Genomic DNA, 57,671 nt, shown 5'->3' with positions numbered 1-57,671 from the left:
GAGCGCCTTGGCGTGATCCTCGACATAGAGCCAGTCGCGAATGTTCTGTCCGTCGCCGTAAACCGGCAATTGCTCGCCGGCGAGCCCCTTGATGATGATGTGGGGAATAAGCTTCTCGGGAAAGTGATACGGCCCGTAATTGTTCGAACAGTTCGTCACCATCGTCGGAAGGTCGTAGGTCTCGCGCCAGGCGCGAACCAGATGATCGGAGGATGCCTTGCTCGCCGAATAGGGCGAGTTGGGCGAATAGGACGTGGTCTCGGTGAAGTAACCGTCCTTGCCGAGCGACCCGAATACCTCGTCGGTGGAAATGTGGAGAAAGCGGAATTGCGAGCGGCGGTCCGGGCTCAGCCCCCTCCAGTATCGCAGCGCCTCCTGCAGCAGCGTGAAGGTGCCGACGATGTTGGTCTGGATGAATTCGCCGGGGCCGTCGATCGAACGGTCGACATGGCTCTCGGCCGCCAGGTTCATCACTGCGACGGGCTGGTACTTCTCGAACAGCTTGCGAAGCGAGGTCGCCTCGCAAATGCATTGCTTCTCGAATGCATAACGCGGATTTGCCTCGGCGTCAGGGATCGACTCGAGGTTCGCCGCATAGGTCAGCTTGTCGATGTTGACGACGCGTGCGTGCGTGTCGCGGAGCAGATGACGGACGACTGCGGATCCAATGAAACCCGCGCCGCCCGTGACGAAAATCGTGGAGCCTTCGAAACGCATATGTGATCTGCCTCAGTCTTGAGCGGCGAAGGAACGGGCTACCGATTGCAGATACTCGCCATAGCTGCTTTTGGCGGTTTTTTCTGCAACCTTCTTGAAGGCTTCGAGCGAAATGTAACCGCGCCGCAAGGCGATTTCCTCGGGGCAGGCGATACGCAAGCCCTGGCGCTGTTCCAGGATCTGAACGAAGTGACTGGCTTCGACCAGCGAGGCGTGCGTGCCGGTGTCGAGCCAGGCAAACCCGCGCCCGAGCACTTCGACGAACAGGTCGCCGCGCGCGAGGTAGGCATTGTTCACGTCGGTGATCTCGATCTCGCCCCGTGCCGAAGGTTTGATCCCGGCAGCGATCTCGACCACGCTGTTGTCGTAGAAATAGAGGCCGGTGACGGCGACGTTCGACTTCGGCTGCTTGGGCTTCTCTTCGATCGAGCGCGCACGTCCGTCGCTATCGAGCTCGACCACGCCGTATTGCTCGGGTGAGTTGACGACATAGCCGAAGATCGTGGCGCCGCTCTTGCGAGTTGCCGCCCTGGCCAGCATCTCCGGAAGTCCGTGGCCGTAAAAGATATTGTCGCCGAGAACCAGCGCGACGGAATCCGATCCCACGAATTCGCGGCCGACGATGAAGGCGTCGGCAAGACCGCGCGGGGTGTCCTGCGTGGCGTAGGAGAAGTTGACGCCGATCTCCGATCCATCGCCGAGCAGGCGCTGGAACAGCGGCTTGTCCTGCGGCGTCGAGATGATGAGAATGTCGCGAATCCCAGCGAGCATCAGTGTCGACAGCGGATAGTAGATCATCGGTTTGTCGAAAACCGGAAGCAGCTGCTTCGACACCACTGTCGTGACGGGAAAAAGGCGCGAGCCTGTTCCGCCAGCGAGTATAATTCCCTTCATAGGTCCCTCTGGTTTACCAATTCGAAATTATCAGATAGTGTGCGCTGCACAAGATTGTTCTATGTGCGGAGCTCAAGTCGCTGGAATGAACGTTATCAAGACAGATCTGCCCGAGGTTTTGATCATCGAGCCGAAGCTATTCGGTGATCTACGCGGCTTTTTCTTGGAGACCTACCAATTCGAGCGGTACGCGCAGAGCGGGGTTGCGCAGCCGTTCGTTCAGGACAATCTGTCACGCTCGCGTCATGGAGTGTTGCGTGGCCTGCACCTACAAAATCCGGGCGCGCAGGGCAAGCTGGTCACGGCGCTCCGCGGCCGGGTTCTGGACGTTGCCGTCGACGTCCGCGTCGGTAGCCCAAATTTTGGGCGTCATGTTGCTGTCGAACTGAATGAGGAGAATCGGTGGCAATTGTGGGTTCCTCGCGGCTTCGCGCATGGCTTTGCAGTTCTCTCCGAGACCGCCGATTTTTTCTACAAGTGCGACTCGCTCTACAGCCCGAAGGATGAGATCTCGGTTCGATGGAACGACCCGGCGATCGGCATCGACTGGGGTCTCGCAGATCCCTCGCTGTCGCCCAAGGATGCCGACGCGTCCTTGCTCGCAGATGTGAAGAATCTCCCGCGTTACGGAGAGATCTGACATGAGGATCCTGCTGACGGGTTCTGCGGGGCAGGTGGGCGGAGCCTTGCTTCCGCTGCTTCGGGAACGAGCTGATATCGTTGCGCCGCTGCGGGAACAGTTCGACCTGTCGCGTCCGGACGAGCTTGCTGGCAGGCTGGATTCGATCAAGCCGGATCTGATCATCAATCCCGCCGCTTATACAGCTGTGGATCGTGCGGAAGACGAGCGAGAGCTCGCGTTTCGGATCAACGCGGAATCTCCCAAGGCAATCGCTCAGTGGGCAGCGCCCCGCGGCGTGCCGCTGGTGCACTTTTCGACGGACTATGTATTTGACGGCTCCAGTGATCGTCACTGGCGCGAGGACAGCACGCCGGGTCCTCTCTCGGTCTACGGCCAAAGCAAGCTGGCCGGCGATCAGGCCATCGCCGAGGCGGGTGCCCTGCATGTGATCGCGCGGACGTCCTGGGTTTACTCAGCAACCGGTGCGAGCTTCCTCAAGACGATCGTGCGGCTCGCCGGAGAGCGCGAGCAGTTGCGGATCGTTGCCGACCAGATCGGTGCTCCGACGGCAGCCAGTGCGATTTCGCAAGCGGTGGTTGCGATGCTGCCGCGGAGCGACGATGACCTTCGCAAGACGTTCGAGCAGCGAGGCGGCGTCGTCAATCTGGTCTGCGCCGGCGAGACCAGCTGGCACGGCTTTGCGACTGCGATCGTTGCCGGGTTGCAATCGAGGGGCGTCCAATTCGCGGTGAAGGAAATCGTTCCAATCCGTTCGGACGAATTTCCGGTCAAGGCGAAGCGGCCGTTCAATTCTCGCCTTGATCTTACGCGGCTGCGCGAGCAGTTCGGCATCACGCCGCCGAGCTGGCAGCAGGCGCTCGATCGCGAGCTGGATGCTTTCAAGGCGACGATTTGAAGCCGGTTCACGGGGCGGCATCGGAGCACAACGTTCCGCGGCCTTTAAACTTTGTTAACCATCCAGGGCCCATTTTCCGGTTTGGCGCCTCGAACCGAAAGTGCACGCATGTTTCAGCTCTTCTTGCGGGCCCGCACTCACAATTTCCTGAAAGACCGCTTCGGCGGAGAGCAGACGTTCCGTGCCCGCTCGCCCGAGCGCGACGCCGACACGGATCGCACACGCATCGAAGCAATCATGGTCGCGATCGAGGACGCGCTGCATGCGGCGGAGCGTGAGCAATCGGGTCTGAATCGCCGGGTGGAAGACGTGCTGGCGCGCGCGGCTGTGACCATTGGTAACGGCAATGACGAATATCTCGAGCGCGAGGCGCTCGACAATCACCACCAGGACCTGTTCGACAAGGAAATCCTGAACGGCCAGCGCAGGCTCAAGGAGCTCAGCGCCTCGATCGCCCATTTCAAATTCCTGAAGGCGGCGATGCTCAGCCGGTTCCCGGAATACCGGCCGCCGGCAAGCCAGACCAACTGACGCTCCGCGCTCGCGTCGCTAGATCGCGAGCATGCTGTTGCCCTGAATCGACAACAGGGTCAGGTTGCCGGTGGCATACGCTCCGGTATCGATATTGGCACGGTTCTCGAGTAGCTCGGCCTGGCGTACCGGCGTATGACCGTGCACGACGTATTTGCCGAAACGCTTCTTGCTCTGGAGAAATTCGTCCCTGATCCATAGCAGATCCTGCTCGCGCTGCTCGGACAGCGGGATTCCCGGACGGACGCCGGCATGCACGAAGAAAAAGTCGCCGCATGTGAAGGTCGGCCGCAACTGGCGCAGGAACGCGATGTGCTGTGGCGGCATCGTCGAAGTGAGCTCGCGCACGAGATCGGACTGTTCGTCCTTGCTGAGATCGGGCGTTGCCGAGATACCGTAGGACATCAGGGTCTGGAGGCCGCCGAACTGAAACCAGTCGCCGGTGCGCGAGGGATCATCCAGCACCGAGGTGAAATAGGCCTCGTGGTTGCCCTTGAGAAAGACCGTGTTGCGGCGGCGGCTGCGATCGATCAGGAGATCAAGAGTGTGACGCGAGTCCGGTCCGCGGTCGATATAGTCGCCGAGAAAGACCTCGATCGCGCGATACGGCCGGCTGTTCGCCATGTCCGCATCGATGACGGCGAACATCTGTTCGAGCAAATGCGCACAGCCGTGGATGTCGCTGAGTGCGTAGATCCGCACACCGTTCGGCAGCATCGGCCGTGGCGAGTTCTGAGTCGAGGTGGTGACCATGGGGCCCAACTCTTTCAGAGAGCTTCGTCCGAGATGTCAATACGCTATCGACGAATTCGGGTCAGCATGAGCAGCTTTTTTCGTCCACGCTATATGAACGCCGGTTCTTGCGGCTGTCCTATCACCCGTGCGATCTGACGAGGCGTCGATTTGCCGGGCTTGGTGCGCTCAGCCGAAGCTGCGGCTGTCGATCGACGGTGCGGCCGCGCTGCGATACGCTGCCGCACGCGAGCGGACCAGAAGCGCGCCGCCGAGATAGCCGAGCTGGAGCACGGCCGCAAAGACAACGATCATAACGACAATGTGAGCCGGGCCTTGTCCCTGCCAGGCAGAGACGGCGCCAATCATCGCTCCGCCCAGCACGATGGCCGGCGGCAGAATGAAAATCCGGAATCGGCCGCCAAGCAACGATCCGATCAGTAGACTGAAAATGGCGACGGTACTCACGGCACAACTCCCCAGAAACCGCCACGATTGTTAATGGCGCCGGCCTAAGGTCGGCTTAAGCAACAGGGTTGAACAACCGTTCAAATGCGCGCGCAATAATGTGTAAAATTAGAATGATTTGATGCGAAACTCGGCGCATTGCTCAGGCAAATGTCAGCCTTGTGACAACACTTTGAGCATGCACGTATGCAGGCGCCGCATCGCAGAAAATAGATTTGATTTTTTAGGTGCAGTGCCGCATTGTTGCTTTGTTTAGTTAAGACATTGCCGAAGGCGCACCGCAAATTTTAAGTCGACTGCTTGCAACTCGGCGGTTGCGAGTGCGTGACGAGGCAGCGAGGTTCGGATGGCTGTAGCAACTTATGGTTCGGAAAACTTTTATTCGGTTGTATCGAACCGTCGCGGTGCTCTCCAACGTCCCCTCCAGATCGCTCTGATCGCTGGTGACTTTCTTGCACTCCTGTTGAGCTATTTCGCTGCGAGCGGCCTTTATCGGCTGCTCGTTGCGGAGCAGGATTCGTCGGTAGGTGCAGGTCTGGTGGTTGCCGCCGTGTTCGTGACGATCTCATACTTCCAGGGCGTCTATGATCATCATCGTTTGCTCAACACGGTCTGGCAGCTTCGCAAGTCGCTGGCGATCTGGGCCATCTCGCTGACCATTCTCGCGGTCGAGGCGTTCCTGCTCAAATCGTCGGCGGATCTGTCGCGCGGAACCACGCTGCTGTTTGCTGCGACTGGTGGTGTCGCCCTCGGCGGGCTGCGGCTGCTGTGGCGCATCGCATTGAACTCGAGCTATGCCAGAGGCCGCCTGGTCGACCGCAAGGTCGTGCTGCTCAGCCTGAAGCCGCTCGATTTCACGTCGAGCCGTTTCAAGGATCTGCGCAAGCACGGCTTCAACGTCGTGCGTCATTTCGTTCTCGGGCCGTCCGAAGATGGTGAGGGGTGGGATCACGAGATTCGCGACGTTGTCCATCAGGCGCGCGCGGCCGATGTCGAGGAATATCTCCTGGTCATCGACTGGGACGAGATGCCTCTGCTCCAGAGGCTGAGCCAGCACCTGCGCGTGGTTCCTCAGCCGATTCGCCTGCTGCCGGACTTCCCGATCGCTGATCTCGTCTCGCGGCCGTTCCAGCCGGTCAGCGGCACAGTTGCCATCGAGATCCAGCGTGCGCCGCTCACCGTGTTCGAGCGGGCGCAGAAGCGCTGCCTGGACATCGGCCTTGCCTCGTTTGCCCTGCTGCTGCTGGCACCGCTGCTGATGACGGCGGCGATCATGATCAAGCTCGATTCACTGGGCCACGTGATCTTCAAGCAGTCCCGGCGCGGCTTCAACGGCAAGCCGTTCCAGATCTGGAAGTTCCGTTCCATGACGGTGGCAGAGAATGGCCACACCGTGACGCAGGCGACGAAGTCTGACGCCCGCGTTACCCGCGTCGGTCGTGTGCTGCGACGGACCAGCATCGACGAGTTGCCGCAGCTCTGGAACGTCCTGCGCGGTGAGATGTCGCTGGTCGGACCGCGGCCGCATGCGCTCGCGCATGACAATTATTATGACCAGCTCATCAGCAACTATGTGTATCGGCACCACATGAAGCCGGGCCTGACCGGTTGGGCGCAGGTCAACGGTTTCCGCGGCGAGACGCCGACCATCGACCTGATGGAGAAGCGGGTCGAGTACGATGTCTGGTACGTCAGCAATTGGAGCATCTGGCTGGACATCAGGATCATCCTGAAGACCGCTCTGGCCCTGATCCATCAGGAAGCTTACTGACGGCGCGGTGCGGGCTGGCGAGACGGGGCTGAAAGATTGATTCTGCCTGCGCCTCCCCCCCAATCAACGAAGTTTGAGCTATTGAGTCTTGGAGCGACCCTGTTGAAGTAGGCTGAGCGCGCCAAGCATCTTCGAATCGAATCATTCCACGAAGGTTATGTCTGCGGACCATTATTTCGGCCCCAGGTGATCCGACAGCATGTTGGGTTGACGCGTTAAGCGTGCTCAAAGGCCTTGTGAGGGCCTTGCCCATACGTGGCCTATTCCCGCGAACCGTTGCCAATGCTCTCCATCAAGTCCGGAAGGGCCTCTCGGGCTGCTCTGCACCTGCCCGGGGCCCGAGGACTGTGTTTGGGGTGGGAACCCGTTAGCTCTCGGGTATTAGCGAGCGATTGCTGCCTTCAATTCGATTGGGGCTGTCGTCGGCAAGGTGATCACGACAGGCGTTGCCCCGATCTTTATCGTCTTCGATGTAGCCTTCTGCTGGCACAACGGAGCGAATTCCGGTTCCATTCCGTCAGGGAATTCCAGGGTCGCTGAGACCGTCTCGTGCGAAGTCCAGGCAATCAGCCGCTTACCCGCAGAGGTCGTTGCCTCGATGACGGACAATTCAGGGAAAGGTCGTTCAAGTCTCATTGCGCCCGCGCTCTTGATGATACCGATCGCCTCGCGGGTAAAGCATGCAGCCGGCTTCGGCGAGAAGGCATAGTCGTACAGGCCAAAGTTGTCCTCCAGGGCGGCCGGATCAGGGCCCTGATCCTTCATTTCGTAGATCCATGCTCCCTTCAACCAGGGTGTGGCCGCCATCCAGAGCAGGAATTGCGCGATATTGTTCGCTGCTGTCTGCGTAGAGATCGGGCAAGTCTTCGAAGTCGTCGGCCAACCAACTTCCGTAACGTAGATCGGGATGTTCGATCCGGAGGAATCCAGCAACTGGCGCAAGGTGCTGATCTGCCGGATCGCAGCCTCTGCGCTTCGGTTGGAAACCTCGCGCTCGCAGTGATTGTAGAGGTGGACGGACAGGCCGCTTGCACCTTCCAGCGCGCCGGAACGCAAGAGGGCCATGGTCCACTTCCAATCGGGATCCATCCCGACGGCCCCGACCAATACCTGCGCTTTCGGGGCCACGCTGCGTATCTTCGCAAGCGCCTCCTTCGCGAGGGCGGAATAATGGCTCGCCGCGCGTGGATCGCTCGGATCGCCTTCGCCGACCAGGAACGGGCGTCCCAGCACGGCGTTCATGTTCCATTCGTTCCAGATCTCGTAGATTGGGTTTCGCTTGGCGGTCGTTTGGACTGCCTTCGCCGCAAATTCGGCAAAGCTCTTTCGGCCGACATCGGTCAGCGGAGGTTGGCCGTCGGGAACGAGAGGATTGGGATGACCCAGAATGAGCAGGGGCCTCGCCTGGGTCTGGTCCAGGAAATCGAACAATTTGACGGGTTCGCGGGCTTGAATTGTTGTGTCGCCAATTCCGGGTCCAGCTCGAAACAGGCTCCACGCCAAATCGTCCCTGACTGAATCGAATGCATCGGAGCGCAATATCAGCGCGGACTTTTGCGGGGAATAGCCATATTCTCCACCTATCCCGAAGTGCACGCCGACGCCGATGATCGGCCGTTCGGCTCGTTCGGCCAACGGCTGCTTGCCAATCGAGATGGATGTCGCTTGATTGGCAGCGTAGATTTTGCCGAAGAGCAAACCTGCTGCGATGATTGCAATCACCAACCCCGTTTTCGCCGCTCTGGCCATCTTCGCCTCTATTGTGTCAGGTAACGAACGTACATGCGAATTCTGATCGTCTCGGCCTTCTTTCCGCCCTTCGTTCAAGGCGGAGCTGAAATTTCTGCGAGCAATCTGGCGGCGTGGCTTCAGGCGAACGGTCACGAGGTCGCCGTCCTCACCACATCACCGGCTCCCGCGGACGAGGTGAGGGGGGCGATCGTTGACGGTCTCAAAGTCTGGCGCATTCACATGCCTCGGCCGTACACGGTGTTTGTAGCCGCTCAAAAATCCGGTTTACAGAAATCCATTTGGCATCTTCAAGACCATTTTGATCCTCGCAACGATCGGATCATGCGTCAGGTCCTCGACGAATTTGCCCCGGACCTGGTCAACATCCACGTCCTGCAAGGCATCGGCTGGAATACCCTTCGCGCGATCGGCGGCAGGAAAATACCCGTCGTCTTCACGGTTCACGACCTTAGCCTCGCTTGCGTGAGGATGGCGATGTTCAAGTCCGGCCGGGAGTGCGATCGCCTATGCGCCCCCTGTGCGTTTTCGTCGAGAGCGAAACTCGCTTTTCTCCGCTCCGTTCCACGGTTGGGATTCATCTCGCCTTCGCTTGCGATTCTTCGCCGGCTGTCGGCGTTTCAACCGATCCAGGCCTGGGCCCAGGCCCATATCCTGAATCCCAATAAATCGCCGAATTCGACCGTCGCGAAGAATGCATCGAGGGTCGTTCGCTTCCTATATGTCGGACGTCTACATGAATCGAAAGGGCTGTATGTCCTGCTGCAGGCCCTCGAGCCATTGTCGGAGCGCTACGAGTTTACGCTGACGCTGGTGGGCACCGGCCCCAGCGAAGATGATCTCAAGCGGCGCTATGGTCATCATCGCTGGATCGGGTTCGCCGGCCATGTCTCAGGCCAGGAAGTCGCCAATCGCATGGCCCAAAGCGACCTCCTTCTCGTGCCGTCCATTTGGTTCGAAAACTCCCCTGGCGTGATCATCGAAGCGCTGGGGCATGGCCTCCCTGTCATGGGAAGCAATGCCGGCGGAATACCGGAACTCGTGATGCACGAGAAAAATGGTGTCCTTGTGGAGGCGGGCGATGTAAGAGCCTGGAGTACGGCGATCGAGGGCATACTCGATCAACCGGAGCGTCTCGAGGCGTACAAGGACAGCGCCGACGCGGCAATGCAAGAGTTCAATCAGGACACTTTGGGGCGGCGAGTCGTTGCCTTCTACGAATGCGTGAGGGCGCAACCGGCATGAATTCTTCCTCGATGGAGCGGCCGGCGCCCGACGCAACGAGCCGGTACAGGCAGGACGACTACGCCGTCGACAATCCGAATTGGCACGAGGAAGATGCTCCGTGGAAGGCGGCGCATATCCGGACGATTCTCGATCGCAACGGCATCCAATGGAAAACATTGGCTGACATCGGCTGCGGGACGGGTGCGATCGTAGGGATACTCTCCAAGCAATATGCGCAATCGAGATTGGAGGGCTTTGAAGTCTCTCCCTATGCTCATGAATTGTCCCTCAAACGAGCGTCGGACAATCTGAGCTTCAGCATGCAGAATGCTTTTCAGGCCGGAAAGCAATTCGATCTGACGATGGCGATCGACGTGGTGGAGCACGTCGAGAACCCGTTCGAATTCTTACGGGCGATGGGGAATATGTCTCGTTGGCAGGTCATCCATGTCCCGCTCGACATGAGCGCGCTTGCGGTCGGGCGCGGTTGGGTGCTTCCCGAAGCCCGTCGCACGCTGGGGCATATCCATTATTTCTCGCGGGCCAGCGCGCTGTCCATGATCGAGGAATCGGGCCTGGAGACAATCGACTGCTTCTATACGGCTTGGGCGATCGATCAGTCTTACAAGACCTGGAAGAAGCGGCTGGCCGCATGGCCCCGACGCTTGGCGTTTCTCGCTGCCCCCGATGCGACGGTCCGGCTTGTCGGCGGATGGTCTCTCATGGTTCTCAGCCGTTCGAAGCTGCCGTAGACCCTGTCAAGCCGCAAGAAACATGCCTGATGTTTTTATAAACGGTCGATTTCTCTCGCAGCCCGTCAGCGGCGTTCAGAGATTTGCCGCGGAGATCGTCAAGGCGATCGACCAGCTGATTGATCGGAAGCAGCTGCCTGAACGGCTCGGCAGCGCGAATTGGACCCTCCTCGTGCCTTCGAATGCCGAGGACCGTCTCTCGCTGAAACATATCCGCATCGCGAAGATCGGAAAGCGGACGGGGCACGCTTGGGACCAGATCGATCTCGCCATGGCCGCGCGAAGCGGCACTCTCCTCAGTCTCGCCAATTCCGGGCCCGTGCTCCATCGCCGGCACCATATCGTCCTGCACGATGCGCAGGTCTTTCGGCATCCCGAGTTCTTCAGCCGCAGCTATGGTCAGTTTCACCGTTGTCTCGGGCGGCTCTACGCCAGGACCGCTCGCATCGTGACGGTGTCGCATTTTTCTCAACGCGAGCTCTCCGACGTCCTGAAGATTCCGGTCGAAGACATTTCCGTTTGCTCAAACAGCGCCGAGCATCTGGCCGGGATTCCGGCCGACGATGAGATATTGCACAGGCTCAACCTGGTGCCGGGGCGATATTTTCTGGCTATCGGCTCCAACAAGCGAAACAAGAATGTCGAACTTGTAACCCGAGCGATAAAATCGCTCCCCCGGGATTACCTGTTGGTGATCGTGGGCGCAGCCAACGAGCGGGTCTTCGGCCGCAGTGATATAATGCCTGACGATCGGGTGATCCCCACCGGACACATTTCCGACGCCTCCATGGCGGCTTTGTATCGCCATGCAACCGCGCTGATCTTTCCGAGCCTGTACGAAGGGTTTGGCGTGCCTCCGCTGGAGGCCATGGTGTTTGGATGTCCCGTCATCGTGTCGGACATCGCGGTGCTACGCGAGGTATGCGGAGATGCCGCGGAGTATTGCAGTCCCACGGATTCGGAACATCTGGCTCGATTGATGCGAGAGCGGATCGAAAAGGGAGCTCCGTCCGAAGCCGAGCTTGCCGGTCAGTTGAGCCGGAGATCGCGGTACACTTGGATCTCGTCCGCGCAGGCGTTGCTCAGTTCCATCTAGTCCGATGAGGACGTTCTGGCATGTTGCGGTTCTACAATATCAGGAGCCGGTCCTTGAAAGCCTGAGGCGGCCGCTGTCGCCCGGGCAGGCAGGAACAACCTCTGCATCCACGAAGCCTTCATCAGAGGGGCTTCTATCAGATGATGGAAAACGATCGCGATCACCTGACAGATCACGATAATGACCACAAAATACAGGGCGCGTGGCGCTGCTACCGCCGTGTTGAGCTTGACCGCGAGCTTCACAAGCAGCGAGATCAGCGGATAGTGAATGAGATAGAGAGCGTATGAGGCAGCCCCCGCCTCCTCCAGCGGAACAATTCTCCGGTTCAGGAACGGCATTGAACATGCGCCGTGGATAATTCCTGCTGCGCCCAGTCCAAACAGCAGGAGTTCTCCGTTTGGAGGGATCTGCTTCGATATGCCGAAGTAGAATGTGACCGCGAAAACGATCAACCCGGCGAAGAGAAAATAGGGGCCAGCAGCAGAGTATCCACGTATGTAGAGCCATGCGATGCCGACACCACACAGAAATAGTACGTGATTGTTGTTGAAGATGAAGTCGATCAGCCAGCCCTTGTCGTCGAACAGAGCGAGAGGGAGGCCGATGAAGCCCCAGGCAACCAGAAGCCAGAACCCGATTCTGCGATTCCAGAGAAAGCAGACGAACATGGCGTAGAAGAGAATTTCATGGCGAAGCGTCCATTCCGTAGCCAGGATCACCTCTTCCTGCGCCGGCAAAATCAGCAGCGACAAGGCGACGTCGGCGTTGCTCGGTACCCGTGTTGCGAATCCGAAAAGCGACAGGATGATCAAAGGAACGAGCACGATCCAAAGTGATGGATAGATGCGACGAAATCGCTTCGCCGCAAATCGGGCGACGATGCTGCCGTCACCCTCGGAATCGCGATGATGCGCCAGGTAAATGACGAAGCCACTCAGGACAAAAAACAGCTGAACGCCCGAATGGCCGGCCTTGAAAAATGGAAGCGTGCTGGCGCCGAAGTATTTCGGCAACATCATGGTGACTTCGCAGTGATAGGCGACGACGAGCAGCGCTGCGATGGCCCGGATCCAGTTCAGCTGTAGTAATTGTCCGTGTCGCCGCACCGGGGTTTCTTCTTTCGGAAGTTCGGACGTCATGAAAGATCGCTCTGCCGGTCACGTCTCGGCGTGACCGCTGCCAAACACTTAGTTCCCAGCTTTGCGTCTAGCGATCTTGTCCACGCCCGGTGGCCGGAACAGCGGAACCGTAAACCGCGACCTGAATAGAAACAGGCTATGAATGTGCGTCCTACCGGCAAATGTAAGGGGACCGGCCGCGCTCGACCGTTGGTGATCATGGACCAACTTGGCACCCGGCATCCCCTTGACCTTGTATCCCGCGCGCCAAAGACGGGCGCAGAGATCGACGTCCTCCATGTAGAGGAAATACCTCTCGTCCATTCCGCGGATGAGTTCGAACGCTGAGCGCCGGACGACGAAGCCGGTTCCCATGACCCATTCTGCATCGAATGGCTCGCCGGTCTCCCAAGCGCCCTTCATCAGATGCTTCTCGGCCCGCTGGGGCACCATCGCTCCGATCCAATCCACGCGTCGGGCGAGGACGTCGAACACCGAGTAGAAGCGGCGAGCCGAATACTGACGACTTCCGTCGGGATTGACGAGGTCCATCCCGACCAGGGCGACTCCGGGACCTCGCTCCATCAAATCCACGACGGACGCGGCGCTGTTGAATTCAAAATAGGTGTCTGGATTGAGGATAAGAAGATAGTCGGCAGTCGTCTTCGCCACACCTAGATTAACGCCGGCTCCAAACCCGCCGTTATGATCGGCGACAATTGTTCGAATGTCGGGTAGAGCCTTGCGAAACTCCTCGACCGAGTTGTCTCCGGAACAGTTGTCGACAATCAACACGCTCTCCCGATCCACCACGCGATGTTCCAGCATCGACCTTATGCAGCGAATGGTTAGTTTGGGGGTTCTGAAGTTGACGATGATCGCCTGGAGCTTACTCGGGCAGCTCATTGAGCGAAATTCCTGCAGAGTGGGAACTGTAGTAAATCATGTGTCCATGCGGGATGGCATGGCGCGGCGAGGCTCATCGAGGTGACGCTCCGGCTGGCTTGAGGATCGTTCATCAACTCTCTGTCTCTTAGCTTTAACGGGCCACGGCTCATATCACAATTCCTCGGAGCCCCCTGTACCAAATGCCATCGTGGAGAGTCTCTTTTAGTGTCACTCTCTGCACGAATTTGATGCATGTCGTTTTCGTACCATCGTTCTTCGGTTCGTCGCGCGTCCGTCATCTCGGCCGCATCGAGCAAATTCGCGAGATGCTGGATATGTTCACGGCTTCTCGGCTTGGCCAGATTTGTTGGGAAATGCATCGAGCGGAATCGAGATCGACAGCGCTCCAAGAAACCGGATGGCCGCTTCCCGCGAGTTCGCATAGAGCCGCTGGGCGTGCGCAACGCACGATGAGGAAACTCCGCTTCGATCCGCTTTGCATTGGTCGACGATGCGGCCCACCAGGGCGCAGTCATTGTCGGAGGTAAAGGAGAGGAGTTGGTCCGCCGACCGAATTCTTTCCGGAATACAACCGGTGCTCGACGCCACAACCTCGCAGCCGTTGCTGTAGGACTCCAGCAAAACCAGAGGGTCGGCTTCGTCGAGCAGGCGTGAAGGAAGAACGAAGATATCGACGGCTCGGTAGAAATCGGCCTTTTGATCGCCGTAGACCGGCCCCAGATACACGGCCCTGTCGGAGGTACGTGCACAAAATGCGAGTATCTCTTCCTTGAGAGAAGCATCACGAACCGGGCCGGCCAACAGCAAGCGGAAATCGGATCGAACCCGCATCATGCGCTCCGCGAGGTCCATCAGATAAACAATTCCTTTCTCGCGGGTGATAACGCTCAAATGGCCTAACGTGATGGGCCCGGAGCGCTGGGGCATATGATCTACGGGATCATAAAACAAGAAGGAGTTGGGCAGGACCAGACTTCGAGATCGTTGATGCTCGTTCAGGTAGAGTTTTGCATATCGTTCTCTCATTCCGTCCGAGAGGAAAATATGGCGCTGGTATCTTCCGCCGATTTGCGCCAGCAGCTTTGCGGAAAGCGCCGGCGCCTGATTGATTGCCCGGAAGGAATGGTGATGCACGAAGTGGTCGAGATGACGAATGCGGAGCGTTGCTAGCAGAATTAAGAATGTCCAGACCCCACCCTGGCCGGGAGGTGAGGTATAGATGTCGTCTTTGCGGCGGGCGACAAAGAGCATGACCAGAGGCAACAAAAGCGCTCCGGCGAGTTTCTCCGATCTGGTTCCACCCAGCGGCAAGCACGTCGGAGAGCGATAGCTGCGCAGGAAGTCCAGCAATACGGTGTTGTAGAGGGATTGCCCATGTATGGGGGGCGGCATCGGTCCGATGAACCACAATCGGGGGGCGCCATGGTTCTTCTTGCGGAGCTCGGAAAGGAGCCTCTTACAGTACAACAGCATCGGAACTCATGATATTTCAAGACCCAGTCGCGCGGCTCACTTGTGCCCTTGAGCGGGAAGTTCTCCCGTATCCAAGGTCACGCTTATTTGAGAACTCTGATCAAACTCGTAGATTGCGGGTTGCGCTCCCACGCTCGCACGCTGGCTTGTCGGTATTGTGTCGCCACACATCATGCGGGCGTGCAATGCCGTATCGTCGAACTTGTAGTTGGCATGTCTGAAGGGACCTGACGTCCAAAGTACGACTGTTTGTCTGCCGGCTGAGACAGCGCGTAGCACAAAGACGTCCGGAAACGGCTCGCGCAATTCCAGCAACTTGGCCGACCTCACCAAGTCTATGGCCTGGCGCATGAAGCAGACAGCGGGCTTCGGCTTATCGTCAAATGTGAAGAGGCCAAAGTTGTTTTCGCGCTCCACCGGATCCGGCCCAACATTTTTCAGCTCATGCATCCATGCCCCTCTGAGCCATGGCAACGTAGCGCTCTCCAAAATGAAATGAGCGAAATTGTAAGCAGAAACATCCAGGGGCATGCCGCAATTACCTTGGGATGTCGGCCAACCAAACTCGGTGACATAAATGGGGGTCTCTTGACCGTTTCTAATCGACCGCAAGGCTCCCTGCAGCCTCTCCAGGCGCACGATCATTTCTTTGGCAGTCCGATCGGATGCCAATCTCGCGCATTGATTGTAGAGATGAACGGATAAGCCATCGGCATGATCGAGCGCGCCATAGCGCGTGATCGCTTGTGCCCAGGCCCAGTCAGCGTCGTCGCCGACGGCACCTACGATCACGACGGCATGAGGATTGGCGTTCTTAATCGTATCCACCGCCGTTCTCGCAATGCGTGCATAGTGAATCGCGGCTCGCGGATCGCTCGCATCGCCGGCGCTCTGCAAGCGCGGCATACGAGGTCCGGTGCCGATGTACATATTCCATTCGTTCCAGATTTCGTAGATCGGATCGTACTTTTTGGTCGTCGCAACGACTGCTTCAAGATAGCGATCGAAGTATTGCAGTCCCTCTTCGGACATCGGCGGCACTCCGCCCGAAACCTGGCTGTTGGCGCCTCCCAGATTGAGGAGTGGCTTGAACCTTGCTTGGGGAAGAAAGCTCATCAGTCGCTCGGAGTAGACGAGGGACGGAGCTCCTGACCTGAAATCGAAGGATTGCCAGGGTAGGTAATCGCGAAACGAGACCGCGCCGATGTCGCTAAGCTGCTTAATTCCCTGGTCGACCGAGGTGTAGCCGAGTATCCGCCGCAGCCCATAGTGGATATTCGCGCCAAAGATAATCTGTCGTGGGGCCGTTGCCGGTGCGTCTCGATGGGGAAAAACAATCGTTTTCGTCTCTGCCGTCGCGGGGTGGACGAAGAGGCTCGCAAGGACCACGGCAGATACAGCTGCGAGTATGAGCTTTGTCGCACGGGTGATATGGATCGGAAATGTCATTTTCAGATGCCCTTCCTCCGCGTCAGTGGACCGGTAGACCTTCAAAATTCATTATCCGATCCATGAAGGCGACATAGCGCCTGCCAATGAAATCCTGATCAAATTCGTTGGCACGGCCCGCGGCATTTTGTTGAAACCTGCCGAGGCGCGCTCGGTCCATGACCAACTCCTGCATGGCGTTGCGCCATGCGGTGACATCCCCTGGTGCCACAAGCAGGCCCGTCTCATCGTGCTGAACCAATTCGGGGATGCCTCCGACTTCGCTGCCAATCACGGGGACACCCATGCCTAGTGCCTGGATGACGACACCCGGGGAGTTCTCGAGCCAGATGGACGGGATACAGAGGACGTCGCTCGCTGCTATGCGATTGATCGCCTCCTGGAGCGGCACGTGTCCGGTGAACTCGATGCGCGGGTGATGACCGTATTTCTGCCGCAGGGCCTCTTCCTCAGCGCCGCCGCCAACGATGGTTAGAGAAAGATCCAGATCTTGGTTCATCATATCCGCGGCCTGGATGAGCAGGTCGACGCCCTTGGCTGCGTGAAGGCGGCCGACGTATATGAAGCGCACCTTCGCCGAAGGATTTCTCACGACGGTTGGCGCCGGATACTTGTTGGCGTTCAGGATATGGGCGGTTGGATAGGCGTCGAGTGCCTGGAAGCGGGCGTTGCGTTCTAGATTTGCACGCGATGGTGCGCAAAACCCAATGCGCCGAACCGAGCGGAAGTCGTTGCGTTTTGAGGCCGCCGATAGTTTGCAGGGCCAACATTGACGTTCGCACGTCTTTCCATCGCGAAACATGGTCAGGCGTACGCAAGACAGAGCAAGGTCGGGCATGACGTACATGACTGGAATGTCGCGCTTGCCGAGCTCGCTAAGCACATTATGGCCTATCCCTGTCAGATAGTGGACGTTGCAGAAGTCGGGTCTAAATTCCTCGATAACCTTCGAGACCCTTGTTCGGTTGCGTGGATCGAGATGGTCCTGCAGATGCCAGACAGGTTTGAGGTATTTTTGGTGAACCGCGCCTTGCGCGAATATGGGGTATGGACGCGGCATGTAGACGCTCCATACCTTCATCCCGTCGACGATCTCGCCAAACTTCTCCTCTTCCGGGGATTTCGCGGCCATAAGCACGCCGACTTCGTTATTTTGCCGCAGCAGCCACGAGGCGAGGTTGAAAGCAGAAATTTCAGCACCGCCAAGGACATTCGGCGGAAACATGGCCGAGACGACCAAAACACGCATACGTTCAAGCTCCAAATGACCAGCGGATCTGGTTCGTTTAGCCGCCGACACGGCGCCTTTTTGTGACGCGCGTAGGCATCCTGCAGTATCCAGGCCAAGTTCCCGGCTTTACCGCCAAGCCAAAATGAAATGTGGGCAGTCCAGCTGCCCACAACTCATAGGATATTTGAGGAAGGTGCAGCGCTGAAAGATTGCAGCGCTGCGTGAGGGTACGATCCAGTGTGAACGGGCGTTACCGGCTCAGTGTCTGGATGTTCACAGCCGTGTCCGTTCCGGCGATCATCAGACTGAAGAATTTGAGCAACTCGGTGCTCGGAGATTCCGATACGACAATCGCGTCGTGGTCCCGGATCTGGAAGGAGTCGGCAAAGAACATCCCGTCCGGCTTGCTCCAATCGAAATTGTACACGGTCGGGACGAGATCGCCCCTGAAACGCTCGACATCGATGCCCGCCGACTTCAGGAGATTTCTGGGTTCAAGCCGCAAGACATAGACCGACGGCGAGTTTGCCCGGGCTCCGTCCAAGCCACCCGCCTTTGCGATGGCCTCCGAAAGCGTCATCGTGTCGTTTTCAAACGTGAACCTGCGGTTGTTCGTGCCGCCGATGGAGCCAGGTGAGGGCGTCGACCCGAAGACCATGAAGATTCGAGGCTCCCGCGACAGATAGACGACGTCTCCGGGCGCAAGGAAGGCATCTTCCTCCGGATGCCGGACGATCGAGCTCATCGTCTCGATATAGGTTCGGGCTCCACGCTTGATTCTGACCTTCGTTTCCCACGAAGGATATTTTGGGCCGCCTGCGCGCGCGATTGCTCCCAGGACACGAATGCCGCCGGGATCGATCGGGAAACGCAGCGGTGCGTTGGCTTCGCCAAGGACGCTGACTTGATTTCCGCGCTGTTCGACAACTGAAACCACGGCTTGCGGATCAATGGCGCGGTTCTTGATACGCTCTCGCACGACGTCGGCAACTGCACGGGCCGTGAGGCCAGCAACCTTTATCGAGCCAGCATATGGAACCGTGATGTTACCGGACTGATCAACCTGCTGGCGAGGAACCTCGACGAAATTACCCGGCCGTACGCTGGCTTCTCGGGGAATGAAGAGGCCGCCGGATTGAGCTTCGAAGATAGTCACGGCGACGATATCGCCCACACCGATGGTGATATCCTTGTAGTCACCACCCGCTAACCTGCCGAACGAGCCACCACTGCGGTCGCTGATGGAATTTGCCCACTTCATGATTCCGGGGTCTACCGCCAGAACGGCGTACGGAAGCGGTGGGCTTGGTGCCACCGTCAGCGCTGCATTGGAAACGATCGCGGCGCTATTCGGCGCATCTTGCGGCGTGAATCCACCACAACCCGCAAGGCAGAAGGCGATCACGAGCGCTGAGGATACTCTTAACAATGACTGTAACAAAGCGCTTCCTATTCTCAATTCTCGCCTAAGTACCTTTTAGCAGGTGCGAGATTTTGGACCAACGCTTGGCATGCCGGCCAAGAAGATTCGGCCGGCCTTGTTGCATTTGAGCCACGTAGCCCTGGTCAGAGCGCCAATTTTGACAATTGCTTCGAAGTTAATCTTAATGCGCTAGCATAAACCTTGAGCAACTGCTCGTGCGTTCGGCTGACGCTGAACACGGAAATGAAGCGCTCATAGCCCGCCTCCCCAAGCGCCGGCAGGTCAATTCGTGCAGCTTCCTTCAATCCCATAACGAGAGCTTGCGGGCCAACTGGATCGCAAATCAAGCCAGTTACACCGTTTTCGACGATTTCCGGCAGAGCCCCAGCTCGAAATGCCAAAATCGGCTTGCGCGCCCGCATCGCTTCGAGCGCGACAAAGCCGAAGGCCTCCCAGCGCGACGGGATGACGACGATATCCGCGAGGTTGAGCTGCGTCTCGATGCTCGTGCGCGGAAGCCAGCCGAGCAACGTGACGTTTGAAGGCAGGGCGTGGTCACCTTCCTCACTGACGACTGCGGAACCAATCATTCGAACGTCGATAGTGCTATCGAGCTGCTGAGCAGCCTCAATGAGGAAGTCATAGCCTTTCTGCCGATCAAGGCGCCCAATAAACAGGACCTTTAGCTTCTGTGTGCTCCAGTTAGGGGCAGCTGGGTCGGAACTTAGGCGCTCATTGCGCATGCCGCTCAGAACGAAGTTGAGTTTCTCCTCCGGAATGCCGGCGTCGCGGGCTGCGGAGTATTCGTTCATCGAGATGCAGATAACTCGGTCTGTGACCTTGGCCAGCAGCCATTCTGTCAGCTTGGAGACGTAGTTGCTCAACCGCGACGTGTCGCGAGAGAATGCCCAGCCGTGAGCACAATAGACCACCGCGGGCCTATTCCGAACGAACATCAACATTGTGCGCACGATTATACCAGCCAACGTGGAGTGAACGTGCACAATATCCGGTCGGGCAATTCGTACTTGTTGTATCGTCTCCAGACCCAGCCTCAGCAGGCTGGCCAGGTTGCGACCTGAGCGGTCGAACGCGACAATGTTCGCATCTGAAATTCCGATCAGATCGTCCCTGTGGTCCGACGGAACAAGATAGTGCACGTTCTCCTGACCGAAGGTCTGGCATTGAAGGACGTGCAGTTCATTGAAATAGGTTGCGATTCCGCCGCGAACCGTCTCGGCAATATGGACTATTCTTAGCCCCGAGAAATCATGCGTCATTCGAAAAGTGGCTTGATCGAGACATACTAATCCACATAACACTCAGATTCCAACCATATTCCGCATTTGCGTTCCCAAGCAAGGCGGGAGCGCGAACCTCTTGTTGGTACGTCTAACTAAGATTGAAATTTGTGGCAATTCATGGCCACGACTAACGTCGTTGGTCTGTTTTTCTTGCTTCGGGCGGAATCCTCGCAGAGCCGACATGACAAGGTGCCGCGTCTCGCTGCAGGCACCGTCCATGTTTTACCGCGCAATGCGGATAGACCACAGCGCCTTGGCGCGGGATGCTGGAAAATGCACGGTTCAAGAGCGCAGAAGAAGCCTGCGCTCTCTTCAGGCTACACGAACAGGAAGTTGGCGTGTGTAAGCTGAGCCGCATTGACGTGTGCGAGCAGGATCGATCCAGCGTCACCCAGATGGACCACTGCGTCGGCTCCAGCCTGGGAGACACTCATATGGCTGTAGTCGGCGACGAGCGACTGAGAGATCTTGATGACATCGTGATCAACGGCCGTCCCCGCATGAAAGTTCTGGATCCGGTCGTTGCCTCGGTCAAACACAAAGCTGGTTGAACCGGCCGACGCAAAGGTGTCGTTTCCGCTCCCGCCGCGAAGCGTTACGTTGGCGGCGTTTGCCGTTTCGACATGCGTACCGTCGGTTTTGAGCAGGTCCGTCTTTTGCAGCGCGCCCGATGCTGCGTAGTTCTTGTCTTGGACGCCGGTCGTCAGGAAAGTGAAGACGTCCCGGACTCCAGAGGTTTGTGTAACGACTTTCGATCCCATGACGCCTTTAGCGTCGTAATACGTCGCGGTTGTGGTGCCGTCCGAGCCCGTCCCAAGCGTGTAGTCGAGGGTGCCATCAGCATGCGTGCGCGCAGCCGACATAAGCTTCCCGGCGGCGTCAGCGTGCTGGACGATATTGACCCATGATTGGCCGACGACGCCGTAGGCGTAGTTATCCTGGCTGTGATCTGCATTCAGGATGTACATTTTCGTCTTCACGCCATCCACGAACAGCGACGTCGACGTCGACCCGTCGGCGCCAAACACCAGCTCACTGGCAAGCGCGCCCTTCGAATCGTAATTGTCGGTAACGGTCGTGCCGCCAAGCATCGTGGCCTTTTCGGCGTAACTGCCATCCGCGTGGAAGCGCTCGAATAGCGTAAGATTGCCCGAGGCGTCGAAGTGGCTGTGCTCGGACGCGTAGGGCTTCTGCTGGATATTGAGCGCGTAGATGTCCTTTGTTCCGTCGGTATGGGTGGTGGCCTGCGCGACCTTTACGCCCTTCGCGTCGAAATTTGTCGACGTGACCTTGCCATCCGAGCCGTGCGTCTCGGTGTAGTCCAGCGTCCCGTCGGCGTGGCTGCGGACGACCGAGATGACTGCGCCGCTGGCATTCACGTGCAGGACTTCCGAGGTATAGCTCTGCCCCTTGATGTTGTAGAAGGAATTGTCGTTGCTTTGATCGGCGTTGGTGACGAACGCCGCTGCCTTGACGCTATTCGTGTAAAGGGTCGAGCTTGAGGAGCCGTCTGCGTTGGTCTTGGTCTCGGAAACGAGCGCGCCCGAAGAATTGAAGTGATCATCGACCGTGCTGCCATCGGCGCTGATGTACTTCTTTTCGACGACGCCCCCGGATGCGTTCGTGGATGTCACCAGCGTGACATAGGATTTCCCGGTGATTTCGTAGACGGTAACGTCTTTGGATCCGTCGGTATGGGTGACCGTGGTCTGCGTCTTGATGCCGTTGGCGAAGTTCGAGGCGGCGGTTGTGCCATCGGCGTAAGTGACCAGATCGTACGCGGCGACGCCGTTCTGGTAGGCGGTCTGGTCGGTCGAGGTGAGCTTGCCGGTCGAGTCGTAGTTCTCGGTGAGGCTCCAGGTGGACGTCGAGGTTGTCACGGCGAACGAATATCCGCCCTTGATCGTCGAAAGCACACCGGCGTAGTGCGAGATCATGTAGTCCATCGTCGCTTTCGACGACACCGTCAGCACATGCGTGTCGGTCAACGTGATGGATTTGACGGTTCCAGCCGCATTGAGGTCCGACAGATCGGCCACGACCGCCGCCGAGGTGGCGACGACAGCGGTTTCGCCGGCCGGCGTGGTTGCCGATGCTGTCGGAGCGTCGATCTCGATGATGAGCGGGTGGTCGCTGACAGGAAGCGTGAAGTCCTGGACGTTGGTATAAACCGCGATCGGCTTGCTCGTATTCAACGGGTCGTAAATCGTGACGGTCTTGTGCACGCTGCCGAGGTGCACCTTGGCCTGCGTCGCCGGATTGGAGATCTCGGTATCCTTTGCGTCGTTCCAAAGCTGGGGTTCGGCCCAGACGACCAGCTCATACGCGCCGTTGCTCTTGGCGAGGACCATGCTGTTGCCGCTCGTCGGTAGATTGTTGATCGTGTAGGCGAGCGGCGTCGCCGGCGTCCGGCCGCCGCTCCCGTCGTCAGAGAGAATGGTCGTGAGATTGTGAACCGCCGCTGCGGCCAGTTTCGGGGTGCCGTCGGCGTTGAACAGACCGAAGTGTCCTTCCGGGTCGGAATTGCTGCCGTGGTCGAGCAGCTCGTAGAGGTAGGTCTTGCTGACGCCGTCCTTGAACGCGTCGACCAGAGAATTCAGGATCGACTTGGCTTGCACGAGCTGGTCAACGCCGAGGCCGGAGTAGCTCGCAAGCGTGGTGTAGCCCGTCTCGGTGATGACGGAGGGATTGCCCGGCGAGCTGCTTGCGGCAACGTCGACGCCATATTGAATGCCGTAATTCTCCGGCGTCGACGTTGCGACATACGCGTGGGACGTCGAATAGTCGGAGTATTTCGAGAGGTCACCGAGCTTTGCATAAGCCGCAGAGTCGTTCAGGCCCAGGGTAAGATTATAAACAGAGACGCCGCCGAGATGCCCGTCGGCCTTGATCGCGGTGTAGAGATCCTTTTGAAACTGCGCAGCCGCCGCCATCGACGAACTGCCCTTGTAGCTGAACGCCTGGATGTTCGCTTCGTTGAGCCCCTCGATTGCCACGATACTATTGGGGTATTTCGCGACGAAGCTGTCGAGCGACGCCATGAATTGCGCGAGCCCTGCTGTGCTGGATGCCGGCAGATCGGACGAGACCACAAAGTCGAACTTCACGCCGGCAGCGGCCAGCGCGTTGACCACAGGAGTGGCGTTCGGATCCGTCGGCAGCGCGTCACGGATCGTGGTGACGCCGAGATAATGCAGGTCGTCGAGGATCAGGCTCGAGTCGCCGTAAGAAGCGTAGGCAGAGGAACTCGAATAGGCCGTGTGAGCGTTGACGCCGATCGAAGCGACAAAGGCCTGAGCCGAATGGACGGTGGAGGATGTGCTGGACGTTGCCATCGCGACTTACTTCCAAGCTTGAGAGTTTCCCCAATCTCTCTCACACGACTTGGAATTTTTCGTGCTCGAAGTACCTCAAATTTGCGTCGTCGCGTGTCCGAGTGCGGAACTCTTGTCGCTGGTCTCGGAACCGGTGCGTAGTTTCCGCGCGATGATTGCCTCTGTTGTAATCAGCCTCCTGGTCAGCGCGAGACGAATGACTCTGAATTTGCGCGACACGTGTTCGATGATGGACGTCGTTAGCTTGTCGCGAATCATGCCGCGGAGATTGTCGTCGGACGAACAAGCGCGATTACTAACGAGTCGTTTAGCCTGTTTTGTCAGGTACCCGGGCGCACGAGGCCCTCATGTGGCCGTCTTGTTATGAGGACGTTCGATGGAACCGGCGCTGCCAAACGGCGCCATATCAAGCTTGGTAATTTCGGAGGATGAGCCTCGGACCGGAGCTCAATATCGAATGACGTTGCGAGGCGCACTGCAAACCGGCGGGGCGGAACGACCGGGCGCGGCAGCGCTGTGTGTGTCGATATCGTTGAAGCCTAGCCGCCGCGATTGGCGGGTTTGGGTGGCCAGGCGGTCCCTGCCTGCTTTCCGCGCATTCGAACAACCCACACGGGCCAGCTGACATGGTGAGAGCGGGACCAGCCGCGGAATGGTTACGAAGTGCGCTACAAACATGGCAAACGACAGTGTTACAAGGAACTCGTGACTGATCGCGCGGCATCGCTTAGGAACTCGTACACTAGGCGCGATTGATCGACCGAAGGAAGAGGTTGCGGATGAGTACTTGGAGGCGAGATCTCTCGCGAAACGCTGGGCGCGAGGGTTGGCTGGGGGGCGTGATCGCAATCGTCACATCGCCGGGTTTTTGCGTCGTCATGCGCGCGCGGCTCGCGATTTGGCTGAATCGCGGCGGCAAGATGGCTAGAATTTTGTCACGACTTGTTTGGCGAGGTACGATCACGTCATATGGGTGTTACATTGCCGTCACGGCCCGGCTCGGTTCCGGACTGTGTTTACCGCATCCGATCGGTGTCGTCATAGGTGAGGGGAGCGTGATCGGGAACGACGTGACGATCTATCAGGGCGTTACGCTTGGCCGAACTTCGCAAGACGTTGCGGCATATCCCACGATCGAAGACGGAGCAGTGATCTACACCGGCGCAACGGTGCTGGGTGGAATCAGGGTTGGACGTAACGCCGTCATTGCGGCACATTCAGTCGTTCTGGTCGATGTTCCCGATCATGCCTGCGTGGCAGGAGCTCCCGCTCGGATCGTCGGAGAAGGCAAATCAAGAGCCAAGGCCGGCTGAGACGCTCGTCGCGCGTCTGGCAATCCTAAGCGACCTGGGATTTTGCGTCCTGCAATTCGTCGTTGGTGCTGATCGGATCGTCGGCGCGCCGCAGTATTTTGGCCGGAGCGCCGATCGCTACGGAATTCGGCGGGACGTCCTTCAGTACGACGGAATTGGCGCCGACGATTGCGCCGCTACCGATCGTGATGTCTCCAACGACGACGCAGCCCGCCATCAAAGAGGCTCCATCACCGATCCGAGGACGTCCTCGATCGGAGTGGTCCTTTCGGCCGATGGTGATGTGTTGCAGTAATGTGACGCGCTTTCCGATGTCGCTCGCCCCTACGACAATTCCGTATGGATGGGGGACGTAGAGTCCTCCATCCACGTCGGCAGCCAACGCTATCTCTGATCCGAAGAAAAGGCATGAGGCCCACCAGGCTATGCGACGCAGGAGTCTGCCGACGAGTGGTATCCGAAACAGTGCTTCCTGGATGCGTAAAGACAGCACGAACTGAAATCCGGGAGTTAACAGGAACATGCGTGCGACGAAGGCGAGGCTGACGCCGGTGTGTTCTCGCAGCGCGTAGTGCGCAAGATCCTCCCGGATCTTGTCGATAATCTTCGTCGTTCGGGTCATAAAGAGTCGCTCCGCGATGCGGCACTGGCTGCCGGCAAGCTTAAGGTCTTTCTTTTGCAGCGCAAGGCCGTTTGGTCGACGTTAGGCATCGCCTCCAGGTAGGGGTGACGCAGTGGGCCGAAGGAGGCCCGCGAGCAGCCAGACCCGCAACAGCAAGAGAATGATCGCGGTGGTAAAAGCCGCCACGCCTGCGCCGGAGAGGCCGTAGAATGCGACGCCAACACAGGTCATGCCGGTCGAAAGGAAGACCCCGATTATGTTGATGGCGGCATATGACGTATCTTTTTGCGTGCTCAGCATTGCGACATTTCCAAGATCGGAACACGCACGCAGCACGGACGCGGCAAGAAGCAGCAGGAAGAGCCCGTGATGCTCACTCAGGCCCTGCATCGACATATAGCGCAGGGCGACTTCGCTCGCCGCGAAAATCACGAGTGCCATTCCGACCGAAATCGAGATCACTTTGTAGAATTCGACCGTGATGGCATTTTTCCAGGCGGAGCGATCTTCGCTCGGGAAGGCTTTCACCAGAGTGGGCAGCGCAGTTTGAACGACGGCGGTCGAAACCAGCGTCTGCAATGAATTGCTGAGCGACCAGAAGAAGGTGTAGATACCGGTTGCCGACAGCCCAAGAAAAATTCCAACGATATATCGGTCGAGATACATCAATCCCACGAGGCTGACGTCGCTGATATAGATATGCCAGGATCGTCGCAGCCGGTTGAGGATCCAATCGAAGTCAATTTGCCGGCTGAGTATCCTGCCCAAATCCCATCGCCGCGACATGACGCCGAGCAGGACGAGCGCCAGCACGTTGGCGACGATCCATGCCGACAACAGCGCTTCCATTGAGCGGAGTTGCGGGAAGGCCAGGCCGAGACCAACGATAAAGGGGACCCAAGCGGCGGAGCGTATGAAGACGAGAATGTTCGCTTCCAGGGCTTTGCCCAGGCCGATCAGCGGCAGGTGCAGGTCGAGCGCGATTGTTTCGAACCAGGCAAGGATCGCGATCAACACGAAGAGGGCGGCGCTCGTTCGCTGGGAAAAATAGGAGAACAGGATCATCGCCACTGTCGCCAATGTCAGCGAGACGATTGTGATGAACAGGCGATTTCGAATCCGCAAGGCTGCCTCGGACGGAGACAGGCCGACGACCTCGCGGGCGACGAAATAGTTCAGCCCCCAGCCGATCAGCGCCGGCGTAATGCCCGTGACGCCAACCGTGAGCCCGTAGACGCCCGCCGCGTCGTAACCGAGATATTTGATGATGTAGAAGGAAAGTAAGAAACGGAGCGCCAACGTCGCGGATCGAATGAGGACATTCGTTAGGGCAATCAATTTCCGGGGAATGCGCATTGTCAGAACCGTCATCATCCGCGATGACGAAGGCCAAGCATATCGTGCAAGCCCTGTCAAAGGTGAGGGGGCGGCGAACGTTGCAGAAGTGACGCCGCCAGCACTTCGTTCGCGTAGCTAGTCATTCCGCGCTTCGGCGAGGGATCTTCGTTTCGAATCTCCAAGGAATGTCGCGATGGCATGCCTCATTCGAACTTCGATCAACTCGTACGTAATGGTCGACGCCACGAACGAGAGGGGCAAGCCGACTATCACGAACATCGGCCAGACGGCCCACGGTGAATAGCCATGCGCGACCAGTTTGCTCCCGATCACTTGGAGCGGATAGAGCGCAAAAGGGTGAACAAGATAGAGGCTGTAGCTGATCTTGCCAGCAAATTGCGGCGCAGCCTTCGACAATAACTGCGCGATAGTCGAGTCTGGATTCAGCACGGTCGAAAACAGGAAGAACGCAGGGATCAGTCCTGCGAACGGATGTACATACTCCAGCAGCGCATACATCAGCGCGAGGCAGGCGACGCTGAATATCAGCCCAGGAAAGCCCTGTGCCCTGATGCGCAGCTCAACCGCGCCGAGAACGAGGCCAATCAGGAAGTAGGCGGCGATGGGAAAATAGAACATGGCAACGCAGCCCGCGACGACCACGAGCGCCGTGGCTGGTCGCGAGCGCGGCGCGAAATAGAACGCAACCGCAAACCAGATATAGAAGGCCCACTCATAGGTGAGAGTCCAGGCATTCTGCTGGCCAAGAGGAAGATTGAGGATGTCGGGAAGAAACAGCAGGTTGGCGAAGAAAATCTTCAGATAGTTCAGTGCGTCGATGTCCTTGAAGAATTTGTATCCGACCAAAGGGCCAATGGCGAAAAGGATGAGGTGGAAGGTAACGAATACCGGAAGAATGCGCAGGCATCGATCGTAGAAGAACTTCGAGATCAACTTGTGCCGAACCAGGCTCGCCGGAATGAGGTAGCCGCTGATCATGAAGAACACCTCGACCCCACGGCCGAAGGTTCCCACGGTCGCGTCCAGCCACGAGGGCACGGCTGGAAGGAAGCCGGCCAGCATTGGCATGTCATAGAGGTGGACGAGCAATACACTCAAAGCTGCGAGACCTCGCAAACCTTGAATTGAGGGCTCGAATTGCTTCGTGTGGGCGCGACGGGCTCCCTCGCGAGATGTGGTGTTGATGGGATCTATCCGCTCGTTGGGCAATCTGGGGAGCCTCATCACCCGCTCGCTACTCTTAGAATAGGCTGCCGTCCGATGGCATTGGATTCGGCACTAAAGGTGCGTGACCTCAATTTCGCGCCAAATACTTCGCTGAATCCCATGGTGATGACCAAGAGGCCGCTGGCAGGTCCGTAGCCCAGAACCGTAATGGTGTAGAAGTTCATGACGAAGACCACGGTGAGCTTGTAGATGTCCCGTGTTCTCGCCACGGCCAGTATGACGAAGAGCATGAAAAGCGCGAAGATCGGACCGAACATCAGGTACGTACCGATATAGAAATTATCCACGGGCACGTAGTAGCTAACCTTGTTTGAAAACAGCTGCTGAGGGTAGTTGAAGCATCCCAATCCGCAGCCCGTGAAATAGCCGAGTGGCATCAGATCGTTCATGTATACGAAGGGCAGCTGCCAGCTATTATTGATGCGATCCTGCAAGCTGTAGAGGCCCTTTGCGATCCGGGCCATGTTCGTGCCACTGAGCGTCAGCATGAGCACTGCGGGAATCAGGATGCAGGTGAACGACCACAGCGTAATCGAGCGAAGTGCGGAAAACCGGTGTCTTTCGTTGAATGCACGGACGAATAGCAGGGCGGCGATATAGATCGCCAATACGCCGAGCGCAGTCTTATTCGTCGAGAGATGGATCGCATAAAAGGCGGGTGCCGCCCAAAGCAGGCACCATAGTGCGCTCTTTCGAACCGAGGTGAAGACGTAGGTGATCAAGACGAAATATGCCGCCATGGTGCTATCAGCGGCAAACCCGGAGACCCGGCTTTCGCCTCCGGTCCACCAAAGCCGCGCGGCAGTTCGTGTGGCGCCGAAAGACTCATATGAGAAGGCCACCCACGGCAGGCGCGTGTGGGCGGACCACATGATGCCAATGATGGAGGCGAACAGGAGAAAGTAGATGAACTTCAGGAGAAATTTTTGATCCTTGAAATCGCGGCCGCAAAAGCAGAATCCAACAAAGGCCGGAGCAATCATCTTGATGGACGAAGCCAGTCCCTTGACTTCGCCGAGGAAGACGTAGCCCAGGAACAGAGCAAACAGCACATATAAGAGGAATAGAATCGCAAGAACGTTCGTTCTCTTGAAAGCGTACCGGTAGATGAAGGCGCCAATGCAGGCGAATGCGAAGATGTCCGGGACGAACCAAAGCGGGTCGAGATGAGTAAGGCTGGCGTAATACCGAACCACGCCAGCGAAGGCGTCGCGCCCAAAATAAAGAATGACTGCGAGACCTTCCAGGGTTGGAAGCGTCCAGATCGCAGGCGTCGTTTTTTGGTCTTCGGAATGCGTCTTCGGTTGATCCATCATGAAGGCTTTCGTTAAATACTTCGTGTCTTCAACGACGGATGTGTCTGGGGCACAGGCTCGCACATGGTGTGTCGATTTTGTTCATTCTGCGCGGCAAGCCCAACCGAATGATGGCCGATTGCCTGGCCTCCAAATAGAAACTGTTGCTGTGCATCGGATATCTCAGTTTATCGCATTTTTTGTGATCTTGGCGGCGCCTCTGCCATTCGGCTCTGTCGATCTGGTCTGGGTCTGGATCTGGACTGCGCTCCTGGTCGTCAGCCTCGCGACCGCCGAACTGTCGCGCGTGTGTTACACAGATCTCTGGGTTTTGGGTTCGGTGGCGGTCATTCTGCTATTCACTTGCACATTGGCGGTATTTCAAATCTGGCCCGGTGTCAGTCTTGAACTCGCCAGTCCGGCATGGGAGGTGGCCCGGAAACTTGCCGGGCTGACGCTGCCGGATCGCCTTTCTGTAACAGCTTCAGTTCCGTGGGTGGCGTTCGGCCCTTGTTTGCTCTTTGCCCTGGCGTTTGCGCGAGCCTATTTGATTGCAACAGACGAAGAAGCTGCAAGATCGCTGCTGAAGGCGACTGCATATGCTGGTTTCGCCTATGCTGTCTATGGCATCGCTGCTCAGCTTTTTGTTCCTACGAAGCTCTTATGGCGGACCAAGGAATACTATCTCGCGTTCGCCACTGGAACGTTCGTTAATCGAAATACAGCAGCGGCCTTTTGGGGCTGCTGCGCGGTTTTGTTCCTGGGGCAATTGTTGGCATTGTCGTCCCACACGTGGTTTGCCCAGCGCGGCCCTCGGCGGGTTCAACGCTCCTTTGTCGATCATCCCATAGCTCTTTGCGCAGGCCTCCTTGCATGTCTCACGGCCGTTGGCATGACAGGGTCTCGCGCCGGCGTTCTTCTCACGCTCCTCGGCCTTGCCTTCCTGGCCAATTTGCAACTGATGCAATATCGAGACCAGTTGAAGCGCTACTGGCTGGTCGCTGGAATGGTGGCTTTGGCCGCTATCGTTGTTTTTTTTGTGATCGGCGGAATGGCGAGCAGTCGCGTCGGCATGTTCGGGATGGGGGACCCGCGACGGCTTGAGGTCTATCGCACAACGCTGGAGATGTTGACGGGCCACGAGCTATTCGGTTGGGGGCTTGGCAATTTCGAGAGTGCATTTCCTGCATTCCGGACGGCAGATCTTGGAAGTCAGGGAATCTGGGACAAGGCCCACAGTACTCCGCTTGAGATGTTGGTCTCCGCGGGCATTCCTTTAACGGTTCTCGTGTGTGGTCTCGCAGTGTTTTTCTTCGGAAGAATGAGCCTGGGCAGTTTTGCGAGGCGACGTGACAATTATATGCCAGCCACGGGGGCTGCGGTCTTTCTGCTCGGGGCACTGCATTCATGCGTTGATTTTTCGGTGCAAGTAACGGGTTTTGCAGTGTTATTTGCCGCAATTGTGGGATGTGGCCTGGCGCAATCAATATCCACTCTGGAGCGCCCGCCTCGGCACTAGGCAATTTACATTTTCTTAAAGCTATTCACCCCTTTGGGTTACATTTTCTTAAAGCTATTCACCCCTTTGGGGAAATCGCTTATACAAATGCGACTTCTACACGTAAAAAATTCGGAAAGAGATTGCCAAAATGAAGGTTAGAGTATGGCTGGTTTTGGTTCCCTTTTTGGTTGAGCCGTCGATATCTCGTGCGGCGACTGCGGTCGACGTTGCTTGCGCTCCCCTTGCCGGCGGGATTACAGCCGAGCGGGCGACGCAATTTCTCGACGACCCATCCGCTTTGCTGAGTGGCTTCCCGGAAGGTGACGAGGGTAAGCTTTCCTCAACCATCAGGGACTTCGCGACCATGCGCCCCGAAACGTTGGAGGGTATCAGGTCGCTATCTAGCGCCAGCTCCCCCAGTCAGAATCGCGCGATCGGGGCTGGGCTTGGGACGGCCGCATCGACCTGCGTCGTGTCGCATCCATCGACTGCAACATTGATCCAGGAAGCGGTTCTTAAATCCGAGAACAGTGAGCTCATTCAGTCCTTCGAAAGCATCACTGGAGATGTTCCGACCAACGTCGTTGCGGGGTCTGACCCCAACGGCGAATCTGTCCAGGGAGGCGGCCGCGGGTCAACGCCAAGTCAGGCGGGTGGCGCCGTAAGTACTTCAACTACCGCCGATTTTTCGACCGCATCGGTGCCGGGCACGACGACTTTCTTCACCGCCGCGTCGAGCACGTCCGCCAATCCCCTCGCTCCGATTAGCCCCACCAACTGAGGGGCTGTATTTCGTTTAGATGCAATTTTACGAAATTGCGCAATCAGGTTGAGAAGTTTCGGCTCTACATTCAATCCATCGAATTTATCGTTGGAGGTGGTGATGAAACGGCATCTGATCGCGGCTTGGCTCGTCGTTGGGCTCTCAATGCCGTGCTACGCGGCTGAGCAGGCGAAGGCGCCTTCGGCTTCATTCCTGAAGGAAGCGCAGAACGTCCTGGCTCCGCTCTCGTTCGTAAAATTCTGCATGAACAGCCCTGCAGAGTGCGAGCAGAGCTCGTCGGAGGCCCGATTGCCGGAGCGCGATACGGCCTTCTCGATGTTGACTGAAGTCAATGCGACGGTGAACCAGAGCATACACCCGCTGGCCAAATCGACGGATCCGCTGCGGTCCCATTGGGCGATTTCGCCGACGTCGGGAGATTGCAACGACTACGCCGTGACCAAACGGCATATGCTCATTGCCAAGGGCTGGCCCGCCAGTGCCTTGCGTTTGGCGGTCGTCTATGCACCGGCCGGAGGTCATCTGGTGCTCGTCGCGCGCCTGCAGGACGGCGACTACATCTTGGACAATCTTGCCTCGGACGTTCAGAGGTGGGGCGGACTTGACTATCAGTGGGTGTCGATGGAGTCGGGTGAAAATCCCCGCGTCTGGGTGTCCATTGCCAAGCAGGATCGTCGCGATTTTGCCGGACTTGGCAGTGTGAAAGACGGCTCAAACTAGGCAAGATACAAATCTTTTTGCAACGCACAAAGACTTGCCGTATTTGTCTGCTACCGAACCAACGTTCTCGGACAGACATCTACGGTGACATCAGTTGACTTCTCGGAGCTGTCGATCCCGGCTCACTTCAGGTGAGCTCTCATAATGGCACGTTTTGTGCCTGCCCTTCTGTTCTTGTTCGCTGTGATCGGTCTTTCGCCGGCCACGGCGGCTGGTTGCTTGCCGCTTCTCCTGCGAACTCCGTCGTTGGAGCTTCGCTTGTTTGCCGATGATCCGGAACATTTGTTGAAATACGCCAAGAATGATCGATCCAAAATCGAGCAGAAGGTGACCGAATATCTGGCGAGTAACCCAGATCTTCTGCCCGCGATCAAAAAGCTGGTGCAACTCGCTCCTGCGACAAACCGTGCCGCGATTGGTCGTGGAATGGCCCGCGCCGCGCAGCATTGCGGTCCTGTCGATCCCAAAGCGGTCCAAAGCATCATCGACTTCACGCGAGGCTTGCAAGACTCATCCGTGAGCGCAGGCTATGCTTCGGTTGATTCTGAATCGACGCCCCAGATTCCCGTCCAGAGCGCTCCGGTAAATCGGCCCAATTCGTTGTTCAACGGCGAGTGGAACATGGACGTCGCCGATCCGTTCGCTCCCGTTCCGCTCCCCCTTGAGCTTCCACCACAATAAAAGTGAAACATGTATCAGCCTCGCAGCAACTTTGAGCCTGGCCAGCCTTTGACGTTCCCGTTCAATACGGCTGTGCTGACGTTCGAGCGAGCAATAGATATTGTCCGTCGGCAGTGGCCCTTGATCGCCACGGTCGTCGGCTGTTTTCTTGCCTTGGTCTTGGCATACGCGCTGACGGCCACCCCTTATTACACGGCCTCGGTCAGCATCCTGGTGGATACGCGCCAGGCGCAACTTCTGAGCAAGTCAACGGACGCCAATAGCACTCTGATCGATCCTGGCTTCGTGGAGAGCCAGGTTGAGCTTCTTTCGTCCGACGACATGATCCGATCGGTTGTCGATTCGATGAATCTTACGAGCGATCCGGAGTACGTTGAAGGCGATCTGGTCTCTCACATCATCGGCGCAGTCGTGAGTGTGCTGGGGGTCGCCGAGCCCGAGTCCAAGGATTTCGTCAAGCGGATGGTCGTCGCCGCCCTGAAGAAGAATCTGAAGGTGGAGAGGGTCGGCGTTACCTACGTTCTCACGCTGTCATTCAAGTCCACGGAGCCGGAAAAAGCGGCGCGTATCGCCAACGCTTTGGCTGACCAGTATATGGTTGGCGTTCTGGAGGCGAAATACCAGTCGACGAAACGGGCGAGCGAGTGGTTGCAGCGCCGAAGCGCGGAACTTCAGCAGCAGGCCATGGATGCCGACCGCGCGGTTCAGACCTTCAAGACCGAGAACAATATCGTCGGGACGAGCAAGGGGCTCATGAGTGAGCAGCAATTGTCCGACGTCAACACTCAGCTGATTCAGGCCCGGGCCGCGACTGCCGAGGCCAAGGCGCGTCTCGACCGCATCAATTCGATCACCGACCAGGATCTCGCCCAGCCCACCGTCACTGATGCGCTGAACAATACCGTCATCACGCGCCTGCGGGCCCAGTATCTTGATCTTTCGGCCCAATATGCTGACTGGTCCAACAAGTACGGGAAGGATCACCAGGCATCGATCAACCTGGCTTCGAAAATGCAAGAGCTGCGGCGGGCGATCAAGGATGAGGTCAGGCGGATTGCCGATGCCTACAAGAGCGACTACGAGATTGCGCGAAGCCGGGAGAGTTCTCTCGACGGCGATCTCAACAAGCTCATAGGTGCATCCGGCAGCGCGAGCCAAGCCCAAGTGAAGCTGCGCAATCTCGAAAGTGCCGCCGATACTTATCGAACTTTGTACAATAACTTCCTCCAGCAACTTCAGGAAGCCACGCAGAACCAGAGCTTCCCGATCAGCGAAGCGCGGATCATCAGCACGGCGCAAAAGCCGGATAAGAAGAGCTGGCCGAGGATCGGTCTGCTCCTGCTCGGTGGCCTCGTTGGTGGGTTGTGTTTCGGCGTAGGTGGTGCAGTAGCCAAGGAATTGCTGACTGAAGTGCTCCGAACGCCCATGGAGGTGGAAGGTGAAACCGCGCTCCAGTGTCTGGGTACGCTCCCCGAGATCAAGTCGGATGGGCTGGACGGTTCTGCCTCAGATGCGGGGGGGGCATCGCTCGCACGATATGCTCTCGAACACCCGTTCTCGCGCTTCGCCGAGACGCTTCGGAATGTGAAAACGGCAGTGGATCTGGCTCGTCTATCGAGAGAGATGAATGTCATCGCCATTGTCTCGTCGCTTCCAAAGGAAGGCAAGACGACCGTCGCTGCCAATCTGGCCCAATTGGCGTCGCTCACGGGACATCGGACCCTGTTGATTGACGGTGACCTGCACACGCAGGCCTTGACGCGCAAGCTTGCTCCTGCAGCCAAGACCGGATTGGTCGAGGCCCTCGCGGAGCCAAACCAGTTCGAGCGGCATGTTCAGGTCGATCGCCATTCGAAGCTCAATTTCTTGCCCTCGGTCGTGCAGACCAGATTGGTCAATTCTGCCGATCTGCTTGCTTCTGCTGCGATGGCGGAGTTCCTCAAGGCCGCCCGGAAGCAATATGACTATATCTTCGTGGATCTGGCCCCCGTGCTGCCGGTGACGGATGCTAAGGCGGCAGGGCATTTGGTCGACGCCATCGTGTATGTCGTAGAATGGGGCAAGACACGCCGGGCGGCGGTGCACGAGTCGCTTACGGAGCTGGACGTTTTCAAGAACAAGATCGTTGGAATCGTTCTCAATAGAGCCAATCCAAAAACGTTGAAGCGGATTGAGTCTTACAAGGGGCGACATTACTCCGACTACTACATCGAGCAGAGCTGACGTGCCGCAGGCAGCGCCTCGATCTGTGGCGCTCTCAGCCGCCGTTTTGAATGCGATTCTCGTGGTATTGGCGCTCATCTGGCTGGGGTCGGTCGCAAGTTACACATTTCGGCCGACCTTGCGGGACCTCGCGTCGCACCTGATGCGCGGCGAGCGCTACGACGACTCTGCGCTCGAGCGGATTGTGACCCGCGTTGGTAGCGACGCGAAAGGGCTCTGCGATCCGAAGCTGAGCCGCAACGTGGTGTTGATTCAGCTGCGGCTGTTGAGCAATGCCATCGAAGCCGGCGACGCGGCCGCTATGGATTTGAGGCTGCCGAACGTCACGGGCGCGGCCAAACAGCTGATCGCCTGCTCGCCTTCAGAATCGATTGGTTGGCTGGCACTCTACTGGGCGGAAATTCGCACGCTCGGCTTCAGTCCGAGCGCCATTTCCTATCTGACCCAGTCCTACACTTTTGCGCCGCATGAGATGTGGGTGCAGCTGTTCCGGGCGCCCCTTGCGTTGCGGGCATACGGCTTCTTGCCTGAAAAGCTCAAGCAGCAGACGCTTGATGACTTCGACGATATTGTCGGGGCGCGTCAGCTTCCTACGGCTCTTGTCATATACCAGGCCGCGTCGGCGGCGACGCAGGCGGTGTTGCTGAATCAGATGTGTAGTCAGCCGGATGAAGTGCGTCTGGTATTTCGGCGGTTCGCTCAGGATCGCGGATTCACGATCTCGCATCCTTGCTTTCCTGCTTCGGCAAGTCAGCGCGGCTGACCTCCCGGCGCGGCCGAGTTGGCCGCTTGCTGATCAGGCGGCGCAGCTTGGCGCAGTGAGGCGCAGACGTGTCGGTTTCACGGCAAGCCCGTCATGTTTCGGCGGCCGCGATCGCGGCTTGCAACAATATGATTCCGGTGGCGCAGTCCATGCAGGACTGAAGCCTTGCCTCCGCCGATCCAGTCTGGCATTGCAGTGCAGAAGAACGAAACAGCGGAGTTTAGCCTTGGCCCCTGTGGTGGTTACCGGAGCTGCTGGCTTTATCGGAATGCATGTTTGCGAACGGCTGTTGGCGCGTGGCGAACAGGTCGTCGGTATCGATGCGTTCACGCAGTATTACGATCCGGCGCTGAAGCGCGCGCGCCTCGAAAAACTCAAGCACCTTCCCGGCTTCGGCTTCCACGAGATCGACCTTGCCGATTTCGCCGCAGTGACTCGCGTATTCGATGAAGTCGCGCCCGATCGGGTTGTCCACCTTGCCGCGCAGCCGGGCGTCCGCGCCTCGATCGACGATCCCATCACCAGCATCCGTGCCAATTGTGACGGCTTTGTCACTGTGCTCGAGGCCGGCCGGCGCCATGGTCTGGCGCATCTGGTCTACGCCTCGTCGAGCTCGGTCTATGGTGCCAATCGCACCTTGCCGTATTCGACCGAGCAATCGGTGAATCATCCGGTCAGCCTTTACGCCGCGAGCAAGAAGGCCAACGAGCTGATGGCGCACACCTTTGCGCACGTTCACAAGCTGCCGGTGACCGGTCTTCGCTTCTTCACCGTCTACGGTCCGTGGGGCCGGCCCGACATGGCCGCTTATCTGTTCACGCGCGCGATCTTCGCGAATGAGCCGATCAAGATTTTCAATAATGGCGACATGTGGCGCGACTTCACCTATGTCGACGACATCGTCGAAGGCGTGATCCGCACGCTCGATCGGCCCGCAGCTCCGAATCCCGCGTGGAACGCGGAACAGCCCGAAAATTCGTCGAGCTATGCGCCGTATCGCGTCTACAACATCGGCAACAACAAGTCGGTCAAGCTGCTCGAGTTCGTCGAGACGCTCGAGAAGATCATCGGCAAGCCTGCGATCCGCAAGCTGCTGCCGATGCAGGCCGGCGACGTGCTGGAGACGCGCGCCGACATTTCCGCCCTCCAGCGCGATGTCGGTTTCGCGCCGTCGACGCCAATCGCGGAAGGCCTCGCGCGTTTCGTCGAATGGTATCGAAACTACCACGGCGTGTGATCGCCGAAGCGAACCGCAAGACACAAAAAAATCGGGTTGCGACGGTTAAGGTTTGTTCGGCTTGCGAAGCAGTGTGCCCTAATGTTGGGCGTGCGGTCGGATAGAGAAATGGTCTAGGGTGTTCAGTGCGGAACATCCGTCGTCAACGGAAAGAGTTTTTCATGCGAATTGCGATGATCGGCACCGGTTATGTGGGACTGGTGTCCGGGGCCTGCTTTGCGGATTTCGGTCACGACGTCATCTGCGTCGACAAGGACGAGAAGAAAATCGCGGCCCTTCATCGCGGCGAGATTCCGATCTACGAGCCGGGCCTCGACGAGCTGGTCGCGACCAATGTGAAGGCCAAGCGCCTGAGCTTCACCACCGATCTGTCGAAGCCGGTCGCGGATGCCGACGCCGTGTTCATCGCGGTCGGTACGCCCTCGCGTCGCGGCGACGGCCATGCCGATCTCTCCTACGTCTACGCTGCCGCGAAAGAGATCGCGCAGTCGCTGTCCGGATTCACCGTCGTGGTGACGAAGTCGACCGTTCCGGTCGGCACCGGTGACGAGGTCGAGCGCATCATCCGCGAGGCCAATCCCAAGGCCGACGTCGTCGTCGCCTCCAATCCGGAGTTCCTGCGCGAGGGCGCCGCGATCCGCGACTTCAAATTCCCCGATCGCGTCGTCGTCGGCACGTCCGACGAGCGCGGCCGCAAGGTGATGGGCGACATCTATCGCCCGCTGTCGCTGAACCAGGCGCCGCTGATGTTCACGGAACGTCGCACCGCCGAGATGATCAAATACGCCGCCAACGCGTTCCTCGCGACCAAGATCACCTTCATCAACGAGATCGCGGATCTCTCCGAAAAGGTCGGCGCCAACGTCCAGGAAGTCGCGCGCGGCATTGGCCTGGACAACCGCATCGGCACAAAATTCCTGCACGCCGGCCCGGGCTTCGGCGGCTCCTGCTTCCCGAAGGACACCAAGGCGCTGATCAAGATCGCGCAGGACTACGACGTGAGCTTGCGCATCGTCGAATCCGTGCTGGCGGTCAACGAGAACCGCAAGCGCGCGATGGCGCGAAAAGTAAGCCAGGCACTCGGCGGCTCGCTGCGCGGCAAGACCATCGCCGTGCTTGGTCTCACCTTTAAGCCTGATACGGACGACATGCGCGATGCGCCATCGATTCCGCTGGTCACCGGCCTCCTCGACATGGGCGCCAAGGTGAAGGCGTTCGATCCGGTCGGCATGGAGCAGGCCAAGGGCGAACTGCCCAACATCACCTATTGCGAGGACGCCTATTCCTGCGCTGAGGGCGCCGATGCGCTCGTCATCGTCACCGAATGGGTGCAGTTCCGCGCGCTCGATCTCGACCGGCTGAAGGAGACCATGGCGCAACCCGTCGTCGTTGACCTCCGCAACGTCTATCTTCCTGAAGACATGCAGGCTGCCGGTTTCGTCTATGAAAGCGTCGGCCGGTCGAAGGAGCCGAGCCGCGGTTGACCCTTCGTATGTCTGGTGCGCCAACGGTCCGGTCGTTTTCTCAGACGATGGGATCATTGGCGTCCTCACCATCCAAACGAAAAGCAGGCGGACCATCGGAGCTTGGCGGGGCGCCTTCATTCGGTGATCGCAGGCATAGTTGCCATCGCCTGATTGAAGGCGAGCCACGCTTTCAGCTTGCTGGAGTCGGAGAGAGCGGGTGGTCGCGAGCCGATTCGGAAAAGCGTCGATGGTTAAGTGACGGCAGCCGGTGGTGCTGCGGCTGCGCCGCTCATCCCGGACAGGAACCGCGCCTTGAGGACAACGAAGAGTATCTCTGAACCCGTGAAAATACGGGTGGATGTCCTGCGATAGAGGGCAACCGATGAAGGCGACGCGAGTTGTTGAGAAACGATCGAGCTTCCGGAAAAGTTCGCGGAAAAGCGGGCAATTTTAGCATTCTTGAAGCGAGGCTGTTAGAGATGGCTGCTTAGTCTGAGCGCCATGGTCAATGGGGTGCTCTACATGTCGGCTACTACTGCGTCGAGTTTCTTGAATTCCCTCGGTATCAACACCAACGCGGGCAGCTATATCGACGCATACACCAACTCCAGCCTGATCATCAGTAGTCTGGACTATCTGGGCATCAGCCACGTTCGCGACTCCTACAGCGCCACCGGGCATGCAAATGCTGTCATCGACGCACTTGCCAATGCGGGCGTCTCTTTCGACTTCCGCGTCAGCTACGTTCTGCCTGGGTCCGGCAGCAGCGGGCTGGCCAGCTATGTCGCGGCTCTTGCGGAGTTCAAGACGGAGCACCCGGGCGCTCTGCTGTCCATCGAAGGCATCAATGAAGCCAATCTGAATTCCTTCTCCTACAACGGGATGACGTCGCTTGAAGGGGCCGCGGCATTCCAGGAGGCTCTTTATGCTGCTGTGAAGGCCAACGGTGCTCTCAGCAATGTCACCGTCGTCAACTTCAGCATCGGGAACCAGACCGATGCGATGAACGCCTCGGTCGGCGACATGAGCGCCTACTCGGATGCGGCGAATGCACACGTCTATGTCCACACAGGCGCGCTTGCCGATGGTCAGATCGAGCAAGATCTTGCTCTGGCGAAAGATATTTCGACCAACGATCCGGTCATCGTGACGGAGACCGGTTATACGACGTTGGCAAGCACCGTCGGCATCGGCGTCAATGACGACGCGCAGGCGAAGCTTGTGCTCTCCAATCTGCTCATGGCGTATGAAGACGGATCGTCCGCCACCTATATTTACGAGCTGTTCGACTCGCCATCCTCGGCGTCTCGTGGCGCCAAGGAAGCCCATTTCGGTCTTTTCAATTCAGACGGAACACCGAAGGAAGCCGCGGTCGCGGTCCACAACCTGACGACCATCTTGAGCCATGGTGACGACGGCAGCGCTCATACCGGCGCGGATCTGAACTACACGCTGTCCAACGCACCCAGCAATACCCATACGATGCTGATGAATAAGTCGGGCGCCGTCAGCGACCTGGTCGTGTGGGCCGATACGATCGGATGGGACAGTGCGACCCAGACGGAAATCACGACGCCCGCAACGACCGTTACCGTCAATCTCGGGCAGGTGGAGAGTGCCGTTTACGTCTACGACCCGCTGACGGGGACGGCCCCGATTGCGGTCTATTACAACACCAGCACGATCCAGATCAGCCTCAGCGATCACCCATTGGTCATCGAAGTCGGCGCGACCGCCGCTGCGGGCGAAGGCACCACGACGGTGAACTACGATCTCACGATGACATCGGCCGACTTCGTCGCCCAGATGGACACGCTGGTGAGCGCCGCCGGACTGGAAAAGGTGACGTTGACCGACTCGCATGTTCTGGCCATCTCGTCGCCCGAAACCATGCAATACGTCATCGCCCACTATGGCGATCTGCTGTCGAAGATCTCCGGCGGCTATTCCTTCTCCATCACGTGGGGCGGCACCGGCTGGTCCGAGGAACAGGATTTCGACGCCAGCGGTACCCTTACCGAGACCACGGTTTGGGGCGTCAGCAGCAGCGGCGCAATTATCTCGAAGAGCGTTACGCTGGCCGACGGACGGGTCGACTATTATCACTACGGCGTCACGGGCCAGGCTTACACGTCGGATCACACTGCGTACGACGTGAGCGGCAAAGTGACGCTGATCGAGCGCTTCAACGCCGATGGCAGCTATCAATACAAGGCTGCGTACAACACTGACGGTTCCAAGGTTTACGACTATTACAGCAGCACCGGCGCGCTGAGCACGGAAGTCAGCGTGACGTCCGCCAGCACGGTCACGACCACCTACGATACCGCGACCGGCTATAAGCTCCGGGCCTATACCAGCAATTCGGACGGCAGCGCCGACAACAAGGTCTATACAAATGGCGTGTTGACGAAGGACAATGTCCTTCACAAGGATGGCTCGTCCGAAGTTTACGCCTACAACATCACCGGCCAGTCCTACACCTCGACGCACCAGGTGGCTGACGCGAGCGGCAAGGTGACGCTCATCGAGCGCTTCCACGCCGACGGCAGCTATCAATACAAGGTGACCTATAACGCGGATGGCTCCAAGGTCTACGACTATTATACGAGCGCGGGAGCTCACAGTTCCGAAATAGCCGTCACGTCGACCGCCACCACGACAACGACCTATGACACGACGACGGGCGACAAGCTCATCGTCTATACGGCCAATGCAGATGGCAGCGCCGACAACAAGGCGTACACGAACGGCGTGCTGATGAAAGACAACGTCCTCAACAAGGACGGATCATCCGAGGTTTACGTCTACAATATCACCGGCCAGTCCTACACCTCGACGCATCAGGTGGCTGACGCGAGCGGCAAGGTAACGCTGATCGAGCGCTTCCATGCCGACGGCACTTATCAGTACAAGGTGGTTTATAACGCGGACGGTTCCAAGGTCTACGACTACTACACGACCGCGGGCGTTCACAGCTCCGAAATCGTCGCCACCTCGACCGCCACGACGACGATCACCTATGACACGACGACGGGCGACAAGCTCAACGTTTATGCGGCAAATGTGGACGGCAGCGCCGACAACAAGGCCTATACGAACGGCGTGCTGATGAAGGACAACGTTCTCAACAAGGACGGCTCGTCCGAAGTCTACGTCTACAATATCACCGGCCAGTCCTACACCTCGACCCATCAGGTGGGCGACACGAGTGGCAGGGTGACGCTGATCGAGCGCTTCCACGCCGACGGCAGCTATCAATACAAGGCGGCCTACAACACGGATGGTTCCAAGGTCTACGACTACTATACGACCGCGGGAGCTCACAGCTCCGAAATTGCCGTCACGTCGGCCGCAACCACGACAACGACCTATGACACGACGACGGGCTACAAGCTCATCGTCTATACGGCCAATGTGGATGGCAGCGCTGACAACAAGACTTATGCGAACGACGTGCTGATGAAGGACAACGTCCTTCACAAGGACGGCTCATCCGAGGTGTACGTCTACAATATCACCGGCCAGTCCTATACGTCGACGCATCAAGCCAGTGACGCCAGCGGCAACGTCACGCTTGTCGAACGCTTGCACTCGGACGGCACTTACGACTACAAGGCGGCCTACCACTCGGATGGTTCGAAGCTCTACGACTATTATACTAGCGCCGGAAAATTGAGCACGGAAGTCTCGGTCACCTCGACCGGTACGACCACCTCCACCTACGACACGCTGGCCGGCAACAAGTTGACCGAATATACGGCCAACGTGGACGGTAGCGCCGACAACAAGACCTATACGAACGGCGTGCTGACAAAGGACAGTATCCTTCACACGGACGGCTCGTCGGATGTCTATGCCTATCAGATCACTGGTCAGTCTTATACGTCGATCCACCAGACGAGCGACGCGAGCGGCGGCGTGACGCTCATCGAGCGGTTCCACTCCGACGGCAGCTATGATTATCTGGAAAAACACAACTCCGATGGCAGCAAGGACATTTCCAACTACTCCAGCGCTGGCGCGATCCTGAACCACACGCTTATCAAGGCTGACGGTTCCCGTGCTGTCGACTATTACAGCCAGGACGGCACCGGCGATATCCGCACTGACACGACGGATACCAACAGTAACCTGACGATGCGGGAATATACCCACACCAACGGGAACCACGAGGTCTATGCTTATTCCGATAACCTAAAGCTTGTCGGCGGCACGGGCAACGACACGTTCTATTTCCGCTCCACCAGTGGTGGCACGGTGACCTATCAGGGCGGCAATGACACGGTCTACAGCTTCAACACCGATGCCGCCTCTGCAGGCACGGACAAGATCTCGATCAGCTCTTCGCTCGCCGCGAATTTTAGCGGTCTTCACATTGCTCAGCAGGGATCGGATGCCCTGATCACATTGGACAGCCATGATACAATCCTGATCAAGGGGGTCACGGTCGCTAACCTTCACAGCGACTACTTCATGTTCAGCTGATCGCGGCTCCCGTGTGCAAGGCTAGTCTCTTCATCCGTGGAAGGGATGTGCCAAGGTTGGCCTTCGACACGCATGGCGGCGGTAATGATTGGCGAAGCGCCGCGTTACGGGGCAAGACCATCGTGTGCTCGACCCATAAGGTTGTCGCTCCAAGCGGCAAATGGCGCGGGCGGGACGATCGACGCTTAGTGAGTCGATGGGGCTATTATCGCGACGTGACGTGGCGATCTATTTGGCGGCGATCCCGTCCGGTCCTCCGCTCTGGATTGATTTGCCCATCGATATTCGCTTCAACCGAAGGCGCCACCCCCGGCGCGACGACATCTTGTTCGAACTGCCTGATGTATTCGGACAGCGGCATAAATCCCGCATCGACCAACGCGCGGGCGGCATCACGATTTGGCTTCACGGCAGCTACTCCCTTTGGCGGATCACAAAGAATGCCTCACAAAGGGGCGTTCGTCGATCATGCCTTCGACCGCCTTGCGAACGTGCTTAATCTATCGCTTGCGGCATCGTGTGATGTTGCGCCGCGAAACTAGCGGACGGGCTCGCGGCGCCGCAGCATCAATCCAGTGCTTTCAGGAGATCGAGCTAGACATCTTTGCTGAACGGAGGAATGCTTAATCTTCGAATCGGCTACAGGAACGCCGCCGCGGGCTCTTGCGCTCGACCGATCCTTCAACTGAACGGAGTCGGAAGGCAGAGCGACCGCGTTTCGCAACACGGAGGTTCCTCTTGATGTCCCCGCACGCGCCTCTCAGCCGCCGCACGCGCAGCGCGGGAAGTGCACCGAAAGCGATTAGCTCCAGGACGTCGAACACCATGAACACGGCGGCTTCTCGTCAATTGACGTGATGCCCTGGGAAAGTCGCGAGGAGTTCGAACGGCTACATGACCTATCTGATCAATACTACCCGAACGGCCCCTTGCAGGAAGAATGCATGGCGAGCATCGCTACGTGGACATGGCGAATGCGCCGCATCGCGAAGTCTTTGCCAAATGCGAGCGTTTTCGCGAATTGGAACATGTAAGTATCTGAAATGTCAGGTGGCAATTCTTTGAAGGACCTTGTTGATACCCACACGCTCCGCAGTGGCGGGCTCACCGCGACCATCAAAGCGCACGGCGCCGAGATGTGCTCGCTCAAGAACGACGGCACTGAGTTCGTCTGGCAGGCGGGTCCCGCCTGGACGCGACATGCACCGCTGTTGTTTCCGATCGTCGGGCGTCTCGCCAATGACGAAATGCGCTACCGGGGCAAGACCTACCGGATGACCCAGCACGGCTTTGCGCGCGACAGCCGCTTCGCTTGGATGGAGCGTAGCGAGAGCCGGTGCGCGCTCATGCTTGAGGACAGCGAGGCGACGCGCGCGCTCTATCCGTTCGCGTTTCGGCTGACGGCGGCCTATGCGCTCGATCAGTACGGTCTCGATCTCTCGCTCACGCTCACCAACACCGGCAACGAGACATTGCCGGCGTCGCTCGGAGGCCATCCCGCCTTCAACTGGCCGCTTCAGCCCGGCGTGCCGAAGGAGAGCTACGCGCTGACGTTCACGAACGAGGAGCCGTCTCCGGTTCGCCGTGTCGAGAGCGGACTCCTGCTCGCGGCAACGGATCCAAGCCCCGTCCGAGGCACTGTGCTTCCCCTGTCGGAATCCCTCTTCACCAACGACGCCGTCATCCTCGATCCCATCAACAGCCATGCGGTCCGCTATGCCTGCACGGATGGCACCGGGCCTTGGCTCAAAATGTCATGGCGTGGCTTTCGCGAGCTCGGCGTCTGGTCGAAGCCATCCGGCGCGCCGTTCCTTTGCATCGAACCCTGGCGCGGCTATGCCAGTCCCAAGGACTTCGACGGCGAATTCAGCGACAAGCCGGGCCTGATGCACATCGCGCCCGGCGCAGAGGAGCGCTTGTCGTTCCGGGTCGACGTGGGAACGTCCTAAGCTCTCACACCTCAATGCGCGTCAGGTCCTCGCCGAGCACGACGGGACCCGAATAATCCCGCCTGACATCCGCGAGCAGCGCGTTCAGCATGGTGTCGTCGGTGCGGGGACGGTGATGGGTCAGCGCCAGCTTCTTGACGCCGGCCTTGGCCGCGATCTTGCCGACCGTGTCACCGCAAGCCAGCGTGTATTTCGCAAGCCGCCGGAAATGGTCGTTGTTGATCTCCGGCGTTGTGAGAAAGCAAACTTGCACGAGCAGGTCGGCGCCCTCGGCCAGCCGCTCGAGGCCGGGGCAGGGGACGGTGTCGCCCGAAATCGCAATGACCTTGCCGTTCGCCTCGAAGCGATAGCCGAGACACATCCAGCGCGCGAGAAACGCCGGTGACATGTCGAGCCCGTCGCCATGCGAAACGAGCTCGGCGCTGATCTTCCAGCGACCGGTATCGAGAACGGGGCCGGGAATGATGTCGGTTCCGACCACCGGTTTCCAGCCGCCGAAAGTCGGCTCGCCCTGATCGCGCCAGGCGATGTCCTTGTCGTAAACCTGCGTCACCAGCGTGTTGACGAGCCGTTCGGTATCCGGCGGCCCATAAATGCGCAGATCGTCCTTGCGCCCATGCATCCACGAATTCAGCATCACATCATAGAGGTCGCCGATGTGATCGAAATGATGATGCGTGAGAAAGACCGTGTTGATGGCGCCGAGCGGTACGCCGGCCTTGCTGAGCTGCACCATGACGCCGCGGCCTGCGTCGAACAGGATGTTCTCCTCGCCGAGCCTGATCAGCGTCGTCGTCGCCATGCGGCGTGGGTCCGGGCGCGGGCCACCGGTGCCGAGCAGAATGACTTCCATTGCGCTTACTCCCGTGTGGAGCCGGTCGGTTTGATCACACTAGGCTCGAAGGCGGTGCCGGCCAAACCGAAGCGGAAGCTTTTCTGTATGTTAATCAGCGGTAGAATCCGGATTCGGATGAATTGCCGTTGCCGGGCGCGGCCGAAGCGGGTCGCGCGAGCCGGGCCTGCGCATCGATGCGCTCAGTGAGAAGTGTGGGCCAATTCATACTTAATACTTCAATACCGTGACCTATATTGTTTGGGCGACGCAACACGCCTAGTATTGGGGCAGGCAATTCGGGGGCTCGAATAAGCCGTGAATGTTCGTTCACACGACAACGCATCACGCCGCGACTCAAATTTTCAAGCCGGGTCGTACGCACACAGGACATCCAACATCGTGGCTGATTCCGCACTTCAGGAATTGCGTCCCATTGGGCGCGAGCGATTGATCGTGGTCGAAGACGACCCGGTGACCCGGACGATGCTGGTCGGTTATTTCAGCGAGAACAATTTCGACGTGGTCGGCGCCGGCACCTGTGCGGAATGCCGTCAGGCGCTGCGCGCGCGCACCGACCTCGTCTTCCTCGACGTGCAGTTGCCCGACGGCGACGGCTTCGAGCTCGCCAAGGAGATTCAGGCGACCAGCAATGCGGGCATCATCTTCGTGACCCGCCGCGACACCGACGTCGATCGCATCCTCGGTCTCGAGATCGCCGGCGATCACTACGTCACCAAGCCGATCAACCTGCGCGAACTGCTGGCGCGTGCGCGCAGCGTGCTGCGGCGGCGCTCGATCGACCGCAAGGCGGCGCGCAACCACAATTCGATCGCCTTCGGCGACTGGATCATCGACCTGACGCGGCGCGAGCTGCTCGGCAGCGACGGCAAGCCGGTGGCGCTGACGCGGGCCGAGTTCGATCTGCTCGCCGCGCTCGTCGGTGCGGACGGACGGCCGCTCAGCCGCGATTATCTGATCGAGGTCGTCAGCAATCGCCAGGCCGAGGTCGACATCCGCACGGTCGATGCGCTGGTGGCGCGGCTGCGCCGCAAGCTCGTCGGCAGCGGCACGCCTGTCATCGCCACCGTCACCGGCGTCGGCTACAAGCTCGCGCTCAGCGAGCGGCTCTGATCTCAACTGTCGGAAGATCCGGTCGCCCGCGCGCCTATCGTGTGCGGGCGCTCTGATCCGTGGTGATCTGTCGCGTCGCCCCCGCAAGCTGGTCGTCGACCGCATAGAGGGTGCAGGTCGGCGACCATTTCATGCAGGCCGCGAGCGAATCGCGTTGCGCATCGTCGACCGTGCTGCGTCCCGAGCGCCAGCCGTAACCGCCATTGGACGACACCGCAAAAGCCTTGTGCGGCATGGTGCTGGCGAGATAGCGCGCGAACTCGGCTTTCGCCGCGTCACTGAAATGGCCAGGCGGCGGCAGCGGATCGGGCGGGCTCAGCATGTCGTGGGCGAGCCCGCGCTCGCGCAGGAAGGCGTCGACGTAAGGCGTCCATTGCGGGCGGGCTACGACGGAATAGAGATAGTGGCCATCATCGCCGTAAGGCGGCGCCGCGATGAATGTTGCGTTACCGCCACCAGCGCGAAACCCATCGTAGAGACGGCGCGCGAGATCGGGACCGAAATAGGAATCATTGGTGGCGTAGACCCACAGCATCGGCACGCGTGACGTCTTGCCGAGGCTGGCAAAGGCCTGCACCAGGCCATCCTCGTTGCAGACGTCGTCATCATCGCGCGAACCGCGGCCACCGGCGAAGCTGATCGCGGCGACGAGACCGGCAGGCGCCTGCGCGGTCAAAGCGACGGTGGCAAGGCCTCCGGCGGAATGGCCGGCCGCGATCATGCCTGTCGTCGTGACGTCGACCCGGCGCGCCATCGCATCGATCGCCGCGCGCAAATCCGCGACCGCAACGGCGGCCGCCGGCAGATAGGCGGCATTGGCGCAGCCGCCGACGCTGTCGACGCGTCCGCCGGGCGAAGTGCCATAGCCGCGCCGCATCACGATCAGCGCGGCAAAACCGCGCCGGGCATATTCCAGCGCGATGCCGTAATATTTGTGGGCCGACATCGTCGCGCGGTCGTCGAAGCTGCGCGGCGAGCCGTGGCTCAGCAGCGCGAGCGGATAGCGCCTGGTCCCGGCCGGGCGGACCAGAAATGCCTCGAGTCCCTGCGGCCCGGCCTCCGCCATCGGGATCCGCAGATCCTCGGTGTAGAATTGGGCGGCGCGCGCCGGTGCAAAGGCCAGGGCAAGGCCCACGACGAGGCAGGCGATCAGAATAAACGAGAGCCTGTGAAACAGCGCCATGTGCGACTCGAAAAGGCCTGATTAAAAGAACACCATAGCACGATCTCAGGAACGGCTCCCCCATCGCGGGTGTTGTGGTTGGGTGCTAGCCCAGCCGATGCTATGATGTGGCGCAATCTCAGTATGACAGGACGAGGATATTTCAGTGGCTGACGTTCATCCCGCGGCGGGCAAGCTGGTTTCGCCGTCCGCGCTCGCCAACATTCCGCGGCTCGTGACGGCCTATTTCGCCAACAAGCCGGATGCGGCGGACCCGGCGCAGCGGGTGGCGTTCGGGACCTCGGGCCATCGCGGCACCTCGTTCAAGAACACGTTCAACGAGGGCCACATCCTCGCGACCACGCAGGCCATCTGCGACTACAGGCGAGAAAAGGGGCTGACCGGCCCGCTCTTCATCGGCATCGACACCCATGCGCTGGCCGAGCCTGCGCTCGCGAGTGCGGTCGAGGTGTTCGCGGCCAACGGCGTCGAGGTCATGATCGACAAGGACGGCGGCTACACGCCGACGCCTGTGATCTCGCACGCGATCCTGACCTACAACAAGGGCCGCACATCGGGGCTCGCTGACGGTGTCGTCATCACGCCCTCGCACAATCCGCCGGAGGACGGCGGCTACAAATACAATCCGCCGCATGGCGGCCCGGCCGACACCGACGTCACGGGGGTCGTCGAGAAGCGGGCCAACGCCTATCTCGCCGACGGGCTCAGGAGCGTGAAGCGCGTCGACTATGCGAGGGCGCTGAAGTCGTCGACCGTTCACGCCTACGACTACATCACCCCTTATGTCGCCGATCTCGGCAATGTCGTCGATCTCGAACTGATCAAATCCGCCGGCATCAATATCGGTATCGACCCGCTCGGCGGCGCCGCTGTGCATTACTGGCACCCGATCATCGAGCGCTACGGCCTCAAGGCCACCGTCGTGAACGAGGCGATCGACCCGACCTTTCGCTTCATGACGGTGGACTGGGACGGCAAGATCCGCATGGACTGCTCGTCACCCTACGCGATGGCGAGCCTGATCGCGATGCGCGACCGCTTCGACGTCGCCTTTGCCAACGACACCGACGCCGATCGCCACGGCATCGTCACCCGCACCGGCGGCTTGATGAACCCGAACCATTATCTGGCGACCGCGATCTCCTATCTGTTCGTGCACCGCCCGAACTGGGGCGGCAGTGCCGCGATCGGCAAGACCGTGGTGTCGAGCTCGATCATCGACCGTGTCGCCAAGAAACTCGGCCGCAAGTTGGTCGAGACGCCGGTCGGCTTCAAATGGTTCGTCGACGGGCTGGTCACGGGCAGCTTCGGCTTCGGCGGCGAGGAGAGCGCAGGGGCCTCGTTCCTGCGCCGCGACGGCTCGGTGTGGACCACCGACAAGGATGGCATCATCCTCGGCCTGCTCGCAGCCGAGATCATGGCCAAGACCGGCCGCGATCCGAGCCAGCTGTTCAATGATCTCACCGCCGAGCTCGGCGTGCCGCACTATGCGCGTATCGACGTCGCCGCCACCGGGCCGCAGAAGAACATCCTGAAATCGGTCACGCCCGAGCAGCTCGGCCTGAAGGATCTCGCCGGCGATCCGGTTCGCGCGACGCTGAGCAAGGCGCCCGGCAACGGCCAGCCGTTCGGCGGCATCAAGGTCGAGACCGATTTCGGCTGGTTCGCGGCGAGGCCGTCGGGGACGGAGGACGTCTACAAGATCTACGCCGAGAGTTTCCGCAGCACCGACCACCTGAAGCGGATTCAGCAGGAAGCGCAGGCGGGGCTGGCAAAGGTGTTCGGGGCGTAGGGCGCCATATCCGATCAATGTTGTATACACAAGAACGCTTGGAGGTAATTTAGTAAGGCAAATAAGCTCTTGAACGGTTGTCATCTCCCGCTAATGTATACATAACGCATACATAAGCCTTGGGAGATCGCCGGTGACAAAACCTTTCCCGATGAACGCCTGGTACGCCGCCGCATGGGACGCCGACGTCAAGCCGGCGCTGTTGCCGCGGACGATTTGCGGCAAGCACATCGTGATGTACCGCAAGGCCGACGGCGCGGTGACAGCTCTCGAGGATGCCTGCTGGCATCGCCTGGTGCCGCTGTCCAAGGGCCGGCTCGAGGGCGACACCGTCGTCTGCGGCTATCACGGCCTGAAATACAATGCGCAGGGCCGCTGCACCTTCATGCCCTCGCAGGAGACCATCAATCCGTCGGCCTGCGTCCGCGCCTATCCCGTGGTCGAGCGCCATCGCTACATCTGGCTCTGGATGGGCGATCCGGCGCTGGCCGATCCCGCGCTCGTGCCCGACATGCACTGGAATCACGATCCAGCCTGGGCCGGCGACGGCAAGACCATCCGCGTCGCCTGCGACTACCGCCTCGTGCTCGACAATCTCATGGACCTCACCCACGAGACCTTCGTGCACGGCTCCTCCATCGGCAATGAGGCGGTGGCGGAAGCGCCGTTCGACGTCACCCATGGCGAGAAGACGGTGACGGTGACGCGCTGGATGCGCGGCATCGAGGCGCCGCCGTTCTGGGCCAAGCAACTCGGCCAAACCGGCCTCGTCGACCGCTGGCAGATCATCCGCTTCGAAGCTCCCTGCACCATCGCCATCGACGTCGGCGTGGCGCCGACCGGCACCGGCGCGCCGGAAGGCGACCGCTCGCAGGGCGTCAACGGCTTCGTGCTCAACACCATCACGCCGGAGACCGAGAAGACCTGCCATTATTTCTGGGCCTTCGTCCGCAACTATCAGATCGGCGAGCAGCGCATCACCACCGAGATTCGCGAAGGCGTCTCCGGCATCTTCCACGAGGACGAGCTGATCCTCGAGGCGCAGCAGCGCGCGATGGACGAAAACCCCGATCGCATCTTCTACAACCTCAACATCGACGCCGGCGCGATGTGGACGCGCAAGCTGATCGACAAGATGGTGGCGAAAGAAAACGCGCCGACGCACCTCCAGGCCGCGGAGTAGGGCAAGTGAAAGCAGCGCCCGAACGCGAGGTCGATCGCTCCGTCTCGCAGACCGTGAAAGCGCAGCTCGCGCTGCGCGACCAGATCCTGTCGGGCTCGTTGCGCCCGGGCGAACGCATCTCCGAGCTCCAGGCGGTGGAGACCACCGGCGCCTCGCGCACGCCGGTCCGCATGGCGCTGGTACGGCTGGAGGAGGAGGGCCTGCTGGAGGCGATCCCTTCCGGCGGCTTCATGGTGAAGGCGTTTTCGGAGCGCGACATCGCCGATTCCATCGAGCTGCGCGGCACGCTGGAAGGTCTCGCCGCGCGCTTTGCCGCGGAGCGCGGTGTTTCCGCGCGCGAGCTCGAGCCGCTGAAAGAGTGCTTGGCCGCGATCGACGAGTTGCTGCGGCAGGTGCCGATCTCGATCGAAGCCTTCTCGTCCTATGTGGCGCTGAACGCGCGCTTCCACGCCCTGCTCACCGAATTGTCGCGCAGCCCGCCACTGGTTCGGCAGATCGACCGTGCCTCGGCGCTGCCGTTCGCGTCGCCCAGCGGCTTCGTGATGGCGCAGTCGGCACTCCCCGAGGCGCAGCAGATCCTGATCATCGGCCAGGAGCACCACCGCGTCGTGATCGACGCGATCGAGAACCGCGAGGGGGCGCGCGCCGAAGCCGTGATGCGCGAGCACGCGCGGCTCGCGGTGCGCAATTTGCGGCTCGCGCTGCGCAACCGCACCCATCTCGACCTCTTGCCGGCGCTCGCGCTGATCAAGACCGCAACCGATTGAGGGCACCATGCGCTTCGTCGAAACCTGGATTCCCGCGACGCTTGTCTCGACCCGCGACCTTGCGCCCGGCATCCGCGAATTCCTGATCCGGCCGGATCAGTACGATGGCGCCGCATATCCGGTCGGCAGCCACATCAATGTCAGCGTCACCATCGGGGGCCAACCCGAAACGCGCTCCTATTCGCTGGTCGGCGAAGCCTCGCCGCGCGGTTTCAGGATCGCGGTGCGCCGCGCCGAGGATTCCCGCGGCGGCTCGCGCTATATGTGGCAGCTTGCACCGGGCGCGCGGCTCGACATCACGCGGCCCGCATCGCTCGTCGCGGTCGATTGGGCGCGCGAAAATTATTGCCTGATCGCCGGCGGCATCGGCATCACCCCGATCATCGGTGCCGCGCATGCGCTGGCGCGCCGTGGCGTCGATGTCGCCCTTCACTACGCCGTGCGCGGGCGCGCTGATGCCGCCTATCTCGATGATCTCACGGGCCTGCTCGGTGACCGCCTGGTCGTCCATGCCGGCGATGAAGGCAAGCGGCTGGACCTCGACAGCCTGTTCGCCTCATTGCCGAAAGGCACGCTGACGCTGTTTTGTGGTCCGATGCGGATGCTCGATGCCGCCCGCCACGCCTGGATCCGCGCGGGCCATCCGCTTTCTGACCTTCGCTACGAAACCTTCGGCTCCAGCGGCACGTTGCCGACCGAGACGTTCCGCGTGCGCCTGAAGGGCTCCGGCGTCGAGCTCGAAATCCCGCGCGAGCGTTCGATGCTGGATGTCCTCAACGCCAGCGGCTTCGAGGTGATATCCGACTGCAAGCGCGGCGAATGCGGCCTCTGCGCCATCGACGTCGTCGCAGTCGACGGCGAGATCGACCATCGCGACGTCTTCTTTAGCGATCATCAAAAGCAGAGCAACGAAAAGATCTGCGCCTGCGTTTCGCGCGCGAGGGGCACGATCACGGTAGATACGCTGCTGCGGGCTGATGCGATCTGAGCGGCGTCGTCATGCCCGGGCTTGTCCCGCCTGCGCGGCCGAAGCCGCTTCGGCGAGGCGAAGGCCCGGGCATCCACGTTCTTCGTGCTGTGTGGTTGGGCGTGGATGGCCGGGACAGGGCCCGGCCATGACATTTGTGGAAGCAGCGAGCCCTAAGCCGCAAAAATTGCCCGCAGCTTCTTCGAGTTGAGCAGCACCTGCACGCCATCGGCCGAGACCGGCCGGCCGATCAGATAGCCCTGCACTTCGTCGCAATTGATCTGGCGCAGATATTCGAGCTGGTCGGCGGTCTCGACGCCTTCGGCGACGACGTCGATATCGAGGTCGCGCGCCAGCGAGATCACCGATTTCACGATCGCCGCGCAATCCGGCTGCACCAGCATGTCGCGGATGAAGGACTGGTCGATCTTGATGCGGCTGAACGGCAGCTTGCGCAAGTACGTCAGCGACGAGAAACCCGTGCCGAAATCGTCCAGCGCCACCGTGGCGCCGAGCTCCAGCAGCGCGTTCAGGATCGATGCGGCCGAGCCGTATTTCGACAGCAGCATCGATTCCGTGATCTCGATCTCGAGCCGGTGCGGCGCGACCTTGGCGTCAGCCAGCGCCTGCACGATGGTCTGGAGAATGCTCGCGTTGTGAAACTGCGCGGCCGAGAAGTTCACGGCGACCCTGATGTCCTCCGGCCAGTCCGCCAGCGTCGCACAGGCGCGGCGGATGACCCATTCGCCGATCTCGTGGATCAGCCCGGTCTCCTCGGCGATCGGGATGAATTCGCTCGGCGGCACCAGTCCGCGCAATGGATGCTGCCAGCGCAGCAGCGCCTCGAAGCCGGTGATGCGGTTGTTGCCGAGATCGAGGAAAGGCTGGAACACCAGGAACAGCTCGTCGCGCGCGACGGCGCCGGCGAGATCCGTCTGCAGCGCCTTGCGGTCGCGCGAGGCCTTGTCGTCTTCCTCCTCGAAGAAGCAGATTGTGCCCGGTCCGGCCTTCTTGGCGCGATAGAGCGCGGCATCCGCGTTCTTCATGATGTCGAGCGGCGTGTTGCCGTCGCGCGGCGCCAGCACGATGCCGACGCTGGTGGCGCCGACGATCTCGCAGCCCTCGATCAGGAGCGGTTCGCTGAAGCTAGCTACGAAGCGCTCGGCGATCTCGAGCGCATCCTCCGGCCGCGCCAGATTGGCCATCACCAGCGCGAACTCGTCGCCGCCGATGCGCGCGACGTGCTCGGCCGCGCGGGTACAGCGCTGCAGCCGGCTTGCGACCTGAACCAGGAATTGGTCGCCGGCCGGATGGCCGAAGCGGTCGTTGACCTCCTTGAAGCGATCGAGATCGAGCAGCAGCACCGCGAACTCCTCGCCCGACAAGGCGAGGCGCTTGAGCGTGCCGTCGAGCGTCTCGTTGAAGGCGATGCGGTTGGGCAGCAGGGTGAGGGGATCTTGCCGAACCGTACGCTCCGCCTCGATCTGCCGCATGACGCGTCGCGCAAACCCGAACGAATTGACGAACACGCCGCGCAGCAGCACGCTGCCATAGACCACGACGAGAAAGGCGATCAGCAGGAAGGCGAGGTCGCCGTTCCGGCTGAGGCAGATGGCGATGCCGACGAAGATGGGGGCGGTGAACGCGATGGCCGCGATCGGGATGGTGGCGAAGGCGAGCGCGCCGCCGGCCAGCATGCCCGAGCACAGGCAGGTGATGACGAGCTGCCCGCCGGTCGAAGCGTCCGCGAAGAAGGCGACAGGGACGATGCCCCAGGCGGCGCCGAGTACGAAGGCGTTGCGCACCAGCCGGTGCATCGCCCGGCGCGAGACGAATTGCGGTTTTGTGATCCGGCGGGAGGCATGGGATTGCAGGCCGAACACGATCGCGGCGCCGGCGACAACAACGGCCCAGATCAGGGCGAGGATCCGGTCCGGAGACTGCCACAGCGCAATGGCAAGCACGCTCGCATTGCAGGCGTTGGCCAGCATGATGCCGACGGAATAGCCGAGCACCAGCGACATCTGTTCGGCGCGGATATGGCCAGCGACCGCTTCGTCGGTTGCGGGACCGCCAAAGGCCGACAGATCGCCGGCAAACAGCCTTGCGACATGGTGGGTCAGTTGAGTCCGCATTCCAGGGCCTGCAGCATGGGCCGTTTGTCCGGCTCGATCGGAAGAATTCTCCGCAAACCTTTGACGAACTATGAATTATCCCCGATCGCTGCGGTTGCCGCGACCACTTCTGCGTGTTCGGTCGAGAGTATCGATAACAAATCGATACAAATGCGGCTCACCGCGTTACGGCTGTAACGGGTGCGTGCTCGGCCTGTATGGTTCGCCGCAGGTGCAGAATGCGATGGCGCTCTGCTCACCGTCCCATCTGCTTCGGGTCGTAATAAAACCGCTCCTCGATCAACTCGTCGCCGCGCCAGGTCTGCCAGGCGATCTCCTCCAGCGTGCGCGTGACGCCTTCCGCGTTGGTGAAGCTGAAGATCCAGCGCGTCGCGACATGGTCGCCCTCGATCAGGCTCGGCCCGACGCGAACGGCGTTGACCTCTTTGAACGCCGCGAGCACGCCGCGCTCCTTCGCTGCCAGCTTGTCGCGTCCGACGGTCGGGGCGGCGTTGTTCTCATAGGTGGCGGCGTCGGGCGTGTAGAATTGTTCGATCGCACCGACGAAATCCCCGGCCTCCAGACGCTGCGCAAAGGCTTCCACGATCTCACGGCTCGGCATGACGGACCTTTCGATTAAAACCGACTTTGGGTCGGTAAATACCGACTGATAGTCGAAAAGTCAACTGGCCGCGTGAGACGAATTGGATTAGAGCGTGATGACGTTAGGTTAGGTCGCGGCCGCGACGAAGGCTCGGCTCCCTCTCCCGCTTGCGGGGGAGGGAACGGAAAGAGCGTCGTTCGTGGCCGAACTCGCTTCGATCTCAACTCATCACGCTATAGACAAAACGACATGGCGAAACAGGCGGAGCGGCGGGCGGCGACAACGGAAGCGATCCTGACGGCGGCGCGCCGGCTGTTCGGGACGCAGGGCTTCGCGGCCACCACGATGGACGAGATCGCGGAGGCCGCCGATGTCGCCAAGGGCGCGGTCTATCATCACTTCAAGACCAAGGAAGCGGTGTTCGAAGCGGTGTTCGATCTCGTCTCGCGCGATCTCGTGGTCGAGATCGACAGCGCCGCGCGGGCCGAGAAAGACGTGCTGGCCGCGATGGTCGCCGGCACCCAGCATTATTTTGCCGCCACTGCCAAAGGCCCGACCGGCCAGATCATCCTGCGCGACGGACCGGCCGTGCTCGGCTGGGAGCGCTGGCGCGAGATCGATTCGAAACATTTCGGCGGCAAGATGCCGCGTGCGCTGTCGGTGGCGATGGAGGCCGGCCTGATCGCGAAGCAGCCGGTCGAGCCGCTGGCGCGGCTGCTGCTTGGTGCGGTGACGGAGGCCGCGGTCGCCTGCGCCGGGCGCGCCGATATCGCAAGGGCAGGCGCGGAATACGCCCGTGCGTTCAAGTCGCTGGTCGAGGCGCTGCGTGTCGCTGCATGATTGTGCTAGTGACGAACCGGAAACGCCCACACCAACAAGAAGAACAGTAGCGCATGAACGCAAATTCCGCCCCCACACCGTCAGATCCTGAATTCGACTACATCATCGTTGGCGCCGGGTCCGCCGGCTGCGTGCTCGCCAATAGGCTGTCGGCGAACGGCAAGCACAGCGTATTGCTGCTGGAGGCCGGCCCAAAGGATTCCAACATCTGGATCCACGTGCCGCTCGGCTACGGCAAGCTGTTCAAGGAAAAGACCGTCAACTGGATGTACCAGACCGAGCCGGAGCCCGAGCTGAAGGGACGCCAGGTGTTCCAGCCGCGTGGAAAAACGCTGGGTGGATCGAGCTCGATCAACGGCCTGCTCTACGTGCGCGGCCAGCACGAGGACTACGATCGCTGGCGCCAGCACGGCAATGCCGGCTGGGGTTATGACGACGTGTTGCCCTATTTCAAGAAGGCCGAGAACCAGACGCGCGGCGCCGACCGATATCACGGCAGCGGCGGGCCGCTGCCGGTGTCCAACATGGTCGTGACCGATCCGCTGTCGAAAGGTTTTATCGACGCCGCGGTCGAGACCGGGCTGCCCTATAACCCCGATTTCAACGGCGCCACGCAGGAAGGTGTCGGCCTGTTCCAGACCACGACGCGCAACGGCCGCCGCGCCTCGACCGCGGTGGCCTATCTCGGCCCTGCGAAGGCGCGCGGCAATCTCAGGGTCGAGACCGAAGCGCTGGGCCAGCGCGTGCTGTTCGAGGGGCGCCGAGCGGTCGGCGTCGAATACCGGCAAGGGGCAAATGTGCGCCGTGCGCGGGCGCGGCGGGAGATCGTGCTGTCGAGTGGCGCCTACAACTCGCCGCAGCTCCTGCAGCTCTCCGGCGTCGGGCCCGCCGATCTCTTGCGCAAGCA

At 59.7% G+C, this 57,671-nt stretch carries 46 protein-coding genes (2 of these 46 only partly in view); 24 read left to right on the top strand and 22 right to left on the bottom strand.

Annotated features, from left to right (window positions below; genetic code table 11):
- On the bottom strand, positions 1-717 hold the 5' portion of the coding sequence (gene rfbB, locus K3F49_RS16435) for a dTDP-glucose 4,6-dehydratase (RefSeq protein WP_234681977.1). The gene continues 348 nt to the left of window position 1, outside the view; only the first 717 of its 1,065 coding nucleotides appear in the window; its start codon is at positions 715-717; its stop codon lies beyond the left edge, outside the window.
- A 12-nt stretch (positions 718-729) separates the two neighbouring features.
- The gene (gene rfbA / locus K3F49_RS16430) at positions 730-1,611 is read right to left on the bottom strand and encodes a glucose-1-phosphate thymidylyltransferase RfbA (RefSeq protein WP_234681976.1); all 882 of its coding nucleotides are present in this window, start codon (positions 1,609-1,611) and stop codon (positions 730-732) included.
- An 85-nt stretch (positions 1,612-1,696) separates the two neighbouring features.
- On the opposite strand from rfbA, the gene rfbC reads away from it, so the two are divergent.
- From rfbC to K3F49_RS16415, 3 genes are all read left to right on the top strand, one after another.
- Complete coding sequence (rfbC, locus tag K3F49_RS16425) at positions 1,697-2,251, top strand: dTDP-4-dehydrorhamnose 3,5-epimerase (protein ID WP_234681975.1); 555 nt, start codon at positions 1,697-1,699, stop codon at positions 2,249-2,251.
- A 1-nt stretch (position 2,252) separates the two neighbouring features.
- Positions 2,253-3,149: a dTDP-4-dehydrorhamnose reductase gene (gene rfbD, locus K3F49_RS16420; protein ID WP_234681974.1), complete on the top strand. Its 897-nt coding sequence runs from the start codon at positions 2,253-2,255 to the stop codon at positions 3,147-3,149.
- Between the two features lie 108 nt (positions 3,150-3,257).
- Entirely contained in the window at positions 3,258-3,680 is a 423-nt protein-coding gene (locus K3F49_RS16415) for a hypothetical protein (protein WP_234681973.1), read from the top strand.
- An 18-nt stretch (positions 3,681-3,698) separates the two neighbouring features.
- On the opposite strand, the gene K3F49_RS16410 is transcribed toward K3F49_RS16415, so the two are convergent.
- Positions 3,699-4,433 carry a metallophosphoesterase family protein gene (locus tag K3F49_RS16410; RefSeq protein WP_234681972.1) on the bottom strand — a complete coding sequence of 245 codons (735 nt, stop codon included), beginning with the start codon at positions 4,431-4,433 and terminating at the stop codon, positions 3,699-3,701.
- 168 nt (positions 4,434-4,601) lie between these two features.
- Positions 4,602-4,880: a hypothetical protein gene (locus K3F49_RS16405; RefSeq protein WP_234681971.1), complete on the bottom strand. Its 279-nt coding sequence runs from the start codon at positions 4,878-4,880 to the stop codon at positions 4,602-4,604.
- A 346-nt stretch (positions 4,881-5,226) separates the two neighbouring features.
- Between K3F49_RS16405 and K3F49_RS16400 the strand changes: the two genes are divergently transcribed.
- A complete protein-coding gene (locus tag K3F49_RS16400) occupies positions 5,227-6,651 on the top strand; it encodes an undecaprenyl-phosphate glucose phosphotransferase (RefSeq protein ID WP_234681970.1) in 1,425 nt (474 codons plus the stop codon).
- Positions 6,652-7,032: 381 nt separating this feature from the next.
- On the opposite strand, the gene K3F49_RS16395 is transcribed toward K3F49_RS16400, so the two are convergent.
- The gene (locus K3F49_RS16395; protein WP_234681969.1) at positions 7,033-8,400 is read right to left on the bottom strand and encodes a glycoside hydrolase family protein; all 1,368 of its coding nucleotides are present in this window, start codon (positions 8,398-8,400) and stop codon (positions 7,033-7,035) included.
- A 33-nt stretch (positions 8,401-8,433) separates the two neighbouring features.
- Here K3F49_RS16395 and K3F49_RS16390 point away from each other — a divergent pair, with 33 nt between their 5' ends.
- From K3F49_RS16390 to K3F49_RS16380, 3 genes are read left to right on the top strand one after another with little or no spacing between them, the layout of a single operon-like run.
- Positions 8,434-9,645, top strand: a complete 1,212-nt coding sequence (locus tag K3F49_RS16390; protein ID WP_234681968.1) for a glycosyltransferase family 4 protein — start codon at positions 8,434-8,436, stop codon at positions 9,643-9,645.
- Positions 9,642-10,379: a class I SAM-dependent methyltransferase gene (locus K3F49_RS16385; protein WP_234681967.1), complete on the top strand. Its 738-nt coding sequence runs from the start codon at positions 9,642-9,644 to the stop codon at positions 10,377-10,379. The genes K3F49_RS16390 and K3F49_RS16385 overlap by 4 nt, the downstream gene beginning before the upstream one ends.
- 22 nt (positions 10,380-10,401) lie before the next feature.
- Complete coding sequence (locus K3F49_RS16380) at positions 10,402-11,475, top strand: glycosyltransferase family 4 protein (protein ID WP_234681966.1); 1,074 nt, start codon at positions 10,402-10,404, stop codon at positions 11,473-11,475.
- Here the strand turns inward: K3F49_RS16380 and K3F49_RS16375 are convergent.
- From K3F49_RS16375 to K3F49_RS16340, 8 genes are all read right to left on the bottom strand, one after another.
- Positions 11,472-12,617 (bottom strand): acyltransferase family protein, encoded by a 1,146-nt coding sequence (locus K3F49_RS16375; RefSeq protein ID WP_234681965.1) that lies wholly within the window; start codon positions 12,615-12,617, stop codon positions 11,472-11,474. The genes K3F49_RS16380 and K3F49_RS16375 overlap by 4 nt on opposite strands.
- 48 nt (positions 12,618-12,665) lie before the next feature.
- On the bottom strand, positions 12,666-13,502 hold the full coding sequence (locus K3F49_RS16370; protein ID WP_234681964.1) for a glycosyltransferase family 2 protein: 837 nt from the start codon (positions 13,500-13,502) through the stop codon (positions 12,666-12,668).
- A gap of 321 nt (positions 13,503-13,823) precedes the next feature.
- The gene (locus tag K3F49_RS16365; protein WP_234681963.1) at positions 13,824-14,978 is read right to left on the bottom strand and encodes a glycosyltransferase family 4 protein; all 1,155 of its coding nucleotides are present in this window, start codon (positions 14,976-14,978) and stop codon (positions 13,824-13,826) included.
- A 36-nt stretch (positions 14,979-15,014) separates the two neighbouring features.
- Positions 15,015-16,427: a glycoside hydrolase 5 family protein gene (locus tag K3F49_RS16360; RefSeq protein WP_234681962.1), complete on the bottom strand. Its 1,413-nt coding sequence runs from the start codon at positions 16,425-16,427 to the stop codon at positions 15,015-15,017.
- A 22-nt stretch (positions 16,428-16,449) separates the two neighbouring features.
- A complete protein-coding gene (locus K3F49_RS16355; RefSeq protein ID WP_234681961.1) occupies positions 16,450-17,676 on the bottom strand; it encodes a glycosyltransferase in 1,227 nt (408 codons plus the stop codon).
- A 232-nt stretch (positions 17,677-17,908) separates the two neighbouring features.
- Positions 17,909-19,063, bottom strand: coding sequence for a polysaccharide biosynthesis/export family protein (locus K3F49_RS16350; RefSeq protein WP_234681960.1), 1,155 nt, complete (start codon positions 19,061-19,063; stop codon positions 17,909-17,911).
- Positions 19,064-19,224: 161 nt separating this feature from the next.
- On the bottom strand, positions 19,225-20,361 hold the full coding sequence (locus K3F49_RS16345) for a glycosyltransferase (protein WP_234681959.1): 1,137 nt from the start codon (positions 20,359-20,361) through the stop codon (positions 19,225-19,227).
- Positions 20,362-20,702: 341 nt separating this feature from the next.
- Positions 20,703-23,720: a hypothetical protein gene (locus tag K3F49_RS16340; protein ID WP_234681958.1), complete on the bottom strand. Its 3,018-nt coding sequence runs from the start codon at positions 23,718-23,720 to the stop codon at positions 20,703-20,705.
- 839 nt (positions 23,721-24,559) lie between these two features.
- Here K3F49_RS16340 and K3F49_RS16335 point away from each other — a divergent pair.
- Positions 24,560-25,033 carry a serine O-acetyltransferase gene (locus tag K3F49_RS16335; protein WP_234681957.1) on the top strand — a complete coding sequence of 158 codons (474 nt, stop codon included), beginning with the start codon at positions 24,560-24,562 and terminating at the stop codon, positions 25,031-25,033.
- Between the two features lie 25 nt (positions 25,034-25,058).
- Here K3F49_RS16335 and epsC read toward each other — a convergent pair whose 3' ends face one another.
- The 4 genes from epsC to K3F49_RS16315 all read right to left on the bottom strand — a co-directional run bounded on the left by epsC (position 25,059) and on the right by K3F49_RS16315 (position 29,557).
- Positions 25,059-25,655, bottom strand: a complete 597-nt coding sequence (gene epsC / locus K3F49_RS39190) for a serine O-acetyltransferase EpsC (protein WP_276575385.1) — start codon at positions 25,653-25,655, stop codon at positions 25,059-25,061.
- An 81-nt stretch (positions 25,656-25,736) separates the two neighbouring features.
- On the bottom strand, positions 25,737-27,029 hold the full coding sequence (locus K3F49_RS16325) for a lipopolysaccharide biosynthesis protein (RefSeq protein WP_234681956.1): 1,293 nt from the start codon (positions 27,027-27,029) through the stop codon (positions 25,737-25,739).
- A 99-nt stretch (positions 27,030-27,128) separates the two neighbouring features.
- A complete protein-coding gene (locus K3F49_RS16320; protein WP_452101104.1) occupies positions 27,129-28,238 on the bottom strand; it encodes an acyltransferase family protein in 1,110 nt (369 codons plus the stop codon).
- Positions 28,238-29,557 carry a hypothetical protein gene (locus K3F49_RS16315; protein ID WP_234681955.1) on the bottom strand — a complete coding sequence of 440 codons (1,320 nt, stop codon included), beginning with the start codon at positions 29,555-29,557 and terminating at the stop codon, positions 28,238-28,240. The genes K3F49_RS16320 and K3F49_RS16315 overlap by 1 nt, the downstream gene beginning before the upstream one ends.
- On the opposite strand from K3F49_RS16315, the gene K3F49_RS16310 reads away from it, so the two are divergent.
- The 8 genes from K3F49_RS16310 to K3F49_RS16275 all read left to right on the top strand — a co-directional run bounded on the left by K3F49_RS16310 (position 29,556) and on the right by K3F49_RS16275 (position 43,399).
- Positions 29,556-31,055, top strand: coding sequence for an O-antigen ligase family protein (locus K3F49_RS16310; RefSeq protein WP_234681954.1), 1,500 nt, complete (start codon positions 29,556-29,558; stop codon positions 31,053-31,055). The two genes, K3F49_RS16315 and K3F49_RS16310, sit on opposite strands and share 2 nt — an antisense overlap.
- An 865-nt stretch (positions 31,056-31,920) precedes the next feature.
- Positions 31,921-32,541, top strand: coding sequence for a transglutaminase-like cysteine peptidase (locus K3F49_RS16305; RefSeq protein WP_234681953.1), 621 nt, complete (start codon positions 31,921-31,923; stop codon positions 32,539-32,541).
- Positions 32,542-32,685: 144 nt separating this feature from the next.
- Positions 32,686-33,222: a hypothetical protein gene (locus tag K3F49_RS16300; protein ID WP_234681952.1), complete on the top strand. Its 537-nt coding sequence runs from the start codon at positions 32,686-32,688 to the stop codon at positions 33,220-33,222.
- 9 nt (positions 33,223-33,231) lie between these two features.
- Positions 33,232-35,445, top strand: coding sequence for an AAA family ATPase (locus K3F49_RS16295; RefSeq protein WP_234681951.1), 2,214 nt, complete (start codon positions 33,232-33,234; stop codon positions 35,443-35,445).
- Position 35,446: 1 nt separating this feature from the next.
- Positions 35,447-36,208: a hypothetical protein gene (locus K3F49_RS16290; protein ID WP_234681950.1), complete on the top strand. Its 762-nt coding sequence runs from the start codon at positions 35,447-35,449 to the stop codon at positions 36,206-36,208.
- Between the two features lie 226 nt (positions 36,209-36,434).
- Positions 36,435-37,445: an NAD-dependent epimerase gene (locus tag K3F49_RS16285; protein ID WP_234681949.1), complete on the top strand. Its 1,011-nt coding sequence runs from the start codon at positions 36,435-36,437 to the stop codon at positions 37,443-37,445.
- A gap of 161 nt (positions 37,446-37,606) precedes the next feature.
- Entirely contained in the window at positions 37,607-38,929 is a 1,323-nt protein-coding gene (locus K3F49_RS16280) for a UDP-glucose dehydrogenase family protein (protein ID WP_234681948.1), read from the top strand.
- A gap of 504 nt (positions 38,930-39,433) precedes the next feature.
- Positions 39,434-43,399: a hypothetical protein gene (locus K3F49_RS16275; RefSeq protein WP_234681947.1), complete on the top strand. Its 3,966-nt coding sequence runs from the start codon at positions 39,434-39,436 to the stop codon at positions 43,397-43,399.
- A 205-nt stretch (positions 43,400-43,604) separates the two neighbouring features.
- Here K3F49_RS16275 and K3F49_RS16270 read toward each other — a convergent pair whose 3' ends face one another.
- Complete coding sequence (locus K3F49_RS16270) at positions 43,605-43,808, bottom strand: hypothetical protein (RefSeq protein ID WP_234681946.1); 204 nt, start codon at positions 43,806-43,808, stop codon at positions 43,605-43,607.
- 652 nt (positions 43,809-44,460) lie between these two features.
- Between K3F49_RS16270 and K3F49_RS16265 the strand changes: the two genes are divergently transcribed.
- Positions 44,461-45,348 carry an aldose 1-epimerase family protein gene (locus K3F49_RS16265; RefSeq protein ID WP_234681945.1) on the top strand — a complete coding sequence of 296 codons (888 nt, stop codon included), beginning with the start codon at positions 44,461-44,463 and terminating at the stop codon, positions 45,346-45,348.
- Between the two features lie 4 nt (positions 45,349-45,352).
- Here K3F49_RS16265 and K3F49_RS16260 read toward each other — a convergent pair whose 3' ends face one another.
- On the bottom strand, positions 45,353-46,201 hold the full coding sequence (locus tag K3F49_RS16260) for an MBL fold metallo-hydrolase (protein ID WP_234681944.1): 849 nt from the start codon (positions 46,199-46,201) through the stop codon (positions 45,353-45,355).
- A gap of 297 nt (positions 46,202-46,498) precedes the next feature.
- Between K3F49_RS16260 and K3F49_RS16255 the strand changes: the two genes are divergently transcribed.
- Positions 46,499-47,314, top strand: coding sequence for a response regulator transcription factor (locus K3F49_RS16255; protein ID WP_234681943.1), 816 nt, complete (start codon positions 46,499-46,501; stop codon positions 47,312-47,314).
- 34 nt (positions 47,315-47,348) lie between these two features.
- On the opposite strand, the gene K3F49_RS16250 is transcribed toward K3F49_RS16255, so the two are convergent.
- Complete coding sequence (locus K3F49_RS16250) at positions 47,349-48,497, bottom strand: alpha/beta hydrolase family protein (RefSeq protein WP_234681942.1); 1,149 nt, start codon at positions 48,495-48,497, stop codon at positions 47,349-47,351.
- Positions 48,498-48,642: 145 nt separating this feature from the next.
- On the opposite strand from K3F49_RS16250, the gene pgm reads away from it, so the two are divergent.
- The 4 genes from pgm (at position 48,643) to K3F49_RS16230 (ending at position 53,227) form a co-directional block, all read left to right on the top strand.
- Positions 48,643-50,289 (top strand): phosphoglucomutase (alpha-D-glucose-1,6-bisphosphate-dependent), encoded by a 1,647-nt coding sequence (gene pgm / locus K3F49_RS16245; RefSeq protein WP_234681941.1) that lies wholly within the window; start codon positions 48,643-48,645, stop codon positions 50,287-50,289.
- Positions 50,290-50,440: 151 nt separating this feature from the next.
- Entirely contained in the window at positions 50,441-51,472 is a 1,032-nt protein-coding gene (locus tag K3F49_RS16240) for an aromatic ring-hydroxylating dioxygenase subunit alpha (RefSeq protein WP_249794810.1), read from the top strand.
- Between the two features lie 5 nt (positions 51,473-51,477).
- Positions 51,478-52,239 carry a GntR family transcriptional regulator gene (locus K3F49_RS16235; RefSeq protein WP_234681939.1) on the top strand — a complete coding sequence of 254 codons (762 nt, stop codon included), beginning with the start codon at positions 51,478-51,480 and terminating at the stop codon, positions 52,237-52,239.
- A 7-nt stretch (positions 52,240-52,246) separates the two neighbouring features.
- Complete coding sequence (locus K3F49_RS16230; RefSeq protein ID WP_234681938.1) at positions 52,247-53,227, top strand: PDR/VanB family oxidoreductase; 981 nt, start codon at positions 52,247-52,249, stop codon at positions 53,225-53,227.
- A gap of 152 nt (positions 53,228-53,379) precedes the next feature.
- Here K3F49_RS16230 and K3F49_RS16225 read toward each other — a convergent pair whose 3' ends face one another.
- Positions 53,380-55,341: a putative bifunctional diguanylate cyclase/phosphodiesterase gene (locus K3F49_RS16225; protein ID WP_234681937.1), complete on the bottom strand. Its 1,962-nt coding sequence runs from the start codon at positions 55,339-55,341 to the stop codon at positions 53,380-53,382.
- A gap of 235 nt (positions 55,342-55,576) precedes the next feature.
- Positions 55,577-55,942: a nuclear transport factor 2 family protein gene (locus K3F49_RS16220; protein ID WP_234681936.1), complete on the bottom strand. Its 366-nt coding sequence runs from the start codon at positions 55,940-55,942 to the stop codon at positions 55,577-55,579.
- A 231-nt stretch (positions 55,943-56,173) separates the two neighbouring features.
- Between K3F49_RS16220 and K3F49_RS16215 the strand changes: the two genes are divergently transcribed.
- On the top strand, positions 56,174-56,764 hold the full coding sequence (locus tag K3F49_RS16215) for a TetR/AcrR family transcriptional regulator (RefSeq protein ID WP_234681935.1): 591 nt from the start codon (positions 56,174-56,176) through the stop codon (positions 56,762-56,764).
- Positions 56,765-56,817: 53 nt separating this feature from the next.
- Positions 56,818-57,671: the 5' portion of a GMC family oxidoreductase gene (locus K3F49_RS16210; RefSeq protein ID WP_234681934.1), read on the top strand. The gene runs 772 nt beyond the window's last position; the window shows 854 of its 1,626 coding nt (coding positions 1-854); the start codon lies at positions 56,818-56,820; the stop codon falls past the right edge of the window.

Origin of the sequence: Bradyrhizobium monzae (genome assembly GCF_021458635.1) — a bacterium.
Lineage (GTDB): Bacteria > Pseudomonadota > Alphaproteobacteria > Rhizobiales > Xanthobacteraceae > Bradyrhizobium.
Note: the sequence above shows the minus strand (reverse complement) of the source record. Positions and strands in the feature narration are given on the sequence as shown.

Bases quoted from the DNA above. Each gene is read 5' to 3' on its own strand.
- K3F49_RS16220 (WP_234681936.1), bottom strand. From the start codon at position 55,942: ATGCCGAGCCGTGAGATCGTGGAAGCCTTTGCGCAGCGTCTGGAGGCC.
- epsC (WP_276575385.1), bottom strand. From the start codon at position 25,655: ATGACCCGAACGACGAAGATTATCGACAAGATCCGGGAGGATCTTGCG.
- K3F49_RS16365 (WP_234681963.1), bottom strand. From the start codon at position 14,978: ATGCTGTTGTACTGTAAGAGGCTCCTTTCCGAGCTCCGCAAGAAGAAC.
- K3F49_RS16410 (WP_234681972.1), bottom strand. From the start codon at position 4,433: ATGGTCACCACCTCGACTCAGAACTCGCCACGGCCGATGCTGCCGAAC.
- K3F49_RS16315 (WP_234681955.1), bottom strand. From the start codon at position 29,557: ATGATGGATCAACCGAAGACGCATTCCGAAGACCAAAAAACGACGCCT.
- rfbD (WP_234681974.1), top strand. From the start codon at position 2,253: ATGAGGATCCTGCTGACGGGTTCTGCGGGGCAGGTGGGCGGAGCCTTG.
- K3F49_RS16280 (WP_234681948.1), top strand. From the start codon at position 37,607: ATGCGAATTGCGATGATCGGCACCGGTTATGTGGGACTGGTGTCCGGG.
- K3F49_RS16390 (WP_234681968.1), top strand. From the start codon at position 8,434: ATGCGAATTCTGATCGTCTCGGCCTTCTTTCCGCCCTTCGTTCAAGGC.
- K3F49_RS16395 (WP_234681969.1), bottom strand. From the start codon at position 8,400: ATGGCCAGAGCGGCGAAAACGGGGTTGGTGATTGCAATCATCGCAGCA.
- K3F49_RS16355 (WP_234681961.1), bottom strand. From the start codon at position 17,676: ATGCGTGTTTTGGTCGTCTCGGCCATGTTTCCGCCGAATGTCCTTGGC.
- K3F49_RS16325 (WP_234681956.1), bottom strand. From the start codon at position 27,029: ATGATGACGGTTCTGACAATGCGCATTCCCCGGAAATTGATTGCCCTA.
- K3F49_RS16400 (WP_234681970.1), top strand. From the start codon at position 5,227: ATGGCTGTAGCAACTTATGGTTCGGAAAACTTTTATTCGGTTGTATCG.
- K3F49_RS16385 (WP_234681967.1), top strand. From the start codon at position 9,642: ATGAATTCTTCCTCGATGGAGCGGCCGGCGCCCGACGCAACGAGCCGG.
- K3F49_RS16260 (WP_234681944.1), bottom strand. From the start codon at position 46,201: ATGGAAGTCATTCTGCTCGGCACCGGTGGCCCGCGCCCGGACCCACGC.
- rfbC (WP_234681975.1), top strand. From the start codon at position 1,697: ATGAACGTTATCAAGACAGATCTGCCCGAGGTTTTGATCATCGAGCCG.
- K3F49_RS16230 (WP_234681938.1), top strand. From the start codon at position 52,247: ATGCGCTTCGTCGAAACCTGGATTCCCGCGACGCTTGTCTCGACCCGC.
- K3F49_RS16345 (WP_234681959.1), bottom strand. From the start codon at position 20,361: ATGACGCATGATTTCTCGGGGCTAAGAATAGTCCATATTGCCGAGACG.
- K3F49_RS16275 (WP_234681947.1), top strand. From the start codon at position 39,434: ATGTCGGCTACTACTGCGTCGAGTTTCTTGAATTCCCTCGGTATCAAC.
- K3F49_RS16320 (WP_452101104.1), bottom strand. From the start codon at position 28,238: ATGAGGCTCCCCAGATTGCCCAACGAGCGGATAGATCCCATCAACACC.
- K3F49_RS16340 (WP_234681958.1), bottom strand. From the start codon at position 23,720: ATGGCAACGTCCAGCACATCCTCCACCGTCCATTCGGCTCAGGCCTTT.
- K3F49_RS16240 (WP_249794810.1), top strand. From the start codon at position 50,441: ATGAACGCCTGGTACGCCGCCGCATGGGACGCCGACGTCAAGCCGGCG.
- K3F49_RS16215 (WP_234681935.1), top strand. From the start codon at position 56,174: ATGGCGAAACAGGCGGAGCGGCGGGCGGCGACAACGGAAGCGATCCTG.
- K3F49_RS16415 (WP_234681973.1), top strand. From the start codon at position 3,258: ATGTTTCAGCTCTTCTTGCGGGCCCGCACTCACAATTTCCTGAAAGAC.
- K3F49_RS16310 (WP_234681954.1), top strand. From the start codon at position 29,556: ATGAAGGCTTTCGTTAAATACTTCGTGTCTTCAACGACGGATGTGTCT.
- rfbA (WP_234681976.1), bottom strand. From the start codon at position 1,611: ATGAAGGGAATTATACTCGCTGGCGGAACAGGCTCGCGCCTTTTTCCC.
- K3F49_RS16225 (WP_234681937.1), bottom strand. From the start codon at position 55,341: ATGCGGACTCAACTGACCCACCATGTCGCAAGGCTGTTTGCCGGCGAT.
- K3F49_RS16295 (WP_234681951.1), top strand. From the start codon at position 33,232: ATGTATCAGCCTCGCAGCAACTTTGAGCCTGGCCAGCCTTTGACGTTC.
- K3F49_RS16360 (WP_234681962.1), bottom strand. From the start codon at position 16,427: ATGACATTTCCGATCCATATCACCCGTGCGACAAAGCTCATACTCGCA.
- K3F49_RS16375 (WP_234681965.1), bottom strand. From the start codon at position 12,617: ATGACGTCCGAACTTCCGAAAGAAGAAACCCCGGTGCGGCGACACGGA.
- K3F49_RS16300 (WP_234681952.1), top strand. From the start codon at position 32,686: ATGGCACGTTTTGTGCCTGCCCTTCTGTTCTTGTTCGCTGTGATCGGT.
- K3F49_RS16305 (WP_234681953.1), top strand. From the start codon at position 31,921: ATGAAACGGCATCTGATCGCGGCTTGGCTCGTCGTTGGGCTCTCAATG.
- K3F49_RS16380 (WP_234681966.1), top strand. From the start codon at position 10,402: ATGCCTGATGTTTTTATAAACGGTCGATTTCTCTCGCAGCCCGTCAGC.
- K3F49_RS16250 (WP_234681942.1), bottom strand. From the start codon at position 48,497: ATGGCGCTGTTTCACAGGCTCTCGTTTATTCTGATCGCCTGCCTCGTC.
- K3F49_RS16370 (WP_234681964.1), bottom strand. From the start codon at position 13,502: ATGAGCTGCCCGAGTAAGCTCCAGGCGATCATCGTCAACTTCAGAACC.